General features: G+C 36.5%; 55 protein-coding genes and 4 pseudogenes. 15 read left to right on the forward strand and 44 right to left on the reverse strand.

Going from position 1 to position 46,151, the window contains the following annotated elements; genetic code table 11:
* Nucleotides 1–312 precede the first annotated feature (312 nt).
* The 8 genes and pseudogenes from IPM92_17235 to IPM92_17270 all read left to right on the forward strand — a co-directional run bounded on the left by IPM92_17235 (nt 313) and on the right by IPM92_17270 (nt 5,670).
* Nucleotides 313–615, forward strand: coding sequence for a hypothetical protein (locus IPM92_17235; GenBank protein MBK9110054.1), 303 nt, complete (start codon nt 313–315; stop codon nt 613–615).
* A 442-nt stretch (nt 616–1,057) separates the two neighbouring features.
* Nucleotides 1,058–2,689, forward strand: a complete 1,632-nt coding sequence (locus IPM92_17240) for a tetratricopeptide repeat protein (GenBank protein MBK9110055.1) — start codon at nt 1,058–1,060, stop codon at nt 2,687–2,689.
* Nucleotides 2,690–2,711: 22 nt separating this feature from the next.
* A complete protein-coding gene (locus tag IPM92_17245) occupies nt 2,712–3,020 on the forward strand; it encodes a CHAT domain-containing protein (GenBank protein ID MBK9110056.1) in 309 nt (102 codons plus the stop codon).
* Between the two features lie 14 nt (nt 3,021–3,034).
* Nucleotides 3,035–3,446: pseudogene (locus tag IPM92_17250) on the forward strand (CHAT domain-containing protein).
* A gap of 120 nt (nt 3,447–3,566) precedes the next feature.
* Nucleotides 3,567–4,691, forward strand: coding sequence for a hypothetical protein (locus tag IPM92_17255; protein ID MBK9110057.1), 1,125 nt, complete (start codon nt 3,567–3,569; stop codon nt 4,689–4,691).
* A gap of 49 nt (nt 4,692–4,740) precedes the next feature.
* Nucleotides 4,741–4,977, forward strand: a complete 237-nt coding sequence (locus IPM92_17260; protein ID MBK9110058.1) for a T9SS type A sorting domain-containing protein — start codon at nt 4,741–4,743, stop codon at nt 4,975–4,977.
* Nucleotides 4,978–5,029: 52 nt separating this feature from the next.
* A complete protein-coding gene (locus IPM92_17265; GenBank protein MBK9110059.1) occupies nt 5,030–5,401 on the forward strand; it encodes a hypothetical protein in 372 nt (123 codons plus the stop codon).
* 14 nt (nt 5,402–5,415) lie between these two features.
* The gene (locus IPM92_17270) at nt 5,416–5,670 is read left to right on the forward strand and encodes a hypothetical protein (protein ID MBK9110060.1); all 255 of its coding nucleotides are present in this window, start codon (nt 5,416–5,418) and stop codon (nt 5,668–5,670) included.
* Nucleotides 5,671–6,009: 339 nt separating this feature from the next.
* On the opposite strand, the gene IPM92_17275 is transcribed toward IPM92_17270, so the two are convergent.
* The 21 genes from IPM92_17275 to IPM92_17375 all read right to left on the reverse strand — a co-directional run bounded on the left by IPM92_17275 (nt 6,010) and on the right by IPM92_17375 (nt 21,537).
* Nucleotides 6,010–7,017, reverse strand: coding sequence for a serine hydrolase (locus IPM92_17275; GenBank protein ID MBK9110061.1), 1,008 nt, complete (start codon nt 7,015–7,017; stop codon nt 6,010–6,012).
* Nucleotides 7,014–7,367, reverse strand: coding sequence for a beta-lactamase family protein (locus IPM92_17280; protein MBK9110062.1), 354 nt, complete (start codon nt 7,365–7,367; stop codon nt 7,014–7,016). The genes IPM92_17275 and IPM92_17280 overlap by 4 nt, the downstream gene beginning before the upstream one ends.
* A gap of 580 nt (nt 7,368–7,947) precedes the next feature.
* Complete coding sequence (locus IPM92_17285) at nt 7,948–9,804, reverse strand: T9SS type A sorting domain-containing protein (protein ID MBK9110063.1); 1,857 nt, start codon at nt 9,802–9,804, stop codon at nt 7,948–7,950.
* Between the two features lie 171 nt (nt 9,805–9,975).
* A complete protein-coding gene (locus IPM92_17290) occupies nt 9,976–10,368 on the reverse strand; it encodes an esterase-like activity of phytase family protein (GenBank protein ID MBK9110064.1) in 393 nt (130 codons plus the stop codon).
* A 34-nt stretch (nt 10,369–10,402) separates the two neighbouring features.
* Entirely contained in the window at nt 10,403–11,029 is a 627-nt protein-coding gene (locus IPM92_17295) for an esterase-like activity of phytase family protein (protein MBK9110065.1), read from the reverse strand.
* A 204-nt stretch (nt 11,030–11,233) separates the two neighbouring features.
* Nucleotides 11,234–11,704, reverse strand: coding sequence for an SRPBCC family protein (locus IPM92_17300; protein MBK9110066.1), 471 nt, complete (start codon nt 11,702–11,704; stop codon nt 11,234–11,236).
* Between the two features lie 28 nt (nt 11,705–11,732).
* Nucleotides 11,733–11,843, reverse strand: a complete 111-nt coding sequence (locus tag IPM92_17305; protein MBK9110067.1) for a DUF1398 family protein — start codon at nt 11,841–11,843, stop codon at nt 11,733–11,735.
* Nucleotides 11,844–11,988: 145 nt separating this feature from the next.
* Nucleotides 11,989–12,729: an ATP-binding protein gene (locus tag IPM92_17310; protein ID MBK9110068.1), complete on the reverse strand. Its 741-nt coding sequence runs from the start codon at nt 12,727–12,729 to the stop codon at nt 11,989–11,991.
* 17 nt (nt 12,730–12,746) lie between these two features.
* Nucleotides 12,747–13,331 carry a hypothetical protein gene (locus IPM92_17315; protein MBK9110069.1) on the reverse strand — a complete coding sequence of 195 codons (585 nt, stop codon included), beginning with the start codon at nt 13,329–13,331 and terminating at the stop codon, nt 12,747–12,749.
* A 5-nt stretch (nt 13,332–13,336) separates the two neighbouring features.
* Complete coding sequence (locus tag IPM92_17320; GenBank protein MBK9110070.1) at nt 13,337–14,269, reverse strand: IS21 family transposase; 933 nt, start codon at nt 14,267–14,269, stop codon at nt 13,337–13,339.
* Between the two features lie 104 nt (nt 14,270–14,373).
* Entirely contained in the window at nt 14,374–14,634 is a 261-nt protein-coding gene (locus tag IPM92_17325) for a DUF1398 family protein (GenBank protein MBK9110071.1), read from the reverse strand.
* Nucleotides 14,635–14,767: 133 nt separating this feature from the next.
* Nucleotides 14,768–15,037, reverse strand: a complete 270-nt coding sequence (locus tag IPM92_17330) for a hypothetical protein (protein MBK9110072.1) — start codon at nt 15,035–15,037, stop codon at nt 14,768–14,770.
* A gap of 332 nt (nt 15,038–15,369) precedes the next feature.
* Nucleotides 15,370–16,617 (reverse strand): hypothetical protein, encoded by a 1,248-nt coding sequence (locus IPM92_17335; GenBank protein MBK9110073.1) that lies wholly within the window; start codon nt 16,615–16,617, stop codon nt 15,370–15,372.
* Between the two features lie 519 nt (nt 16,618–17,136).
* Complete coding sequence (locus IPM92_17340) at nt 17,137–17,655, reverse strand: anion permease (GenBank protein ID MBK9110074.1); 519 nt, start codon at nt 17,653–17,655, stop codon at nt 17,137–17,139.
* Nucleotides 17,652–18,458 (reverse strand): SLC13 family permease, encoded by an 807-nt coding sequence (locus tag IPM92_17345; protein MBK9110075.1) that lies wholly within the window; start codon nt 18,456–18,458, stop codon nt 17,652–17,654. The genes IPM92_17340 and IPM92_17345 overlap by 4 nt, the downstream gene beginning before the upstream one ends.
* Complete coding sequence (locus IPM92_17350) at nt 18,397–18,870, reverse strand: anion permease (protein ID MBK9110076.1); 474 nt, start codon at nt 18,868–18,870, stop codon at nt 18,397–18,399. The genes IPM92_17345 and IPM92_17350 overlap by 62 nt, the downstream gene beginning before the upstream one ends.
* A gap of 6 nt (nt 18,871–18,876) precedes the next feature.
* Nucleotides 18,877–19,476 carry a mechanosensitive ion channel gene (locus IPM92_17355; GenBank protein MBK9110077.1) on the reverse strand — a complete coding sequence of 200 codons (600 nt, stop codon included), beginning with the start codon at nt 19,474–19,476 and terminating at the stop codon, nt 18,877–18,879.
* Nucleotides 19,477–19,494: 18 nt separating this feature from the next.
* Entirely contained in the window at nt 19,495–19,683 is a 189-nt protein-coding gene (locus tag IPM92_17360; protein MBK9110078.1) for a hypothetical protein, read from the reverse strand.
* Entirely contained in the window at nt 19,680–19,991 is a 312-nt protein-coding gene (locus IPM92_17365; GenBank protein MBK9110079.1) for a type II toxin-antitoxin system RelE/ParE family toxin, read from the reverse strand. Before IPM92_17365 ends, IPM92_17360 begins: the two co-directional genes overlap by 4 nt.
* 335 nt (nt 19,992–20,326) lie before the next feature.
* A complete protein-coding gene (locus tag IPM92_17370) occupies nt 20,327–20,887 on the reverse strand; it encodes a GNAT family N-acetyltransferase (protein MBK9110080.1) in 561 nt (186 codons plus the stop codon).
* A 155-nt stretch (nt 20,888–21,042) separates the two neighbouring features.
* A complete protein-coding gene (locus tag IPM92_17375) occupies nt 21,043–21,537 on the reverse strand; it encodes a hypothetical protein (GenBank protein ID MBK9110081.1) in 495 nt (164 codons plus the stop codon).
* Nucleotides 21,538–21,827: 290 nt separating this feature from the next.
* Between IPM92_17375 and IPM92_17380 the strand changes: the two genes are divergently transcribed.
* Nucleotides 21,828–22,259: an Rrf2 family transcriptional regulator gene (locus IPM92_17380; GenBank protein MBK9110082.1), complete on the forward strand. Its 432-nt coding sequence runs from the start codon at nt 21,828–21,830 to the stop codon at nt 22,257–22,259.
* An 11-nt stretch (nt 22,260–22,270) separates the two neighbouring features.
* Nucleotides 22,271–22,998, forward strand: a pseudogene (gene ric / locus IPM92_17385) (iron-sulfur cluster repair di-iron protein).
* 23 nt (nt 22,999–23,021) lie between these two features.
* On the opposite strand, the gene IPM92_17390 reads toward ric, so the two are convergent.
* Both IPM92_17390 and IPM92_17395 read right to left on the reverse strand, forming a co-directional pair.
* Complete coding sequence (locus tag IPM92_17390; GenBank protein ID MBK9110083.1) at nt 23,022–23,558, reverse strand: hypothetical protein; 537 nt, start codon at nt 23,556–23,558, stop codon at nt 23,022–23,024.
* A 138-nt stretch (nt 23,559–23,696) separates the two neighbouring features.
* Complete coding sequence (locus IPM92_17395) at nt 23,697–24,212, reverse strand: AAA family ATPase (protein MBK9110084.1); 516 nt, start codon at nt 24,210–24,212, stop codon at nt 23,697–23,699.
* Between the two features lie 294 nt (nt 24,213–24,506).
* Here IPM92_17395 and IPM92_17400 point away from each other — a divergent pair.
* Together IPM92_17400 and IPM92_17405 are read left to right on the forward strand one after the other, a co-directional pair.
* Nucleotides 24,507–25,782, forward strand: a pseudogene (locus IPM92_17400) (acyl-CoA dehydrogenase family protein).
* A gap of 650 nt (nt 25,783–26,432) precedes the next feature.
* Nucleotides 26,433–27,011, forward strand: a complete 579-nt coding sequence (locus IPM92_17405) for a CBS domain-containing protein (GenBank protein ID MBK9110085.1) — start codon at nt 26,433–26,435, stop codon at nt 27,009–27,011.
* 822 nt (nt 27,012–27,833) lie between these two features.
* Here IPM92_17405 and IPM92_17410 read toward each other — a convergent pair.
* From IPM92_17410 to IPM92_17480, 15 genes are all read right to left on the reverse strand, one after another.
* On the reverse strand, nt 27,834–27,995 hold the full coding sequence (locus IPM92_17410) for a hypothetical protein (protein MBK9110086.1): 162 nt from the start codon (nt 27,993–27,995) through the stop codon (nt 27,834–27,836).
* A gap of 122 nt (nt 27,996–28,117) precedes the next feature.
* The gene (locus IPM92_17415; protein ID MBK9110087.1) at nt 28,118–31,672 is read right to left on the reverse strand and encodes a PPC domain-containing protein; all 3,555 of its coding nucleotides are present in this window, start codon (nt 31,670–31,672) and stop codon (nt 28,118–28,120) included.
* 616 nt (nt 31,673–32,288) lie between these two features.
* Nucleotides 32,289–32,786, reverse strand: a complete 498-nt coding sequence (locus tag IPM92_17420) for a hypothetical protein (GenBank protein ID MBK9110088.1) — start codon at nt 32,784–32,786, stop codon at nt 32,289–32,291.
* A gap of 890 nt (nt 32,787–33,676) precedes the next feature.
* Nucleotides 33,677–33,970 carry a response regulator transcription factor gene (locus IPM92_17425; protein ID MBK9110089.1) on the reverse strand — a complete coding sequence of 98 codons (294 nt, stop codon included), beginning with the start codon at nt 33,968–33,970 and terminating at the stop codon, nt 33,677–33,679.
* A gap of 15 nt (nt 33,971–33,985) precedes the next feature.
* Complete coding sequence (locus tag IPM92_17430; protein MBK9110090.1) at nt 33,986–34,306, reverse strand: response regulator; 321 nt, start codon at nt 34,304–34,306, stop codon at nt 33,986–33,988.
* Nucleotides 34,307–34,395: 89 nt separating this feature from the next.
* Nucleotides 34,396–34,590 (reverse strand): hypothetical protein, encoded by a 195-nt coding sequence (locus tag IPM92_17435; protein MBK9110091.1) that lies wholly within the window; start codon nt 34,588–34,590, stop codon nt 34,396–34,398.
* Between the two features lie 137 nt (nt 34,591–34,727).
* Nucleotides 34,728–34,970: a hypothetical protein gene (locus tag IPM92_17440; protein ID MBK9110092.1), complete on the reverse strand. Its 243-nt coding sequence runs from the start codon at nt 34,968–34,970 to the stop codon at nt 34,728–34,730.
* A gap of 869 nt (nt 34,971–35,839) precedes the next feature.
* The gene (locus IPM92_17445; protein MBK9110093.1) at nt 35,840–36,040 is read right to left on the reverse strand and encodes a hypothetical protein; all 201 of its coding nucleotides are present in this window, start codon (nt 36,038–36,040) and stop codon (nt 35,840–35,842) included.
* A 169-nt stretch (nt 36,041–36,209) separates the two neighbouring features.
* Complete coding sequence (locus IPM92_17450; protein MBK9110094.1) at nt 36,210–36,449, reverse strand: hypothetical protein; 240 nt, start codon at nt 36,447–36,449, stop codon at nt 36,210–36,212.
* An 86-nt stretch (nt 36,450–36,535) separates the two neighbouring features.
* A complete protein-coding gene (locus tag IPM92_17455; GenBank protein MBK9110095.1) occupies nt 36,536–36,772 on the reverse strand; it encodes a hypothetical protein in 237 nt (78 codons plus the stop codon).
* A gap of 55 nt (nt 36,773–36,827) precedes the next feature.
* Nucleotides 36,828–37,670: a hypothetical protein gene (locus tag IPM92_17460; GenBank protein ID MBK9110096.1), complete on the reverse strand. Its 843-nt coding sequence runs from the start codon at nt 37,668–37,670 to the stop codon at nt 36,828–36,830.
* Between the two features lie 182 nt (nt 37,671–37,852).
* Nucleotides 37,853–38,170 (reverse strand): hypothetical protein, encoded by a 318-nt coding sequence (locus IPM92_17465; protein ID MBK9110097.1) that lies wholly within the window; start codon nt 38,168–38,170, stop codon nt 37,853–37,855.
* 10 nt (nt 38,171–38,180) lie between these two features.
* Complete coding sequence (locus IPM92_17470) at nt 38,181–38,396, reverse strand: hypothetical protein (GenBank protein ID MBK9110098.1); 216 nt, start codon at nt 38,394–38,396, stop codon at nt 38,181–38,183.
* A gap of 821 nt (nt 38,397–39,217) precedes the next feature.
* Nucleotides 39,218–39,433, reverse strand: a complete 216-nt coding sequence (locus tag IPM92_17475) for a hypothetical protein (GenBank protein MBK9110099.1) — start codon at nt 39,431–39,433, stop codon at nt 39,218–39,220.
* Between the two features lie 456 nt (nt 39,434–39,889).
* Complete coding sequence (locus IPM92_17480; GenBank protein ID MBK9110100.1) at nt 39,890–40,339, reverse strand: hypothetical protein; 450 nt, start codon at nt 40,337–40,339, stop codon at nt 39,890–39,892.
* A gap of 875 nt (nt 40,340–41,214) precedes the next feature.
* On the opposite strand from IPM92_17480, the gene IPM92_17485 reads away from it, so the two are divergent.
* The gene (locus tag IPM92_17485) at nt 41,215–41,427 is read left to right on the forward strand and encodes a hypothetical protein (GenBank protein MBK9110101.1); all 213 of its coding nucleotides are present in this window, start codon (nt 41,215–41,217) and stop codon (nt 41,425–41,427) included.
* A gap of 820 nt (nt 41,428–42,247) precedes the next feature.
* On the opposite strand, the gene IPM92_17490 is transcribed toward IPM92_17485, so the two are convergent.
* From IPM92_17490 to IPM92_17515, 6 genes are all read right to left on the reverse strand, one after another.
* Nucleotides 42,248–42,544, reverse strand: coding sequence for a hypothetical protein (locus tag IPM92_17490; protein ID MBK9110102.1), 297 nt, complete (start codon nt 42,542–42,544; stop codon nt 42,248–42,250).
* Nucleotides 42,544–42,789, reverse strand: a complete 246-nt coding sequence (locus IPM92_17495; GenBank protein ID MBK9110103.1) for a caspase family protein — start codon at nt 42,787–42,789, stop codon at nt 42,544–42,546. Before IPM92_17495 ends, IPM92_17490 begins: the two co-directional genes overlap by 1 nt.
* A 75-nt stretch (nt 42,790–42,864) precedes the next feature.
* A complete protein-coding gene (locus IPM92_17500) occupies nt 42,865–43,287 on the reverse strand; it encodes a hypothetical protein (GenBank protein ID MBK9110104.1) in 423 nt (140 codons plus the stop codon).
* Nucleotides 43,256–43,456 (reverse strand): hypothetical protein, encoded by a 201-nt coding sequence (locus tag IPM92_17505; GenBank protein MBK9110105.1) that lies wholly within the window; start codon nt 43,454–43,456, stop codon nt 43,256–43,258. The genes IPM92_17500 and IPM92_17505 overlap by 32 nt, the downstream gene beginning before the upstream one ends.
* Nucleotides 43,437–43,643 carry a hypothetical protein gene (locus IPM92_17510; GenBank protein ID MBK9110106.1) on the reverse strand — a complete coding sequence of 69 codons (207 nt, stop codon included), beginning with the start codon at nt 43,641–43,643 and terminating at the stop codon, nt 43,437–43,439. Before IPM92_17510 ends, IPM92_17505 begins: the two co-directional genes overlap by 20 nt.
* Before the next feature lie 196 nt (nt 43,644–43,839).
* Complete coding sequence (locus IPM92_17515; GenBank protein ID MBK9110107.1) at nt 43,840–44,154, reverse strand: hypothetical protein; 315 nt, start codon at nt 44,152–44,154, stop codon at nt 43,840–43,842.
* A 235-nt stretch (nt 44,155–44,389) separates the two neighbouring features.
* Between IPM92_17515 and IPM92_17520 the strand changes: the two genes are divergently transcribed.
* Together IPM92_17520 and IPM92_17525 are read left to right on the forward strand one after the other, a co-directional pair.
* Entirely contained in the window at nt 44,390–44,527 is a 138-nt protein-coding gene (locus IPM92_17520; GenBank protein ID MBK9110108.1) for a hypothetical protein, read from the forward strand.
* Nucleotides 44,528–45,062: 535 nt separating this feature from the next.
* Nucleotides 45,063–45,715: pseudogene (locus tag IPM92_17525) on the forward strand (hypothetical protein).
* Nucleotides 45,716–46,151 lie beyond the last annotated feature (436 nt).

Consider the following 46,151-nt stretch of genomic DNA (forward strand, 5'->3'; position numbering starts at 1 on the left):
TTGACGCACAATACAAGAAGCATTAAAAATATTTGAAACTCTCGATGCTTCACTACAACGAATCGACAATTTCAGATTTTTACAAGCCAATGCAATGATGGCTCCAAATCAAATTGAAGAGGCAAAAGTAGTATTAAAATCAATTCTTAAAAACCAACAGACCCGCTATATTAAAAAGTTTACTGGTATCTTGCTCTTTCTGAAATTCAGCAGAGAAATTTTTCACAGGCAAAGACTTATCTTTTAAATTCTTGAATTAAGTACGATAAAAAAGCTCAGACATTATTAAATAAAATTTCAAACTAAAATATTTTGAATTCCTTCAAGTACATTTTTTTTACCATCATTCCATTCACCGTTTTTGGCCAAAAACCTGCTGAGAAAATTCTAGCAAAGCAGCTGGATTCGATGATAATTTTAGGGAAGGAATATATAAATTCCAATGATTTTAAAAACGCACACGGCATATTTTTAAATGTTGATTCATTAATTATTAAAAATTATGGTAATACCTCACAAAAATATCTGGAAGTATACTATTACCTTGCTCGCTCTGCGAACAAACTTCAGGATTCAGAGGAGGCAATAATACAGTATAAAAAACCATTGAATTAAGCAAATTTTATAATGATACTTATATCGGAAAATTATGAAATCAGTTTAGATGAGCTTTCTAAACTTTTTGCAAATCATGGTCGATTTAAAGAAGCAGAATTATTGATGCTGGATCTATTTAAATTAAGAAATCTTAAGTATGGAAAGTTGCATCCCAAGTCAGCCATGTAAATATACAGTTTATCAATTCTGAATGCAAAAATAGAAAACTATGAACTGGACACAAGATACGGTATAGAAAGTCTTAACAATAGAGAGGCTGTATTTGGGAAAATTCCATGGAATATGCCACCACAGTTTATCACTTGGTTAAATTATACAACGTCCAAAATCATTTTGATTCTGCAATCCACTACCTATACGAGAATTTGCAAATTTTACGAGCACTCAAAAGACCAATACATCGATATATGCAGATTGCATTGCAGAATTGGCATTTCTAATGAAAGACAGGTTCGCTGATTTTGAACAAGCAGAAGCTCTGTTTCAGGAAAGTTATGAAGTATACCAAAACGAACCTAAGTTAAAAGCCAGACCTTCCTATGCGTTGCTTTTAAAAGGCCTTGGTATTCACTACAAAAGGATTGGCAACTTCAACAAGGCATTGTTATATCTATACGAAGCTAAATCGGCTACAAAGTCAAGCATTGGTACCAAAAACTGGGATTACTACTCAGTTCTTTATAATATTGGAAATGTTTATCTTGAACAGAAAAATTTTTCAGCTGCGAAAGAAATGTATATGTTTATTTTAAACTCGGATGAGCTAACTGCAGAAGACAAGGAAATTAATTTTCCATACGTCAAAGGAGCCTTAATAAGTTTGGGCGACATGACCGGAGAAAATGTACCGGAGTCTTATGCAAAAGACATCATGACAAAAGCACGCAGCAGTGAAACGACTAACTATACGTTGGCAATGACATTAAATCAAAACAGCGTTTGGTTATACAATCATCACAGGTATGCGGAAGCGCTTGAATCAGATCGCGAAGCATTGAATATTGCAAACGGTGTGTACTCGCCGGAGTCAGATCTTTTGAATGGAATATATTTTAACCTTTGTTCTGATTATTTAAAAATTAACCAGCCTGACTCTGCTCGTAAATATTTCTTTTTAAGTTACAATGCAACTAAAAAGAAACTCTTGAATTCTTTCAAATTTATGGCAGACTCAGAAGTCGATTTACTAACACAGAAAATGTTACACTATAATTCGATATTAATCGGAAAAAAAGAATTTAATTCCAAATCCTATGCGGGTTTATTGTATGATGATGCTTTGTTATATCGTGGCATTCTTCAATATTCACGCTACATTAAAAACAAATTGATCAACTGCGATACTAACGCACATAAACTATTTGAAAAATATAAATCAAGCAAACGTTTGCTTGCCAATGAATATTCAAAACCATTAAGTGAACAAAAAAGAATATCAGATTTAGAAGAAACTGCAAATTTTTGTGAGAGGCAATTAAATTCACATGTTCAAGGAATCGAAAAATTATTAGACCTGGTAAGCTGGAAACAAGTTCATTCGCAATTAAAATCGGGTGAAGCCGCCATCGAATTTATAAGACTGAATATAGGAGAAGATTCTCCGCTACTGGATAGTTTCTGGTATGCCGCTCTTTTAATTCGACCTGAATTTCCAAATCCTGAGTTTATACTTATGTGTGAGGAACAGAAATTACGGGCCATTATTTCAGATGACCCCAAAAAGAGAATGGACTACGTATCAAAGTTGTACGTTCCTGAATCCATTGAAGAAAACAATAGCAAAAGTTTAGAGCATTTCATTTGGAAGCCCCTAGAACCATTTTTGAACCAGGTAAAAACTATATATTACTCTCCGGTTGGACTTTTACATCGCTTAAATTTAGGGCCTATCGTTCAAAGCAAGTCTAAACACTTATTGATGAATGATTATCAGTTCATATTAATGTCAAGCACACGCAATCTTGTTAGTGATCCTACTTTTAAGGATTCAATATCTAATGACTGCGTGTTTATTGGAGGAATTGAATATGAGCTCGACATAGATACAAATAAGCTGGTAGCATCCCCATGATCAAGCTACGAATCAAGAATCTATGACAAGAGGATCGCATTCATTTTATACTGTAGATTCAACATTCAGAGCCAATAAATGGAATATCTTACCTGGTGCAAGGTTTGAAATTGATAAGATCCAAGAAATTACTTCTAAGAATAATATTAAGACCTCAAGTGTATATGGTAAATTGGCTAGTGAAGAATATTTTAAATCTTTGGGGCGCTCAACTGAAAGGATGGTTTCTCCGGGCATTATCCATATTTCTACGCACGGATTTTTCTTTCCCGATCCTATTACATCCAATAAAATAAAAAAGGCTCCATTGAAAACGAACCTGTATTTATGAACTCACCAGATCCCATGATTCGTTCGGGCTTAATCATGGCTGGTGCTAATTACATGGATCAAAGCTGGGCCTTTACACAATTCGGAAGACGACGGCATCCTTACTTCGTTTGAAATAAGCCAAATGGATTTAAGCAACACAAAGCTTGTTGTTTTGTCCGCATGCGAAACCGGTTTAGGCGATATTGGAACTACTGAAGGCGTGTATGGTTTGCAAAGAGCGTTTAAAATTGCAGGCGTGCAGAACATTCTCATGTCCTTGTGGCAAGTTCCGGATAAGCAAACATCTGAACTTATGGAACTTTTTTATAAAAATCTTATTCATCATAAAATGACCATTCGTGCTTCTTTGATTGCTGCTCAGCAATCATTGCACAACAAAGGACTAGAACCCTATTATTGGGCCGGGTTCGTGTTAATGGAGTAGTAGCTATAAAATCTCTCAACTATAGTATAGCTTCAATAGGTCAAAGGGCTTCTCCTGACTGAAGATTTATTCAGATTGCTAAGATTTTTATACCCAAATGTATAAATATGAAAAACGGGTATGAAATCAAATTTTTACAAAACAACAATTCTATTTTTATTACTCACCGCTAACGCGATGGAAATATCTGGACAATGGAACTCTCAGATACCACAAACTAACGATACAGTTTGGCTTTATGAAAACCAACTGGTCGATAAACAAACGGCATGGTTAGGAGGTACTGAGTTTTTCTGGGATCCAGCCATTAATGGCTTCAATTATGGAAACTCTGATGTTTATTGTTATAGAACCAATGATGGGGGTACAAGTTGGAAAGCAATCAGGTTTCCACTTTCAGAGACACTGGCACCCTACCTTTCGACGATCCATCCCTTTGATGCCGAACATGCCATCATTGGTATTTACCTCTTAAGTTCTGGTCAGAATTTAATTTACAGAACGCGAAATAGTGGTAGCAACTGGACTAGAATTGCAAATTCAATTTTTACAAATGGTTCTTCGTTTATTGATGCAATTTCGTTTAAAGATACTTTGAATGGAATTGCCATGGGCGATCCGATTCCGGATTTGAATTCACCAGATGCTTATTTTGAAATTTATAAAACAACAGATGGTGGTGCAAGTTGGAATAGGATTCCAAGATCAAATATCCCAGAGCCCCTTACAGATGAAATTGGTTATAATGGAGAATTAACAAGAATTGGTGATCACATTTGGTTTGGAACATCTCATGGTAGAATCTACTCATCCGAAGATGGTGGAAACAACTGGATAGTTGATGAAATTGCACAAGGTAATATCGCATTTCTAAAATTTGTCGATGCTTCACATGGTGTTTGTTATGGGGGAGTTCCCAACCAAACGGGAAGATTATATTATACAGAAGATAGCGGTAAAACCTGGTCAGATGTAACGGCACCATTTGTAACTGCTGATCATTACTTTTGGTCATTTAGTTTGATTCCGGAGTCCTATTTTCTGTTTCTTAATATTTCAGAATCTATAGAAGGCGGACCATTTAAAACATATATTTCAAAAGATAAAGGCCAAACCTGGTTACAAATAGGAGAAGCAAATGAATTAAATGCAGCAAGATTTATAAGCCCACAAGTAGGTTTTGCCGGGGAAGGTCAATTAAAAAGATCAGGATCATGGAACGAAACTTTTTTCATATGTTGGTGACCCGCTGACTGGAATTTTTTCTACGAATGAATTAAAAGCAGAAGTTCAATTGAGTCCAAATCCAGTAAACGACATTCTTACGATTGACATTCAAATGGAAAGATCTGATGACCTAATGCTCATCATCAATGATCAAAATGGACATTTGATCTGGCAGAAGAAAATAAAATCTGCTGCCGACCGAATACAAGTGGAGTATAATGCAGAATTGTTGATTCCAGGAATTTATTTAATGAGCATCAGCAATGCCGAAGGTCATCTAACAAAATCATTTACAAAGAGCTAGTATTGTCAACTCATTAGATAACATCATTATTAATCAATTAAAATAATTTAACATGAAAAGTAAAACTCTTCCTTATTTTCTTTTTTTATTCACATGGCTGACTTTTTGTTCCTGCGTGGACAGAAATGATGTGAGAAATGAAATCTCTTCGTACCACCGTTGTATTACCATCTGTGAAGAAAATGCAGACCCGCCAATGGAACCAGAGAATTCCTGTGAAAACAAGTGTGATAGCACATGGTTAATTGGTCTAGCGCATTGCCTTGGTCCTAATACACCACAAAATGAAAGACTAAATTGTTTGGAACGAATTAAAGACGATAAATTAAAATGCTATACTCAATGTCGCAGAAATGTAGCTAAAATAAAAGCTGATTTGAAAAAATGCAAAATGGCCTGTATACCTGCTGTTAATCCTCACTAAATAAATTAAAACAAATGTGGTTAAAAGTAATTGACTATTCGCTTTACTGGCGAATCCGAAACAACAAGGGCGAAGTTTGGCTTACGCTGGAGAATCAATCGAGCGCCCACGAATGGTTGGATACAGCAACAGAATTTAACGCGATTGCTGATCTGCTTCGAAACGAAAAACCAGTTTATTACGAAACTGAACGCGGATACCTGGGTTGCGGTTGGGAACCAACAGGTGAAGGTGAAAAGAATGAATCTCCATTTGTCCTTGAGCATTAGACAAAAAGGGAAATTTTGAATACCGATGGCTATTCATTAACAATTTCACATTACCGCAGAAATTCTATTGGGCATTCTTTGAATGATGCTATGCGAATACTTTAATTAGAATTCGCATAGCAAATGGGCGTGTATTTATTCTGCCCATGAGTATAGTAATAGAACAATAGAACTAAAATTTGATAAGTAGACTTCCATTTCAAGGCAAAATAAAGGATCCAGAAGAATTCTCCCGAACAGGAATTAAGGTATAGAATTTTAATGAAAATAAGGCTTTGGTTTACTTACAATCGAAATGCGGATGAGCCTTGCTGAACGATTGATATGGTGATATTCCATTTATTTTAATTGCAACTCCTTTAATCTGATATGAGCTTCTTCATTCTCTGGGTTTAATTGAAGTGTCTGCCTATAGAATTTGAGGGCCTCTGTTTTTCTATTCAAAGCAGAATAAATATTTGCCAATGCCAATGTTAGCAAATATCTATCTGGAAATTCAAGGACATTGTTTTCTGCAATGACTCTGGCATCATCGTGTCTGTTTAAATTGAATAATTTTTCCGCCAAATAATACATTTGCAACCAGTCTGCATAAAACTTTGTAGTATCCAATTTCATAATATGGTAATCTGCAACTGCTATATCCGCAGTCTTTTGGGATAATATTGTCTCCATTTTTTTATGAATAGGTTCTTTCAAAACAACCGATTTGTTGTAAAGTATCCTCAATATATTCTTAATGATTCCAAAAAAATCAGTCGGCGCACTATTGCATAAAATAACTGCCATACTATTTGTTTCTGGGATTCGAATCATAAAAGATATAAATCCCTCGGTTGAACCTAAATGATAATTTGCTGCAACACTATCGGTGGGAGTATACTTAAAATTTTGATTAAACCAACCGTAACCATATCTGGCAGGTCTCATTCCGGGAGCTAACATTTCTTCTGTAAGCGATTTACTTAGTAATTTATAATTTGCAATGGCCATATGAAATTGGAACAGGTCTTCTACAGTTGAATAAAGATCGCCTGTACCCATAGTGTTTGATTGATCCCTGAAATCGGCCGAAATGTAGTTTCCTAAACCATAGTCATAACCTGCAGCTCTTTGAGTTACAATATCTCTATGCGAATAGGAACCTGAATGATGCATATTTATTTTATTAAAAATTTCATCTCTCATGGCATTTTGATAAGACTTCCCAGTAACTTTTTCAATAATAAAACCCAAAGTAAAATAAGCCCAACTGCTATACAAATATCGAGTACCAGGTAAAAATGCCAATGCAGAGTCTCTATAAATTTTAACATACTCCTCTCTGCTAAAACTTTGGCGGCTCATTTAGGAAAAAAATCCTTCATTATTTCATAATTTTGCAATCCAGAAGTATGGTTCAATAATTGTTTAATGGTAACTTTAGCTGCCGGCTTATCCATAAACTCCGGTAAATATGAATCAATAGATTTATCCAAACTCAACAATCCTTTCTCCACTAAAATTAAAATTAAAGTTGCGGTGAATGGCTTAGATATAGAACCAAGCATAAATTTTGTATTCGTAGTATTGGGAATGTTCCATTCTCTATTAGCCAATCCAAATGCATCCTTGTATATGATATTACCATTTTCTGCAAGTAAAACAGCTCCATCAAACATCTTGAACTCGTGATAAGTCTGCATTAACTTCTGCATTGCCTCCTTTTTGTCTTGCGCCAACAAGAATGTTATACTAAAAGCACAAGTCAAGAGTAAAATAAGTTTTTTTAAAAACATTGTAGTAAGGTTCTAAAATTGATAATTGTCTGAAAATCGCAAGATAAAATGTTTGTGGAGATAAGAATGAAGATCATCACTTAAATTCCTAATTTTTGGATTTGAAAAGCATTAAAATTATGGTAAAGATTATAAAGTATATAGGATTTTATCGATTTATGAGTTTTACAATGTACTTGCGAAGAATTTATGATTGAAACAGCAATTTATTTGAGAATGCGATCGCGTTATTCATTTCTTGTTTAATTTATATTATTCTGCATGAAAACAAATATCGCTATCCAATTGATGCCAAGGATCCAATAAATATTATAAAACATTGTTTTGGTATTGAGAATTAAGTCAAAGTATAAGTGAAAATATTTTCACAAAAGCAACTCTACAATTCTTTGCTAAAATTTTGCGTCCGTAATTTTCATCAAAAAATTAAGTACTCATAGCATAAAAAAAGCCCTGTCCGTTTGAAGGACAAGGCTTTTAAAGGGCTATATTAAAATAATTATTTAATGATAATTTTTTGATTTATGGTTTTATCAAGTAAACGACAAGACAACAGGTATATACCCCGATTTAAATTTTCGGCAAATGGATGTGTGTATCGAATTCTTTTGCCAGGCACTAGCAATTGTTCGTTCCAAATTTGTTGGCCTGAAATATTATATAAACTCACAAAGACCATCTGTTCTTTCGAAAGATTTAATTCAAGTGTCAAATACTGACCAGTAGATATGGGATTAGGATATATTTTTAACAGGTTTGTATCCGAATTCTGATTGGATATCATTTGGTATATATTTGAAGCAATTTTTGATTCAACAGATTCCTCTTCATGGCTTTTGTCATCAGACATTTCAGCTTCTAACATGACAGTAGGTCTCTCATTGTATGTATCAGGATTGAACATAACTAAAATCTGTCCTCCTTCTATAACTTCCCCTCCTATGGTGTAGTGGGCCTGATCATTAAGCAAAAACATTCCTTGCCCTAGTATATTTTTAATATCTACAATTCCAGAAGATTCTTCATCCTGAGTCAGATAATTATAGCCTCCGTTAAGAAATCGCGTTGGGTCATGTTCCCCTACTGATTTCAATAGATCCGTTGAGGTGTTGTACTGCCAAATTTTTCCTAATCGTGCATTGTTGCCAACATCTTCCTGAATCAACAAATGGCCGGCATTATCTGCGCAAATATTGTCCATCATTTTGTGTCCCTCGGTTCCATTCAAAACAACTGAAATTGTACCTCCAGCTGCTGGATTTTTTAAATCGTTAAATGTCAATTTCCACATCCTACTTGGTGCGTTGAATGCATTGGTGGTGACAAAATAAAATTCATTGGGTTTGCCTGAAATCCAAGTGCCGTCTTCCGGACGTTTAAAACTGGTTACACTCAAATTATTGCTCAAAGTATTCAGTTCTGCTCCAGACATTTTTTGAACAGTCCCAAGATCTGCGAGACTAAACTGCATTAAATCTGACGGTATCGTGGAATCTAACTCAGTTTTATAACCCTCAATTTTAAGTCCGTACAATTTTCCTTTGGAAAGTCCAGCCTTGTCAATTTCATTGCCTGCGGTCCCTTTGGTTCCATAGTAAAAATATACTTGGCCTTCATTGCTGTCGTCAAGTAAAGCTACGATCGTCTTTTCTCCTGATTCAGGGTGAGCTAGCACATTTTCCCAAGAAGCCCTACCCAAATATGGAAGTTCGTAACTGACCCCGGCATTTGAACCAGTAACGATGTGGGCAAATGCGCGACCTTCTGCTCCAATTTCTTCTCCATTCAGGAACAATCTGGTCATTGTTCCTAATCTTTTAAAACCAGATTTATGATAGAAAGCAGTGTAGGGAGCAAGATCTCCGGAGCACAAGCGAGAAAATGCGGTAGTACCTTTTACATATGCGGTTCCATTCCAGAGGTTTACGGATTTAATAAGGTCTTCACCGTGTAATACTTTTAAGTCGGATTTGCGGACGGTCCATTTAGATACAAAAGCACCTGTAGAACCATGAGCGCGAATAGCCCCACCTCCAGCTCCAACTTCATGATTCAGCAAGATGGTGAAGTTGCCATTTCCATTGTCATATGCCCCCATACCATCTGGAATGCCGCATAGTGTATAACCATTTATAGTTTCTCCAGCCGAAAGAATTGAAGTAAATTGAACACCGGGTGCATCCGGAAGAATATATGGAGATTGCTGGGTACTTGGTCCTGTTAGCCCTTGAGTAACCGGATGCACGGCTTGAAATCCTGAAATTTTATCCGAACCTTTAAGTCCAAAGATTATCAATTGACTTAGTTTTCCGGTTGTGGAGGCAATTCCGTTTTCATTGGGGAGATGATTGACCATAATCGTTATCATTTCCTATAATGATTGTGCTATCATTTAAGATGGATAGCCCTTCAGCTTTATCTAAAGATGATGGCCATCCATTCGCCAGTAGATCCATGACCAGTGTTTTGGTCACCGGAACAATTCTGTTTGCTGCAAGACCTGTTGAATCTACCAATTGTTCTAAACTCATATTACCATAAAGACCTCCATGTACAGGGGTGGCGTGGGCCAAGTTAATTCGATATAATCTTTTAATGTCAGTTGCTCCACGAGCTGCGGCTTCAAGTACCAACAATTCATTATTGTTAACTGCATACAAATCACCAATTTTCCAGTCGCGTAGTCGAATCTGGTCACCACCTTTCCAATGATCCCGTCATTCAGATACGCAAACATTCTGGTAATATTGGTTGCAGGATCTATTTCCAAAATTCGATGAATCCTCGAATTTTCGCCAATTGATTTTGAAGGAAATAATAATGGACTTTGGATGGCTACATAAATTTTGCCATTGGGAGTAATAGCAATCCCTTCAAAGCCGCGATTGTTCTTGCGGTATTTAAAAACAGTGTCTATCAATACATCTACCTGTTGTCTTCCAGTTAAATTGGCATTAGGGAGTAAAACGCTGAATGAGAACTCCCGCTTTGTTCAACTTCCAAATGGTTGGGCCGCCTTCTTCGCATAACCAGAAATTACCATCGGGGTCAACGACTAGACCTTCGCAATCAATTCCAAACGTATCCTTTTGTGTAAGTTTCTGCATGAAGGAAGAACAAGAATTAACTGTATCAACTGATGGCATTTCAAGGGCTGTGCTGCCGAGACCTGTTGGATTGATAAGTCCTGTTGCACCCTGCCCGTTGGGTCTTCTAACAGGAATGGTCTGAATGATTTGTATACTGTCTCCTCTTAGTCTTAACCTGTGAATTTTAGGACTATAACTTGGAAAGGGAAAAATTTTGTCATAGGTAGGTCGACAAGCCACTTCATTTGCATTGGCTGCGTCAATGTTTACGCCACGATCTGAGCAAGTCCAGAATTCGGTACCCTGACTTCCAGCAATGGGATAAAGAGAGGAGAATCCTGCTTCGCGGTAATGTATGTTTTGATAAGTACCAATAGATCGAGAATGATAATTCTTAAATTCCTGCAGGATTTGGATTTGTGCTTTGCTGTTGACCTGCAATAATACGACAGCAAAGATCCCATAAAGGACCTTCAGTAATGTCTTTTTCATAAATTTAAATGATTTGAATTGTCGCAAATTTAGAGCCGTGCTGTTGAAAACACGCCAATAACCGCGTCATCACTTCGTTACGAGATTTTGAAGTTACGATGAATTAAAGGTAAAATTAAAAGTCTAAAATCTTGATATAAACAAGAAGTATTTGTTGATTAATAAAGTATCCGTAACCATAGTGGAATTCATAAAAAGTGCATATTAGGATTCGAATTTCCCGAATTTCTTCTCTAAAACAATTTTTCGATAATCAAATATTTCATCTAGTTTTTTTTCAATAAAGAGAAAGTTAGCTATGATCCCCAAAATACCCATTGGCGGTTTATAAGTTACAATATCGGTCATTAAAACTCCTCCTTCAATGTTCTCCAATTTATGTTGATGATGCCACAGTGAGTAAGGGCCTACTCTTTGCTCATCAACAAAGTATTCAAAGTCTTTAACATGGGTTATTTCTGTAAGCCAATTGAGTTTTAAACCAAACAAAGGGCTCACTTTATAGGCAATGATCATGCCCGGATACATTTTTTCAACACCCAATATATTTGTTACCTCGAAGCCCATGTAGTCAGGTGTTATTTCCTTTAAATTGGCCGGAGACGAAATAAAATCCCATAATTCAACTCTTGAAGCAGGTAATTTCTGGGTGCGTATAAAGTGATAAATTGCCATATTCCTTTTTTTTTGTTGCAGATCATTTTTATTGTAGTATTCCATCCACCCATATGTTATTTCCTGCTTTGTCGTAATAGTTGCAGGTCATTTTGTTCATACAGATTTCCCACTTATCTATTCCGCATTCTGCACACATCTTAATGAAAGTGAATATTCCGGGCAATCTGAGCCACCCATTCCGGTCTAAACTGAGCCACTAATTCCGGTTGAATGTGAGCCAGGGATTCCGGAGCAAAGTGAGCCACTAAATAAGTAGATAAAAGACCATAAGCCAAAAGTAATTATTGTTGATTAATTTTTGACATTTTGCGTAAAGATTCACCGGTTAGTTCAATTCTATGAGCTTGATGTATTATACGATCAAGGATAGCATCGGCAATGGTATTTTCATTAATATATTGATGCCATGCAGCTACAGGAAGTTGAGAGACGATTATGGTGGAATATCTGTTATGTCTATCTTCCATTATTTGCAACAAAGCTAAACGAGCCTGAGTATCGAGGGGAGTCAAACCCCAGTCATCTAAAATAACAAGATTTTTATTTTCAAGTCTATCAATGTCTTTGCGGAATGCACCATCCAATTTATCTGATTTAATTTTTGCAAACAGTTTAGGTAATGAAAGATAAGCGACACGTTTGCCTTTAATACAAGCTTGATATCCGATAGCAGATGCAAGAAAACTTTTCCCGCAACCTGTAGCACCGGTAATGATAATATTTTCACCACGATCTATGAACGAGCAATCCGATATTGAAGAAATTATTTCTTTTGAGAGATTCCTTTGTGGTGTACAAATCACATCGTTAAGATTAGCTTGATACCTAAACTTTGCATTCTTTACAGAAGTTTGAGTTTTGCGATGATTACGGTGCAAAAATTCAGCTTCTACCAATTGGCCAATTAAAATGGATTCATCTGGTTTTTGGTGTGCTGGTAAATGAATAATGGCTTCGTATCGATCGGCCATTCCAGTTAACCGCAAGTTGCGCATGGAATCTAAAGTACTTTGTTGATTCATATAGATAATTTAAAAGGTTACTTATAATACATTTGACCTCGGATATTTTCATGAAAAAGATCCAATTGGGTTGGAGAAGCTTCGTCCCATTTGATATTTTGAAAATCCATTGAGAGAATTTGTTCCAATTTCCGGTATGATACATAATCAAATTGTAGACAGATTCCAGCAGCCTGATCTACCTTATCGTTTCCGTTTTTTGTTGCAAGATGGAGCACTCCCTGACAGCTTTTAAAAGCTTGCTCAGGATGTTTGCTCTGCGCAAATAGTTGTTCCATAAAACGAATTGTATGTTCTCCTATCTTAGCCCCTTCCTGGACAAAAAAATCTTTATTCCAGCGACGGTAATATTGGTGATTGGGATGCAAATGAGTTCCATTGGTAGTATACTTGCTCCATGTTCTATTCCTTTGGTGTAGGGCTATTCGCTCATGTTTAGAAAATATTTCCACGGTTGTGGCGGTATACCCAATATCAACTTTTTGACCAGTATAACTGTATGGTACAGAGTAATACTTGCGATCCTCGCTAAGCAATACATGACAATTGGGTTGAACCTTTGCTTGTTGATATTTTTTAAATTCAAATTTTAGTTCAGGCAATGGTTTTAGTTGATTTTTTCTACTGAATCAAATTGTTGTTTGCGGCTAAATGGTTTTTGTTGATAAAGAATACTATTGTGCTTATCAAGCAATATACGAATGGCTTCATTCAAGTCTCGAAGGCTATGAAAAACTTTGTCGTGGAGCGGAGCATAAATTCTGGTATATAGGATATTAATGGCAGATTCAACTAAGGCTTTATCTTTTGGTTTGCGTGCGCGTGTAGGTAATACTGCGGCATCATAATGCTCCGCAAAATCTGCCATACTTTTATTCAACTCAGGATCGTACTTGCTGGCACGGTTTACAGCAGGCTTTAGGTTGTCAGTAACGATCGCCTGTGGAACGCCCCCAAAATAATGTAGAGCTGATTCTAATGCGTATAAAAAATCAGGTGTGGTTTGACTTGGAATAGCGATTGCAAATGTGTATCCACTACAGGGCAAAATACCAACAAATACTTCAACTGGAATAAGTTCACCAGAATCGGGATCCACTAAGTGCAATTTTTTACCTGCAAAATCAATCATGATTTTATCCCCGGCTTTATGATCAAACACATAACTGAGTTGCTGACTTTTTTCATAGCGTTTAAAATGTTCACAAAATTGGGAGTATTGAACACCCTGAGGAAACTCCCTTTTGTAATCTTCCCAGAGCAAAAGTTTGGTCACTCCAACTTTTGTTAATCGTTTTTCCATATCTGGGAACAAACGATATAATTCATCATGACTGGGGTCTTGCTCAGCTGGAGGGTAGACAATAGAATATAACTCCTTGTCCGATAGTTTAAGTAATTGTTGATAACTCAAAGGATGCTTATCGAATACCTCTTTGTATTTATCAATGGTATTCCTCGACATTCCGGTAAGCTGACTAATCTTACGATCAGATAAGGCTTCCAAAGTCAATTTTAATAGTTTTCTTAGCTTTTGCATAGATACAATTTGATTGGCCATCTTGAAGTAATTTTTACTTCAAAATAGGTCTCAAATCATACTGCCTTGAGTGGCTCACTTTGCTCCGGAATCGGTGGCTCACTTTACTCCGGAATCGGTGGCTCAATTTGCTCCGGAATCAGTGGCTCATTTTGGCCGGAATACTCAATGAAAGTCAGGAAGTCTGTTTTAACCTGCTGGTGTGCCAATAATTCTACATTAAATTGCACCTTATATATTGAGTCGTCAATAAAAAGTGGGTTATACATTGCAGGCACTATTGCAGTGTGATCATGAACACCATGATAGACAAAATGTCCATCTGACAGGTATGCTGCATATTGCAGCTCTTCCTGTTCAATCACGAATGTAATAAAAACAATCTATGGATGAACCAATTTCCAGTGATAAAATAAATTCGGATTCTCTTTGAATTTAGTAAGTAACCATTTGAGAGTAGATCTTGTTTACAGGCCTTTATGCCACTTCGCCCATTTCTTACCACAGGTCGTTTGGTACTAATTTCCAATCGTTGCCCGCATTAGCAATACTCAATGTGGTGAATTTTTGTCTATCAAATTTGCTGATACCATTACTGGTATTTATGAAAATATTTTCTGATTTGTCCTCTATAATTTCTTCTATTCTGTTGTGTGGCAACTCACTTTTCGTTGTAAAATGAAGGATTGTTTTTCCGTCAAAGCGATACAAACCAGTCTCCCAGCTGCCAAACCAGTAATTATCATACTTGTCCTGATAAACTAGCAAAATATTATTTCCCAGTTACTTGACAGTTTCGCCGACTGTTAAAGTGGCACTCTTGTCAAAAGCATGTGGAGTCTGATGTCCGCTGCACGAGGTTTAAATTGCCTGAATGCTAATAAAGAGAAGTATGTATAATTTCATTGCTTTTCATTTTATGGCTTGCAAAGTCCAATGGATTTGCCGCCAAAGATTTTCAGCTACCCGAAGTTGACGACTTCGTAGCACTTCACTGTCAACCAGGCCAAAACTTTAAAAGAAGAACAAAGTTTGATTTAACCACTGAACCGCCACATTTGGTTAGGTGCTGTTATTAGCAGACAAGTTTTACTCACTTGTTAAATAGCGTTTTCCAATAATCTATTCCAAGTTGATTTAGTTTTTTCAAATTCAATAAAGTGTTTTTTTACATTCTTTCTGTATTTTTCAAATTCAACTATTATTTTATTAAAATAATCTGTTTTAAAATAAGAACATAATTTTGGAATAGTGGCTTTTAAGTTATCCTCCATTGTTTTCATAGTCGCTTCAAAATTCTCTTTATCCGTAATGTAAACCAACAAAGGTTTATATCTAATCCAACCAACAGAAGCATTCACAAAACGCATTAGAATTTCATTACTGGTGTTTTCTATTGGCTTTAATTCGACGGGCAACACACCATTTAATAAGTTGTTATACATAGAGAACCCATCGTGAAAAGCATAGCAAGGCACTTTCACAACTTTCAATTTTGTTAAAGATGTGCTCATGAAAGTATCTTCACCTCTTGCACCAGGTGGATTATAAAAAGGTGGAAATAATTTATAATTCTTTAAGTTGAAACAAAGATTTGCACCTGAAATAAATTTCATTCCATTGACTTCTTCAACTTCGTATGATAGCTGTTTTGTTAAAATTTCTTCATCAGAAAACGTTACTCCTTTTTGGTTAATAATGACTTTTTTCATTTTATCCCAAGTAATGATATCATTGCTAAGGGCTTCAATGAATAATCTAAAATCATTTTCAGTTAAAGTGTCATTAAACCTCAAATAAGGAATAGGTGAAATATATCCACAATGTAATCCATGGGTTATATCTGCTTCGTCATTAAATCTCAAATGTGTACTTAAGATACTTTGCCCCATCCACAACAAACCACCATTTTTATTTTTGTAGGTTGCTAAAGGGTACTCATCATCGTCTATGAACAACAACTTGTCCATTTTTAGTTTTATTGCAAAGTAGGTTATAATGTTTCTTTTCTTAGCATACCCTTCGCCAAAAAGCAAATGACAGTCCTCTATATCAATTGTATTGTCGGTTTTTGCCAAAAATTCAATTTCTTCATTTACTTCATGGACCCCGTAAAAATGTATGGAATCAACCAAATCAAGAAGTTCCTTTGGTACTTTTTTATAGTCATTGGTATTGGTGTTTTTGTAACGCAAATCGTAAGAAACCAAAACATGAATTCTCACATTTTTATTCTCTATCAAACCGTGTTCAAGCCAATTGTTAATATAAGTTTTTAATACATTTTGAAACAACAATCGACCTGTAACAAATCCAATTGCAATATTAATTATTCTATTTTCTATCATAATTTAATTCAGATACCCTGTTCAGTAGGTATATTTTTCTATAACGATTTGGTATTGACGTCGTGCCTCATTCACTGCAGCTTAACAAACGCTAAGTTAATAAATCTCAGCCAAACGTGAAAGAAAATTGCATCAGTGGAATGGAGGCAAAACAGTTTTATAGGCGGAGTCTTTTTTACCAAGGAGCAACAAGAATTCCATCAATCTACAACCTTCTTTCTTTTTCCTACTTTCACAGATCGCTTCTTCGTAGTTTGTTTTAGAAAATGTGATTTTATATATGAACGAAAATATTTGATTTAAGCAGTTTCCTATATAATGGTTATTGGCCTGCTATTCAATATAAGGTCAATTCATATTGGAACTTTAATGTTTACCTTAGCGATAGCAACTTTACGCGCATCAAATGCATTTTAGGAAACATCAGTTGGCATCAATATGTATTCTATAGTTTATTCCTCGATAAATTATTTTGTTACCAATCTACGGAGAAGCTTCAATTTAATAAACATATTGGGATTATTCAATTCTATATAGGTAACGAATCATCAGCAGAATGATAAATAAACCTATCACCGTAAGCACACCGCCTATTTTAAAGAAGTGAGATATTTTATATCTGCCCGGACCCAAAACCAATAGCGATGCGGGTTCAAAAGGTGTTACCATAGAAATAGATGCTGAAAGAATTATTGCAACGGCAAAACTTCTAGGATCGGCACCAATGCTGTTTGCTGTTTGCAGTGCGATTGGAAGAATTACCAATGCAGCGGCAGCATTGCTCATAGGTTGTGTAAGTAAAACAGTGAGGATCATAAAAGCGAGGAGTATAAGAACATTGTTTGCACCTGAAAAAATTGTGGTGATTTGATTTGCGAGATAGACATCGCCACCTGTTTGTTTGATGGCTGTTCCAAAGGCGGTCATACCGCCAATGAGTATAATAAGCCGCCAGTCAACTTTTGAATAAACTACATCAGTTGGTAATACTTTAAATGACATAGACAGTAACACTGCTGATAAAAATGAAATGCTCATGGGTAAAATTCGATAGCACCTACAATTACTGCCAATACAAAAATTGCCAATGCTATAAAACCTTTTCTTAAGTGGGGAAGGTTTGATTTAGGTTGTTGCGTAAGGACAATAAAATTATTTCGCTGACGAACCCCGTCAATTTCTTCTTCAAGTCCTTCGGCAATAAGGATGTCACCTGTTTTAATTTTTATGTCGAGAATATTGGAAGATATACTTTCGCCCTTTCGGAACAGACCGATAGGTATAAGCCCTGTTTTGTGGCGGAAATTTGATTCGTTAATTGTCGTGTTAGCAATGAAAGAGGAAGGCAGAACCATCAACTCAACAATCTCAGATTTAAACGTTTCAAGAGGATTGGCTGTTTCGGAAATATTATGTTTATGATAGAATAATTTGAGTGCTTCACTGGTTGCTCTTAGATAGAGGTTATCATTTTGCTGAATGATATAATCGGAGTTAAAATCAAAAGATTGTTCCGCGTTTTCGACTTTGGTGAAAGTAAGGTCGGCATCGTTCAGGGATAGAATTGATTTTCCTACAAGAGAAGATTGATGAGTAATGTATATATGGGCAAGAAAATAACGGTCATTTTTTTTTGTTTGAGTTTCAATAGAAAGAATATTGGGCAAAATTCGGTTTCCGAAAAACGCAAACAACAATGTGCAAACAACAAGCAGCGCTAAACCAATTGGCAAAAACTCAAACATACCGATTGGTTCTATCCCATTTTCCAATAAAAAATTACTTCCTGCAATGTTGGTAGAAGTGCCGATTAACGCAAGTGCCACCAAGTAGTGAAGCAAACGCCATAGGCATTAAATAGAGGGGAGGGTGCCTGCCCTGATTTTTACACATTCCCAAAATGGGTAAAACCATTACGGCAGCCACTGTGGTGTTATTCATGAATGCAGAAAGCACTCCAACTGACAGCATGATGGTGGCTGTTGTGAGAAAATAATTACCGCTTACATTACTTGTGAGTTTATTGCTGAGGTATTCAACCACTCCATTATGCTGCAAGGATGCACTGATAATAAAAATAGAAGAAAGCATGATGATGAAATCGCTTCCGAAACCCGCAAATGCCTGAGAAGGGGTAATCGTCCCTGAGACAACCAGTGCAATTAAGCTTAATAGAATAACAGAATCGGGCGGGAATTTGTCTAACGCAAACAAAATGATGATGAGAATGAGTAAGGCAAATACAATGAGCATGGAAAATTATCTATTTATTGTAATTACTTGATGTGGCACGGGAATAACAATATGGTTCTCACGGAATGATTTTAAAACCAACAAGCGGAGATCGCCTAACATTCTGCCTACGGCAAACACTTCTTCTGACCAAAACAAAAGCTTTAGCGAAACGGAGTAATCGGTGAACTCCTCAATTCTTACATACGGTTCGGGTTTTGCAATTACTTTGGGGTGAGTTTTTGCTACTTGCTGCATCAGTATCATGGCTTTTTCTACATCCTTTTCATTTACCTGAACGGATATGTAATGGCGGTTGATATTTTTTTGATTTGACCAGTTGATGATTTCATTTTTTGTGAGAAATGAATTAGGAATTATGATTTCTTTTTCATCACGGGTTTTTACAACAGAAGTTCTGAAACGGATGGCTAAAATCTCCACCCGTTTATCTCCAATCTGAATTACATTTCCAATTTTAATTGTTCCTTCGGCTAAAAGAATTATCCCTGAAATGAAATCGTAAAACAGGCCTTGCAATCCCAAACCAATACCAACCAACAACGCGGCAGAACCTGCAATAAGTACAGTAACATCAATGCCAAGAAGTTTGAGAGCTGCGGAAATAAAAAAAACGAAAAGGAATTATTTGACGATGGTGTAGATGGTAAACTTTTGCCCCTCATCAAATTTTTTGTAGCGATAAAGTATTCGATTTGTCAACCAAAGTATAATCCAACAAGCTAACCAAGTATTACCATATACGCAATTTTGGTAACGGTAATTGAATAGTTGCCCAGGTTTAGTAATTGTGAAATCCATGAGGTGTTTCATATTTTAATTTTTATACTTGCTTTTGTGTAAGGTATTTTGGTAAGACTTTCAGTTTTTAAGGCAGGTATAATAAGTTTTTCATCGCGGATCCTATAATATACTCTAACATTTTTAATCAATAAAATGCCGTAAATTCTATTCCACGAATTCTCTAGAACTCCTAAATATGAATTGGAACTTATTAAATTCATTAAGTGTTCAAGTTTGGATTGGAATTTTACGGCTGCCTTTTCTCCCCATTCATTTGAATGATACTCTAGAATGTTATTTAAATCAAACGTAGCAGTTTTTGCAAAGCGTATTTCCATTTAGCGCTTAAATACTTCAGTCATTGGAACCAAATTATCGTCATTCTCTGATTCGTCAAAAGCTCTTAGGATGTGGTCTTTTTGTTCTTGGGTTAAATAATTCCAGGTCCTAATATTCTTTGTGTTCTATAATATTCAACCAGCTCATAAATGGCTTCCAGTTTATCTAGGTCTTCAATGGATTCCAGTAGAGTATTAATATCCTTTATCAAAGTATTCTTTGTCATAATTCTACAAAAATAGCAATTTTCTTTGTTTTGGCCGGTATGGTATCACTCATGACTAAACGATAAATTCTTTCATTTAGCCACCCCAAATATCAGTAGTATACATATTCATATTAAATAATTTTCAGATTGTATTAATACCCGGTCTTCTTTCAGGTCAAGTTTCATCATAAGATCCGTCTGCACTTCACCGCCCAATTTGAATAAGTGTTTATCAAATGTTTGAAAACCATTTTTCTCATAAAACTTTATAGCCTTGTGGTTTTTCTCCCAAACTCCCAACCAAATATAATCTGCATTTTTGTTTCCAGCCATTTCAAGAGCTTTGTTAAAAAGATCCTGCCCTAAGTTTTTACCCTGAAATTCCCTGAGCACATAAATCCTTTCTATTTCCACACCCAGATCAGATTTCAATTCGGTCTGTGCCTGGCCAAAGTTTAATTTCAGATACCCTACAACATCTTTGTCATATGTCGCAAAATAAAATTCCGAATTTCCATCACTTAGCTCAGATAATAGTTTCTCGATTGAAAATTCCTCGTCCAAATACTTTTTCATATTCTCTGTAGAATTTACAGATGCAAATGTTTCTGTAAATGTTTGCCGACTTATTTGTTGCAAACGGCCAATGTCGTTCGTTGTTAATTTTAAAATTTCAACTTGCTTCATGATATCAACTTGAGCATCAAATAAAATAATTAAAATTTCAAAACGAAATAATTTGGCAAGTGTGATGCTTTCAATAATTGGCAACAGCATTTGGGTTGAATTCCTCCTAACAAGCCAATCCATACTTTTAAATAAAACTGGTATCAGTTAAAAAATTACATCCGTTTATAAATTCCATCAAAGGCCACACTTAATATTTTACCATCTGCATCTACAATATCCCATTTCTGAGAGACCGTACCATATTCCAATACTTGCCAGGTAATTTTGTTCTTGTAATTGTAATTTTTTCCTTTGATTGTTTCACTTTCCACAATCATCTTACCCATCACAAAATTTCCTTTTAATTTCAGAATCGTGCCTTTATTATCGAGGTATAACTGATTCCATGTTTTCTCAGTTGGATCGTAATAATTATAACTGGTACCCGTTAACTGGGCTGATTTCCAATTTTCGAGAATGACGCAAGAGTCTTGTATATACTGAATCACATTTTCACCCACCTTAATCCCCTTTGGATTTAAAACTTCCCATTTCCCAAGCCAAAAGTCAAACTGCCTGTGTTGCGGAGAAGAACAGGCTTGTGCGTTTTGACTTTGGAGATTGCAGACCAAAACAAACATGAATAAGAGTGAAATCAAATTTCTCATGGATAGAAAATTTTTTTAATAATAAGCATACCAGATTTTAAACTTTGAATTGCCAATTCAAAAGATAAATTTATAACTTTCTCCTTACTTAAAAATTAAAATCACACTTCTACAGCCTAGATATAAAATAAAGGAGTTGGTTTCAGCCCTTAGACTTGTCCTTTCCATTAAAAACTCGTGTTTTCAAGTATGAAATGCACATTTTTAATAAAATTTTCAATTAAAATAATAACGGACAAATATGTCCATTATTATAGAATATAGTTTAACTTTGTAAAAAATTCAGAAACATGTTCTCCAAAGCTTGCGAATATGCTATAAAAGCCAGCCTTTATATCGCCATGAAATCGGAAGGCAATGCCAGGGTGGGGCTACAGGAGATTGCTGAAGAAATCCAATCACCGATTTCGTTTACCTCTAAAATTCTACAGAAGCTGGTAAAATCAAAAATCATCGACTCCCAAAAAGGCCCGACAGGTGGTTTTGAGATCAAAAAATCAAAGCTGCAAAAAACCAGCTTAAGCGAAATAGTGGCAGCCATTGATGGGGACTCCATATATATGGACTGCGCACTGGGTTTTGCGCATTGTAATGAGAAAAAACCTTGTCCGCTGCATTTTAAGTTTAAAGCATTACGCGAAGAGCTCAGACAAATGTTGGAACATACCAGTCTCTTGGATTTATCAAAAGACATTCAAAAGCGCAAAACATTTTTAAAATAAAATTGATAGCTATGATCACATTAGACATTACATCTCAGCCTACTGTTGGTTCCTTTGTAGCCAGGGATTATCGGACAGCCGCTGTATTTCAGAAATACGGCATTGACTTTGTTGCAAAGGCGGAAAAACCGTTCATGAAGTCTGCAAAAACAAAATATTGATGAAAACGAACTCCTTCACCAATTGGATCATGTGTCCAGACAAACCGAAGGACAAGCCATTGATTTTCAATCCTGGTCTCCGGATTTGCTCGCAGATTACATCGAAAAAAAACATCATCGATACGTTGAACAAATGATCGAAACAATTCCTCCATTTCTGGACAAACTTTGTAAGGTACATGGAAGTAATCACCCGGAATTGTATGAAATCACCAAAGAATTTAAAACTTCGGCTTTGGAATTGAGCAATCATATGCAAAAAGGAAGAATTAATCTTGTTTCCTTACATCCGCCAAATGGTTCATGCTAATCAACAGAATCAAAGACTTGAAAGACCTCCTTTTGGAACTGTAGAAAATCCCATCCAAATGATGCATCGCGAACACGATGTGGAAGGCGATCGTTTTCGTAAAATCTCACAACTTAGCGATGCCTACACCCCTCCACCGGATGCTTGCACAACCTATCGGGTGGCGTTTTCTATGTTGAAAGACTTTGAAGATGATTTGCACATGCACATTCACCTGGAGAATAATATTTTGTTTCCGAAGGCTGTTGAGCTGGAGTTGCAGTATTAAATTTTACCAAAAAAGTAATCTTACTAATACAACATACCAAATAACCAAATAGGAATCGTCTGTCTGTTGCCGATTTCAATTTGGTCCTTAACCAAAAAAGCATTTTGATAATTTTTAATTTGCCTATTTGTTTTATTTTTTCCATCAACTTCTAAAATATATTTTTCATTCACTAAAAAATCCCCATATAATGCGGCTTTGACTTGATGGGCATTTTTTAATTGATTTAATAAAAAGCATTGCCTTACCTGTCCTATTTCACAATGTCCAGGGGCCAAAGCATACATCACATTTGTGTTTTGCAGGTATATTTTTTCTGCCTTTCGCATGACACCGGCATCCCTGCCCATTGGCAATAGCTGATGGATAAGTTCCGCTTTTTCCAATATTTTAAAATAATGCATTAACGCATTTCTGTTTGTCTGAATAATTTCTGCAAGTTTACTGATATTAGGTTTAAAAGGAACAGAAACTGAAATATGATACAAAAGTTTTCTTAGTTTATAAATACTTTCATATTCGATGGACTCAACAGAAGGCAAATCATTTTCCAGAATCATCGTTATAACTTGAAGCAATTTTTGGGCATAGACCTTTTCCCCTCCAAATGATATGGATAATATCCGATTTTCAGATAGGCCTCAAAATATTCAAATGGCCTTAATTTCCGGGAATAATCTAAAGCGATCTCTTCGTGTTTATATAGTACATCTTCCAGAGATATTGGTTCTAAAGAAATATTTCCATTCATGAGCAAAATTCCTATAAGAAAGTCCATAAAGCTGGTAACTAGTTAATCTCCGACTGAGATCACCAATTCCCTTGTAAAGTTCCAAAATTGAGGAACTGGTGAAAACCAATTTCAAATCCGGATAACTGTCGTAAACATTTTTTAACTCGCGAGACCAATTTGGATATTTATGCACTTCATCAATCGCCAGTATTTTTCCCCCTTTTAAATAAAAGTGATGAGCGAAGTCCATTAGTGAATTCGAAGTAAAATAAAAATCATCCAGGCTTATGTAGATTGCCATATTTCCAGGCAAGTTTAAGCTCTTTAAATATTGCAGTAATAATATAGTCTTACCAGTGCCTCTTGCTCCTTTTATGGCAATTAGTCTTTGAGTCCAATCAATTTGATTAAATAAATATCTGGGATGCAGAACATCCAATTTACTGGTCAATCTTTGAGATTTTTCAATCAAATAATTCATTTTGCAATTTTGAAGTAACAAATTTATAGATATTTTGCTATTTTAAATTATCATTTTATGAATTATTGAACTAATACATTGAATATCATATAATTGTGAGTAATTTTTTTTAAAAAATTTCAAAAATTGGCAACATTTCAGCTGAAATGAAAAATTTCATGCGATCGGGTTCATTACTTTTGATATATCTCACTACTCCTGTGAAAAAAAAAGGGATATCGTTCAAGCCTGACTGCTATTCAGTCCCACAAACTCTGCATCTTTGGTTTTATCTTCGCGGTTTAATCGATTGATATGTATTTTACCTTAACTGAAGAACAATTGGCCGTACAGGAGGCCGCCAGGGAGTTTGCCCGCAGGGAATTATTACCGGGTGTGATCGAAAGAGATTCTAAAATGATCTACCCGAAAGAGCAAGTCCAGAAAATGGCCGAACTCGGATTTTTGGGCATGATGGTCTCTCCTGAATATGGCGGAGGCGGTATGGACACCATTTCCTATGTTTTAGCCATGACCGAAATCAGTAAAATTGATAATTCCTGCTCTGTCATCATGTCTGTGAATAATAGTCTCGTCTGTTGGGGAATCGAAAAATGGGCACTGAAGAACAGAAACAAAAATACTTGCCAAAACTTGCAACAGGAGAATGGATTGGCGCATTTTGCCTCTCCGAACCCGAAGCCGGGAGTGACGCCACCGCACAAAAGACCATGGCTGTTGATTGTGGAGATCATTATCTATTAAACGGTACCAAAAACTGGATCACCAATGGAGGCAGCTCCAATGTACATCTCGTGATGGCGCAAGCTGACCCCACTCAGGGCAGCAGAGGTATTTGCACTTTTATTGTAGAAACTTCATGGCCGGGCGTGATCATAGGCGCAAAGGAAGATAAGTTAGGTATTCGCTCATCAGATACACATACGATCATGTACAATGACGTAAAAGTGCCTAAAGAAAATTTGCTGGGTCCGGCAGGAGACGGTTTCAAATTTGCCATGAAAACCTTAACCGGTGGCCGCATTGGAATTGCCTCACAAGCATTAGGTATCGCTTCCGGTGCATATGAGTTGGCCATCAACTATGCCAAAGAACGGGCAACTTTTGGCAAACCCATTGCACAGCATCAGGCCATTGCATTCAAACTTGCAGATATGGCCACTGAAGTCGAAGCAGCAAAATTGATGGTGCTAAGAGCAGCATGGATGAAAGATCAGGGTATGGATTTTACAACAGCTGCCAGCATGGCAAAATTGTTTGCATCTGATGTCGCCATGAAACACACGGTTGAAGCCGTTCAAATTCATGGCGGGTATGGCTTTGTAAAGGAATACCATGTAGAACGCCTGATGCGGGATGCTAAAATTACCCAGATCTACGAGGAACTTCCGAAGTACAGCGCATTGTTATATCAAGAGCAATCTTGCAGGGGCAGTTGTATCAACCGATGTGGGGGAGTAGGATTATAGGGGAAAGGCTGAAGGCTAAAGCTTGGAAGAGATTATGGATTATGGTAACAAAACTAACACTTGTTAGGTTTACATATACTGAATATTTATTGAATTTTTAATTCGTTATTTATTGCGAATCAACATTAGCTTCTTCTTTACTGTGATCTGTTAACTGCCAATTGAAAACTTCTTCAAGACTACCAACTGAAAACTTCATTCCAGCAACCATCAACTAACAACTAACAACTATCAACTAACAATGCTTCCATGTTCGAAAAAGCCTGGTATATAGGGTCCTTCACGAAAATTCCCGTGAAAATCCACTGGACCTTTCTATTGATTCTAATTTATATCATTGGTTCCGGTCTTTCCGAGGTGCATCTACCAAAGAGATCGTCATTGAAGTTTGCTTTATTCTTGCTATGTTTTTTGTGTGGTCTTACATGAATTTGGGCATGCCCTTACCGCACAACGTTATGGTATCAAACAGAAGATATTATCCTGCTACCTATTGGCGGTGTAGCACGATTGCGCAATATGCCTGAAAAAACCTATCCAGGAATTGATTGTAGCCATTATGGGCCCAATGGTAAATGTTGTCATCGCATTGTTGCTTTTCATTTTTCTTAGTATATACATGGATATCAATATTTTAGTCTGGATCTTTTGGAAAACATTCATTTTGGAAACTGGTCGGGATTTTTGCCTTTGTTGATGATCTCTAATATCATGTTGGTTCTCTTCAACATGATTCCTGCTTTTCCGATGGATGGAGGTCGCGTTTGCGGGCTTTACTTTCTATGAATTTCGGCAGGCTAAAGCTACGCGTATTGCCTCTTTGGCCGGACAAGCGATCTGTATAGTCCTAATAGCCATCGGTCTTTATTATTCAGCATACACGCTGGCATTAATCGGCGTTTTTATTTTCTTAAGTGCTTCTCAGGAATACCGTTCTGTTGCTTTGGATACGGCACTCAAAAATAAAACAGTAAGAACTTGTTATCAAAAAGATGTTCCGCCATTAACTGAGTATCTGGATCTTAAAACTGCACATGAGCTCATTTTACATTATCCGTATCAATATTTTCCGGTGATCAATCTTATGGGAAGTTACAGCGGTTGGGTTTCTGCACAACAGATCAAAACGGCTGTCAAACAAAATCCAGAATCAAAAATATCCGACATCAGTCATAAATCACTATTAAGCATTCATCCGGATACAAGCCTCACAAATGCACTCCACAATATGCAAAGCGCCAACGAATTGCTGCTCGTTGTGGAAAACGAACAAGTGTTAGGTACCATTGATCGCATTTCATTGCAGCAGTATGTTGGGATGGTGGAATGAGTGGGAGAGCTTAAAGCGAAAAGGTAAAAGCTAAAAGCTTAAAACCTGCTCAGGGTGTGACATCTACTTTTTAGATTCATTTTCTTCCCTTCCTTCCTCTATGAGCCTCTGCGTTTTGCTTTAATTGGTATTTTATATTGTTTATCAGGCTTTACAACTCTTGGGAGCATATATGAGATTATAAATTTTAACACCGGAACCAAATTTATAATCCCAATCCCTAATTCCTTGGTTCATCTACTTTGTTCCTGCATTGACCTTGGGATTTACATTGCTAATCTTAAACACATTAATAAGGTATCAACGTAATTATCTGCAAAGCTGAATCCACCATATCATTGTACTCCATTTTAATCTTCTTACTATTTATCTCCAAAATTTTCCATGGCTCATAGTCTACATCATCAATACCAGCATACAATATCCTGCCATCTTCTGATAATTTCCAAGGTATGTTATATTTTTAGAATCCGCAATCCATTATACCCATGTCAATACATAAAATTCCATCTTTACAAAAAATACTTATCATCTGCATCGCAATCACTGATTGGTTCATCAATTCCATTTACGACAAATGAGAACTCCCGCCAGATTGTACCTGTCAATATATCGGTACGCGAAATTTCATCTTCTTCTTTATTGCAGGAAATAAAGAAGGTAGTTACTTAAAATAAAAGCTGAAGTAGCTAATTTAATAAAATTTTTTTCATGTTAAATGATTTAGAATATTTCAAATTCTTTAATGCCTTGGAATTAAAATACCGAATAATGGATAGTGCCGGACTGCCGTTTGGTTCCGGCACTATCTAGAGGTTCATTTTAATGTATAATTTCTATTCTTTGAATAATTTGTTGTGCCTTGCCAGTAATTCTTATAAAATAGATTCCTGAAGCCAATGATTCAGTGTTCCAACTCATTTCTTTAAAATCACATGTCGAAACATCAACCGAATTCAGCTCTGATCCATAGAGATTTATCAAACTGACTTTAAAGTCATTATGATTTTGGCAATTGAATATGAATATTCATTTTTCATTTACCGGATTCGGGTATACCTGAACCTGAAGATCAGATTCATTTGAATTCAAGGTTCCAACAATTATCATGCGTTTACAACACATATAGGTCCTGCCTTGATCATTATATTGGACACAAATTTCCTGACTGCTGCCATAGGAAAGTTGACTTGAAGGGATGGCCCAGTACCCAGCAATGCGCCCGTCTTTTGATTATACCAAAGCACGTTGGAGTAGCTGGCTGATACATTCAATATAAGTTGTCCTGACGGCAGTACCTGAGATTGAATGATGCCTGCACAAATTTTGGGATCGCATAACCAAAACCTTTTACAACAGATGTACCAACGACCATTATAAAAATAACGGGCCGTTATAATCCGTTCTTCGCAAGGACCCGTCGATGGTGGAGGTATTGGATTTGAAATGGGCCCGCCACCAATGTCGCCTCCGCCTGTATCATCTTTCCAGGTCACTTGAGATGCCCCACTCTGGGTCAATTCAAATTGATAAGTTTTGGCGTTTCCATCATAACGGAAAATAATGTTTCCACATTCAAAGGGATTGCAAATCCAAACCCGACGACAACATATATACCAACGTCCGTTAGCGAAATATTTGACAGAGATGATTCGCTCAATACAATCACCGGGATTGGGTGGTACAGGAATCGGATTTGAAATGGGCCCACCTCCAATATCTCCACCGCCGGTATCATCTTTCCAGGTGATGTTAGTTGCTCCTGATGTGTTCAGATTAAAAACCATTCCGTTTGAATTTAAATCATAGCGAAAATCGAATTCAAAACATTCGAATGGATTGCAGATCCACACCCTTCTACAGCATATATACCAACGACCGTTAGCAAAATACTTTACGGAAATTATTCGTTCGATGCAATCACCCGGATTAGGTGGAACAGGAATCGGCCTGGATATGGGTCCTCCGCCAATATCTCCTCCGCCGGTATCATCTTTCCAGGTAATGTTAGTTGCTCCCTGAGTGTTTAATTGGAAAATCATGCCACCTGAATTCAAATCGTAGCGATAATCAAATTCTAAACAATCGAATGGATTGCAAATCCAGATTTTACGGCAGCAGATATACCACCTTCCGTTAAGGTAATACGTTACCGTAATGGTTTTTTCTACACATCCGCTGCCCGGTGGGGCAGGAATTGGATTGGAGATTGGCCCGCCACCAATAGTGCCCCCTCCTGTATCATCTTTCCAAACTATATTCGTTGCACCCGGAAGGTCTAAGGTAAATGTGTAATTATTGCTGTTGGAATTGAAACGATAATCAAAAAGGAAACAATCAAACGGATTGGCAATCCATATGCGGTAACAACAGTATTCCAAACAGTTGTTAGTATTCAGGTATGGAAAACAAATGATGTATTCGCCTTGACTCGGAAATGTATATTGAAAGCTGGTGGATCCTGCAGTTTGTACTTCATTATTTCCGACTTTCCATTTTCTACCGGGAGCTATGGCTTTTGTACTTGTAAAAGTGTATAACAGATTATTACCATTTCCTGAGTACTTATAAGTGACAAAACCACAATTATACAATTCGATCGGGTTGGTACAACAATTCCAGTCTACCGCAATATCATAATTTCCCTCACTATTCTTCCAGCCGTCTACCACAATGTAATACCTCCCTGCTGAAAGTTGCATCGTTATCGTCTCATTTTGACCTTTAGGATTTACACTAGAAGCCAAACATACATCCTCATTACAATCCTTAAATAAAAACATTTCAAAATCATCATTCGGATCTCTGATGTTGGTCAGACTGATGGTAACATTCTGACTGGAATTCAACAGAAATGAATATACTTTTTCCTTTCCAGTACAACCCGTACCGGGATCTGAAATTTTAGAAGGATTACAATACAAACTCACATTGTTAAAACCATTTTGGTTGGATTCATTGAACAGCGTTTGTTTGCATTCGATGGGCTTTGCGTTACCACAATCCAACAATCCACAATTTGCAGTGAGTGTAAAAGGACCTACCTGGCTCGTCGTTGGTCCATCCACAAGAATATAATAATATCCTGCTGCAGCATTATTGACGCGAATGATTTCAATATTATTCCCATTTGCTGCTACACTGTTTGCGCTTCTATATAAACATTGGACCGGATTGCAAGATGAAAGTAGAAAAATATCATGATCGATGTTTGTACTAAATAAAGTGATGACTAAATCACCTGAGCTATTGGGTTTATAGATTTCAAACAATTGATCGCCAGCAGAAAAATTATTTGCTGATGTATGGCAAGTGTTCAAATCAGAAATACTAAAAGCACTGCTTCTGCCTGAGGTGTTTCCAGTATAGGTTTGTCCACAGGAAATAGGAGTAATGTTTTGACATTTGTTTGCGGGTGGTGCACAATCGGGATCCTTTTCAGTTTTAAGCAAAAAATAATCGAGATCTCCATCATCCCAATAACCTGCAGCCAGATAACCTGCATCAGAATGTCGCCGAATATCACTTAAAACACGTGTTACCATGTCAGATCCAGAAGTTTCAGCATACCAGATTATATCAGAAAGAATGGAATTATATTTAGCGATGGCGGGATATTGTCCTATTAAATTCCCGCTTTGCCCACCAATAACCGGTAGATTATTACAATCTACGGTAACACAATGATAATTTGCAGTGTAATCAAGAAGAAACGGATGGCTGGTCACAATTTTCACATGAGTTAAAATCCCGGATGAATTCACTCTTGCCAACCATGTAAAAGCATAATTATCCGGCCAGTTACTACCGATATTGTTGGGTCCGGTGATCTGCCCTTTACAATAGGTACGGCCCAGCAAGTAAACTTCATCAGTAGTTGTAATTTCACCATCGACAAAATCATCTGCTGTGGTACCGCCATAATATTTATTCCAAATTACATCGTAGTTATTCCTATTGATTTTTGCCATCCAAACATCACTATAGTAAAGCACTTCACTATTGGCATAACACCCCTCTTCAACGGGATGGAAATTTCCCATGACTAAAACATTACCATCTGAGGTGAACCTAATTTCATAAATGATATCACCAATCGTATAACTTACACCACCTAGTCGACTTCCAACACTACTTAGGTTATATAAAATGGCTGCGCCACCATAACCATTCGTATAACCGCCAACCAGGAAAGTACCATCTGTTTTCTTTGCTATCGCATGAAAGGCAGAACTTCTATTGTCTATAACAGATGGGTGTGTTTGTTCCCAGATAAGTCCGCCGGATTTATTGATTTTAAAAATCCATGCATCGTAATCCTTTTGGCCTACAATTACATAGCCATCTGAAACTTCAACTGCCTGATGCGCATATTCAGCTTCTCTTGAACCAATACATTGTTGCCATTCAGTAGTTCCGTTGGCTCGTCTTTTGACGATCCAAGCATCCGTAAGTCCATGCTGACCGGATACCATGCCATCGTTAGAATCTGTACTTCCAATGAGAAGTGAGCCACCATCTGAACATTCTAAAACAAAAACAGCTTGTTCATTTTTTGAACCACCGGCAAAGTAATTCCATTGCTCGGCAGGGCCGTTTTGGGCGAAACAAAAATCCCCTACCAGGATAGTAAAGACAATACAAATGATATACTTTTTCATAATTCTGATTTTTAATTGTGGGTCAAAAATGCTGGAGAATATAGAATTTGGAAATATAACTTTGGTTAGGGGGGCTTTGGGGGGGTATACTACCCTCATTTTAGATATATCGGATTGGAGGATGGTAGGCTTGTAGGGGTTTAGGCTTGTGGGCAATATGTCAGTCCATACCTTATCTCATAAGGTAGAAATTTACAAAAGGAAAAGATTGGATTTAAAGGTTTTCATTCTTAGTGACATCCAGTTGTTTATATATTTTACTATTGTTTTAAATTCCATCCATATGAATTGATTATTATAACTTGAAAAACGATACGAAGTATTACAAAACAAAAAGGCCGCTATTGCGGCCCTTACGTTCTTGTTGAAATATGATTACTTCACACATTGAGGACAAAGGTTGTCAAGAACTTTCATCAATAATATAAAATTAAGGAGCTCAAAACTTTGTCAGACGTTGTTCAATTCCAATTTTAAATTCGGTAAAATATTGTCATTTGCTCCTATGGCATTTTCATAGACTGATTCAAAACATAAAGTTTAGATTTAAATAGCTTTGTGCCAGTATTATTCTGTTGTGATGGACTTAATAACATTTTTACACCAGCATCAAAATTTACCTGATCAGTTCTACTGTACCAATTATTTTTTCTAAATTAATTTTATTCGTTATGGGCATATGTAAGTTTATATTACCATATATACTAATCACATCTTTGTAAATAACAAATTCAAAACCCGACTTAAATTGCACTGACTGATATTTGAATCCACTAATACCTAAAATTGAATCCCCAGCAAACTGTTTACTCATATAATATATTTCATAATTTAAACCAGTCTTTTGATTCTCATTGACTAATGCAATTGCGGTGGTACTACCTTTATAATAAATTGAAAAATCGCTTAATTCCGGAAAATATAAGTTTTCATTTAGATTAGCATTTTCTGAAAATAAACCTCCCGTAAATAAGCCCAGTTCATTATAAGATTTACCAAATTTGGCTGTTGCCTGTAGCGTCAATGAAGGGGAATATTTATTAGCAAAATTGGAAATTGCTGGAGAAGCTGCAATTCCGTTTAATGCATCTGTTTTTTGTGATTTTCTCCTCAAGACTTGAAATTCTATCCCTCAATTCTTTAAATCAGTCGTTTATATGAATAATTCCCTATACAAGTCCAATTTATAAAGTATCGCTTTCGACAGATAATTTTTTACTATCTGAATTATAAATAACACGATTACCAAGCTTTCAACTTCATCAGTTAGTGTCAAAGTTTCTCTTTATCAATTCTATTTCAAACCACGTCATGTATATTGATTTCATCATGATATCAACACTATCTATAAATTCCCTTTTACTCATTAATGTAGATGAATAATTCAATTTTAAATCTTTCAATTTATCCTCCAGTAAATAATAGTTTACTTCACATTCTCTAGTTATTGCAATGTTATCATCTTTGTATTTTGATTGATTCAAATTTAATTTAAAGAAGGTTATTTACATCAGCTGATTTACTTCTTAACTAGTATTCAATTCTTGCTGACTCTTTTGGCTTTTGTCTTAATTTATAAATTTCACTAGATTTCTTTTGTCCTTTTGAATTTGGTTTTGCAATGTGTCAATAAGATTCTCCAATTAGATCATTTGATTTTCTTTGAAACGATGTATCAACAAATTGAACATCAGAATAATCAACTGAGGCCGTTTTGTTTCTAAATCAATCAGTGTAATTGCCTTAATGGTGCTTTTGGGAGATTTTGTTTGAATACTATTTAAAACAGTTTGGCAATAAAGTAGTCCTGAGTTAAAAATGAGAAGGAGAATAATTACTTTTTTCATGATTAATTTTTTGCACAAACTTATTATGCAATTATTTTAATCAAAACCTAACTTTTGTTATATCAACCCAATAGTCAATAATCAAATACTGCTGTAGTATTCTATTCTATTGCGCAATAATTCATCCAAGTAGCATATTTGAATAGTATTGGAAACGTTAGATTAAATTTTTGAGTCTGTTCACGGCTTCGGTCCGATTGCTGACCTGCAATTTATCGTAGATTTTATGGATATGTTGTTTGACGGTACCCGTAGTGATGCCCATCTTATCAGCAATCTCTTTATACAACAAGCCTTGTGCGAGCCACTCCAATAATTCGCGTTCGCGTGAGGTGATAGGTAAGTCCTTGGGATCATTTTTAATGTTCGGAGTCCATTTTTGGAATACATCCAATACCCGACGCGCAATACTTGGAGACATGGGAGATCCTCCTTCGTATAATTCACACAAGGCAGTTATGAGTTTTCAGTTGCGGCGCCTTAAGAATGTAACCTTTGCTCCTACTGGAAGCGGTTTAAATATTTTTTCGTCGTCTTCATAAACGGTAAACATACAATACTGCATGGAAGGACACTTGGGAGCCAACTGAAGCATCGCTTCAATGCCACTGGCACGTGGCAAACCAATATCGACTATTAAAATATCTGCCGGCTTTTGTGGCAAAAACCGGATGGCGTCTTCTGCATTGTGGTATACTTGTTTGCATTGCATGTTGGTTTCGGCATTGATCAGCTCCTGCAACGCGACAACAACGTCTTTCAGATCTTCCGGGATAGCAAAGTTCATTTTCGTAATAATTAAGCCCGATCGGAATCTAAAGTACAGCATAAATGGAAATTCAGTTTGTCCATCGATAAATATAATCAAAGTTATTACTACAGGGATGACCGTTTGCAGAGTATTACCAGACAGCCAGTTTTATTGGATTCCGCAGTGGCTATTCCGTCGCGGTGCAAATCGACGTAACTACCAACCAGACTATTAGTAAGTCTCAGGCGGTATTCGTGATCACCTGCCTTAAATATATGTTCTGCGCCGAGAGGACAGATTTTTACTAACGGCGGTTCCATTGCAACGAATGATTTCCATTGACATCAGGTAATTATTGTGGTATTCGATCTGGTGCCGTCAAGGTAAACTGTAAAAATTTTCATTCTTTTTTACTCAAAGATGCCAGACAAAGGTCAATTGATAAATATAACTTTTGTTAGACCAATTCCGCTTCAACCGGGAAGCATAGCGTGATCATACTGCCGCTTACTGACGATTGAATGTTTACTGTACCCTGGAGTGTTTCCATGCGTTTACGCAAGTTATATAAGCCATTGCCTTTGTCACTTACTTGTTGCACATCAAATCCGTGGCCATCGTCAGATATGGAAATACAAACACTTTGTTCTTTGAAAGTACAATGAATAATGGCTTGACTTGCATGCGCGTGCTTGACCAAATTATTGTAAGACTTCTTTTACTGACAATAGAATGTTTCTCCTTCTCCCCACTAATTTTGATATATTCTGGAAAGGCTTGTTGTTCCCTTAACAAAAGGCATTCCCGTGTTCTTCAAATATTCATGGCCTTAATGGCGCAGATAGACCATAAGTTTCCGAAGTTGTCGTTACGCGGGTTCCAGGGCCCAAATGATTTCAGACATTTGCGCAATAGGCTATTTGCTTTGTTCTGCTATTTTCCGGATCTGCGACTTTTCCTCATCTGATTGGAAGCTGGCGCATAGCGCGATCACTGAGAGTAACGAATAGGTTGTTGAGTCCTGATCCCAAGTCATCGCTACATTTCACCTGGCGCTATGCGGTGCGTTCTGTTCGATAGCTTGTTTTTGTCGATCAACAAACGTTGCTCGCGGAGTAGCAGGTCCTTTTTCGAGTTGGCGTTGGTGGGTGCAAGTTATAATCCCCAAAAGCAATGTAAAACTAAAAAAACTATGGTATTACCACTTAAAAGCGGAACCAGGGCTTCATCAGAATGGAGCTAAAATTTCAATCGGAAATTCTTGCAAATTACTTTCGCAGAAAGATCTGTAATGTTGTACAGCAATAAAAAGTATATTTTCGAGTTTGTTGAAATATAGTTTACTGCCACTTCGAATTCTAAAAATGATTCCAGGAAGATTTCTATAGGGGCTAAATAATATTGAATATTGCTACTTCAGGGTGATCATATGAGTTGAATTTATGGTGAAGCACAGCGGATTAGTTTGAGGTGGCAACACCAAACTATCTAAAATAGAAGCTTATCCTCACGAGAAGAACTTTATTGAATTAACGATCAATTGATTCAAGTACATCCGGGGCAGATTGCTTATCTACAACTAATGGGATTAAACGTAGTTAATTTCTGTGCCGGAAAAGAAAATGGAATCCCTTGGATGGCACCACAAGCTCCGCAAGTATTTGTTTTCTCATTCATGAATGGTTCCAATACGTTTTCATTGATTTGTACGGGATCATCACTGAAACAAGCCTGATGCATTTCGGCTTCCCCAGATTTTCGCTTCGGCATCACTTACAATACACACATGTATTTAACCTTGTTATCTATGGCATCGGATTTTTAAGTTCAAAATTATCCAGGTATTACTAATTAACCAATGGAACTTGAAAAATAAAATTTGTTCTGATTGGCGTCATACACCTAGTCATACAAGTCGCAACAAATGGTATTTCGCACATTACTTTTGGGACCATTGTATTGTAGTTCTTATAAGATCTTCGTTCAGACCCGTGATGAGATATTTACGATTGATAGCATTAACATAGTGGTACATTTTTGTTTGAGGATTCGGGAGATCCAATTCATACCAATAATCTCCGGAATACCTTAGGATTTTTCGATCTGTCGTACATAAATATTTGTCTCCATCAGCCGACTGAAAAAACCTGAAAATTCGATCTTTAGGAAGAACCTCCATTTTTGTTATTACCAGGACCCTGTAGGTTCATTAAAAATACATAAAGCTATTGGAAATAATAGTATGGTATTTTATTGTTCTGAATATTAAGATCCTTTTAATTTATCAATAGGTGACATTTTCGATTGGTCTTCTTCATACCTGACTGATAAAATTTCAATTTCTTGAAAAGTGACATAATATTTACCATTGACAATTACTGGACATATTGCCTTCAAAAGATTTGGAAATGAAAATGGTTGAATGAGAAGGAATTTGGATTTAATACTGCTAAAAATTCCATAAGAACTGAGTGTAACGCTACCATCCCTAGTCTTGAACATTTTCTTTGCACAGGGTCTTTTATGTCCGTCACGAAAAGCCTGCCACCTGAAATATTCAATGTTTCTCGAATTGGATCCTTACCAAACCCCGATCGCTGGTAGAAGCAAGCACATTGAATTTCATCTGCATAATTGCACAAGGACGTTTTGAATAGCTTGTTTTTGCCAAATAGCTCTTTACCAAAAAGTGTTGAGGATCCCCAAGAAAAAGGCCCTTATCTCCAAACAAAAGCAAGCTGCCATCACTTTGAATCAGAATATCTTGTAAAAGACAATATGAGGGCCAATTTATCCAACTCTTTACAGTTGTTCCTTCAGAATGTAAACTGTCTGCTTGAAAGACCGATGGATGATAGGTAAAGTAATAAGCATAATATTGTTGCCTCTTCTCATTTGCTGTAATTCTTTTTCCACCTATATTCTGGGCAACAAGTATAAATTGCTTTGATTCTATATCAAATTGAAGAACATCACTGCCGTGCTTTATCCACAAGCGTTTATTAGCTTGTGCCCAACCAAAACAATGGTAATCACTGGTCAGATATGTGCCATTACTGGCCTGAATCTGGAAACTAATCGACTTCTGAGTTCTTTTGTCAAAACAAACCAGGCTTTCATAATTGCAAAACCATATTTTGTCGAATTGATCAAAATAAAAATTGCTTTGAATATTAGGGCTTCCCTTTTCGACCAGTTTTTTTCTGACAAATTCTCTCCCATCAAATACGAAAACCTGATGGGTTGTCCCCAAATAAATCAGGCCTTCAGGTGATTCAGAAATGAAGTCGCAAGTTTCGGGGAAATGAATTTTACTTTGCGCACATACGTACCCAATCGATAAATAAAAAATATAAATAATTAGTTGAAAGTAGATTCCAAATTCGATATTTGTAGTCAAAATTCAATATTTAACTTTTATTCTTGCTTATTTTTTACTTGACTCAGATACATAAATTTTATGGCCAAGATCAGGATCCGTTAGTGGAATGGTCCCTGTATGACCATAAACAGCATAAGCAAGATTGTTATTTGATATTCTGCATTTGTGGATACATAAAAATTGTATAGTTAAAGGTGACTCTAGCAGTACCTCCAAAATATGAGCTCTTTCAAATTTATTAAACTTAATAATGCCGCCCTGGGTGAGGAATGATCAGGACAAGGCAATTCTCCAACATAAATAGGTGTAGATTGCCCATTGATTGGTATTGCTTTTAACCTGAAATGCACTTCCCCAGAAATTAGTACACTATCAACTTCAAAGTAAGCAGATTGTTGATTACTTTCTATAAAGGATGCTATAGGTGCTTTATAAAAATTTGTAACACATGGATTATCCTGGGTACCGGAAGAGATCAATCGATCTGTTTTCGGATCAAAAACTCTTGAATATGTCATTGTAAAATATTTAAATGGTTATAAATGCAGGTTGCGATGGTTTCCGGTCTATTGAAGTTACACTATGAAGAAATAAAGTTAAACTGTTTTCAACACTCCCGCCGCCCCTAAAGGAAATCGCAACACCTATTAACTTTGAAGCATCAGCCATAGCTGCTGCTAAGATAGCTTCAAAATGATTTTTGTTGAACGTATTAGGGATGTTAAATTGCCCTACGAGTAGCATTGGATGATCCGGAATGCACTGCTCCGGGCAAGGAAATCACCAAATATATAGGATTTGTTGTTTGTTGATTGATAAAATTTAAACAAAAAATAATTTTGACTCGGGAAATCCAGGTATTGTTTCTGCTTGCACTTGAACTTCAGTATAGGTTTTCCTTGATAAACGCTTTAGTTTGAATGGAACAAAACTTGTACTGCATAAAGCATTGGAACCAACATTGTTTTGATAATGTCAGATGTGGATTAATAATTGCGATGCCACATATTAAAATTTTTTTTTATTAATATTAGTAGAAAATTTCAATTTCAATTACAGGAATAACTGCATCATTCGATTGATGAAAGGCTTTGGTCTCTTCTGTTATTAATGATAAATCCTATATTCAGACCTAATGCCTTGATCCTGATCCAAGAAGTCCAACACAGCTTTGAATCCAAGTTTACAAAATCGGTATTGTCTCAAGACCCAGTAGAAAGTTTTTGAAAACTTTCGCTATCGCTGATTTGAAGAAAAATGTGAGCCATAAGTGAAAAATTATTAAACAAGACGAAATCAATCCCAGATTTAAATTAAAGATTCCGGGATTTGTTTGTGCTGTCATTGATGGCAAAAGTTTACCTTGGTATGAAAAATTTAAATAGAAAGTAGTCGCTTTTTTGAGACATTCTTTAAAAGGTTTCCATGCAATGGTATTGAAAAATGAAAAGTTTGCATTTTCATCCACAAATAAGCCCTCCGATCTTTATTGTCATGTGAACCTAAAATAATTCTCAGATTCTGCAAAGAAATTATAGTTCTTTTTGTCGCTACTGTCAAATCGTTTACTGGCTACCAATTCTATTTTGGGTTGTATTGCACCCCGACTTTCCTAAGTTTGCCAATAAAATCATTCCTGGTTTTACTTCGGCAGCATTTTCTTCCTCAGGATCTTCTTCCCTAACTTCTGCACTTGTGGTTGTTGCTTTAACCCGCTTACTCTTGTTGAATTCAAGTCCGGCTTGGGCTTCAAGGAATTTAGGACAAACTACTAGCGTCAAACAAATAAGACTAATAAATTGATTTCATGCTATGATAACATTTTTTGAACTCCATTATTAATACGCCCTAAGATTTCACCTAAAACTTTGACAATGGTTTCTCCAAAAGTAGCCAGGATCAAAGCATAACCAATGTATATCAACTGACACCTTACATCCGATTGTGAGCAAATAATATAGTTTATCCATGAGTTCAAGCACTAAAGGGGTGCATGCCGAGGCTATAAAAAAGCAAGAATAAGCTTCTTACGCCATTCATTAAAACCGTACTTGAGGCCTCTTTAAAATTGACCGAGTTAACATTATCGCTATATCCAAATGCCCGATTTTTTAGATTCAGAATCCAAGGCAAAGGCTCCCATTGCGCCAATACAACTCGTGATTACTGTTGTTAAAATAAAATGAAGCCAAGTTAAATTTTCGAGATCGCATTGAAGTAAACTATATTATGAATTTTTAAATTCCTGAAACACCCACAACATCAGTAGCCAAATCCAATTTGAGCATAGCCCCATCCTCTGTTTGCGCCCCCAAGGTAAAGGAACCATAACTCACCAGCTGCAAACAAGCTTCCCCATCTTTTGCTTCGATAACAGGCTTGGGGTTGTTGAAACTTGGGTGAAGAAAGAATTGCACTTTTCCTTTTAGTGGTTCCTGTTTGTAAATACTGCGAACAAAAATTTTCAAGCGATACAAACCCGAACCGGGAATTTCATCAACGCTTGCACTGATGCGCTTCCCCTTATCTTCCAATTGTCCGTTCCAATTGGCTTTTAAAGGATCGTCAGACTCATTCTCATGGAATGCTTTTTCATTCCTGACTTTCACTTCGAGTCCTTTTCCCACACCCTGGGCCATCATGGCCATAGTTTCATCCTGAGCTTTTGCAAGCTCCTGTTTGATCATTTCCTCAAATGTTACGCCGTCCTTGCCAATGGTAATTTTGAGGCTGTAGTTACCCCTTTAGTTTTATGGCTTCAAATAACCCCCAACATTGACTTTCTGTAAATTATCGCCAGAAAGCCTTCAGACCAAAAGGCTGAATTTATTGCTTCGCAAAGTTTTTAAATGTTCGCCATCGAGAATTAATTCTTGATGAATATTAAGAACTACTATTAATTGAGCAAATTTAATCATCTGTTATTGTGGATACAGGAATCAGCCCCTTGAAAGGGGGGTTTATCCTGTTTTCCACCGGGAAGCAACCGTTCAAATCACTTAGCTCTTCAAAATCTCCAAAATCCAGGTAGGTAAATCTTTTGTTGTTGATAATAGATAAAAGGATCCGCAAATTTGAATGTCACTTCCAAGAACTGCAATCCTTCCATTGAAGTCTAAATAAAAAATATACCAACAAGATCTAATCTTTCTCAATCTCTACTTCACGATTGTATTCACCTTAAAAGCAAAATAATAAACACTTATTTTCCAACCAAAACCAAATCATTAATTTTATATTAAATTATTTTCGTAAATTTTGAATCTAATATTCAACAAATTTCTATCATTATTACAGCTCTGAAATATAACTTTTGTTATATGTACAAAACTTTCAATTGCAACAAAAAATCTAGTTGCTAAACGAACTCAAACAATAGTTTCTCCTGCACGCATCTTTTAAACTAAAATAAGCTCATACAATTGAATGAAAGAAAAACATTTTCATTCATTGCTGAATTCCACTTCAAATACTTGCCTTATATAATTATATCCATTCATTTCAGCGAATCTTTGTGCTCGCAAATTATTGAGTATATTTGTTTTCAGCAAGAATTTACCAAATGAAAAGAAATAATTATAGTAGCCCATTTATTTTTCTACTACTTCTTTTAATCTCCTGCAATAAAGAAAAACTGCAGATCTGCAGATCCTTCAGCCAAAAAATCATCAACCCCAATGGCGACAGCGAACTTGCGCTTAATGCGGAAATGTATGACGAGACTTTTGAATTAAAAACAAATGATAAAAAGGTAAACCGAAGCGGAATTTTTTGACTATGAAAAATTCTAACCGCCCATGCCACCGAACCGGAAAAAGCAGCCTCAGCCGAATACAAGGCCTTTTGCTCGCTTCATTTGCAACAAGTCAAGCTAACTGAATAACAGCAGCCCAGAATTGAAGAAAGAGCATTTCTCCAATTTGATCAGCCAATGCAAAAATTGTCATAATTCTTTGTGCCCCGGGCCAATTGTAAAAAATAAATAAGTTGGAATTTCTTAAGGATGGAAGAAGGATGTCTGTTAGTCTGTTAGTCTGTTAGTCTGTTTGTCTGTTTGTCTGTTAGCCTGTTAGTCTGTTAGACTGTTTGTCTGTTTGTCTGTTAGTCTGTTAGTCTGTTAGTCTGTTAGTCTGTTAGTCTGTTAGTCTGTTAGGTAAACAACACGCACTAACGTATGTTAGTTCAAATAATACAACTTTTTTAAATTATTTTTCCGAACTTGACTTTCTATAAAAATATTACTTTGAGCTTTTGATCGCTTGTATGGAATGGGTTGAAACCCATTCCTATTCATAGTTGAGGGTTCATTTTAGTGTTTTGGGGCTTATGTTTTTAAATCAGACTTTTTTATGTTCTCGCTTTGTATCCGGCTGAAGCCGGTATATAGGTTTGCGCTATATTGGCTGGAATGGGTAGGCTTAATGTCTTGTAGGAATCAATACAAACTAATGTATGTTAGTTCAAAATAAATATAAATTTTTTAAAATTATTTTTATTAACTTTATTTGCCAAAGAATGCTGCTTGACTATTGACTATTATGACAATTAAAAATCCATAATCTATAATCTATAATCCTTACTCCATATTCCACTACCTAGTCTTCTTCCCGGATAAATCCTACCGGCATCTGTTCGTCGTAATCTCCGGCGATCATTGGAGTTTGTACATTTCCAGTGTATTCGCGTACATTTTTATAGATGTATTCGAAGAGTTCTTTAAGTACAATTGTTTGATCGCCATCGGCGTCTGCATCGCCTTTTAAACCGCGGATTAAAAATGTGAAAAACGCCTTGACGCAACCCGCCATCTTCCAATGAATATTCTTTGCTCTTGGAGGACATGACAAATGGATGCCGCCTTTACTTTGCGCCAGATCTTCGTAATAATGCATCAGCGATGATGAGAACGATCCCTTTGCGCAAGAACGCTGCCTGAATGACAGGCATCGATAAAACAAATTTTGTTTTTAGCGCGACTTCTATTGATGATGTCTTTGACTTCATCGTGTTTGAGAATATTTTGAATACCATCATAATCGATAGGCAAAAAAGTGCCTTCGAGCCCATGACCGGAATAATACAACATCACCACATCGTTTTCATCGGTCAGAAAAACCTGATTTAATGCCGTGAGAATAGCATTGCGACTGGCATGTCATCAATCAAAACGCGAACTTTGTTGATCTTTGAGTGCTCCGCCCTCGAGGACTTTTCAAAAGGCATAGACTTTATAAGCATCGTCATCTGAATATTTTAAAACGGGCATATGGTCATATCTAGCGATTCCTATGATCACTGCCCAGATTTTGACTTCTTTACTATGTTCCACTGCTACATTGGCATCAAAAATAAATTCTTTACGCCTGCTCAATTCTTTCACAGCTTTACCATGATCCCAGACAGCTCCGTAAATTAATCCTGAGGTAAAATACATCATCCCTTCACCATTAGGCGAATGATTTTTCCATTGACCTTCATAGCGGTCACCATTTGAATAATAACAAATGCCTGGTCCTACAGGTTCGCCATCGACAAACTCACCTACATATTTCGAACCATCTGCATATTTGAAAACGCCTCGACCCGATTCGCAGAAACTGACATTACAATCCGGCAATTCCGATTCTGGCTCCATTTCTATTCTTGGCTTCTATTTTTTGAATCGGCTTTTCCTGAACTATAGCTTCCTTGAATTTTAATTTCCTGCTTGATTTCAGGCTTTGTTTCACTACCGGCACTTGATCAGCATGTTGAACTTTGGTTTCTTCCTTTTTCTTTTGGTTTTCACCAAAAACGGTCAACATCAGAATTATCTGTTACAATTTCACTTATTCCGGAATCTACTGTCGAACCAAAATTTTGTTGAAATATTTTTCTTCTTCGCTTGTTTCGAAATAGGCAGCTGTTTTCCAAAACGATCTCCTGATGATCGAGTTTATGTTCCTCATCTTTTTGTTGATCAGTTGCAGCAGTCACAACAGCTTGCTCCATAGGTTTTGACTGTTCTTCAACTTGTACTTGATCATTTTGTCGCCGACCATTCTGCTGAGACTATCTTCCCGTTTGCATCATGAAAATTTCTGAGCCCATGTGTTTTTTACTGGCTTTCCATTGGCCCGTAAAGTGAGCTCCCTGACTTATAATACAAGGCCCTTGCCCTTCAAATAAAGCATTTACAAAGTCACCTTCATAGCGTTCCTCCTGTTTTAAAATAATAGTTCCCTTTACCGTTCGGTTTGTTGGCATACCAAAGGCCGATGTACTTGTCGCCTCTACCAAATTCCATGACTCCATGGCCTTGCATGAGATTTTGCTCATAACCCCGTGTAGACATCGCCATTGGCGAATTCCATCTTACCTCACCCTGTCTCAAATCCTTGCTCCATTCACCCAGATATTTGTTTTGATTGTAGTAATAGTAAATACCTTTCTTCGCGCAAACCCGAACGAAATTCGCCTGTATACCTACTACCATCGGCATAAACCATGGTACCAAAGCCATTGATGCAATTTCCTGATACAATTCTGGGCATTTAATGCCAGGTTTAAAAACCCCTATGGAGATCAATAATTTGCTTACAGATATGCTGATTTTATGTAGAAGACAGATGCTATAGGCCCAAAGTTATATTAAATAAAAAGCTAATATATAAAATATCTGTTTTAAAAGCGCTGATGAGTTGAAAACACAAATTTCAAGGGTATTAGTATCTTTGCATCCTAAATATTTCGTTAAAATGAAACATTATCTATTAGACTTGATTACGGGCCCTGTTAAGTTGCAAAATGAGAAAGCTGCAGAAACTGTACCAGAATCGAATCAAACAAACGCTTTAGCCTATTACGGTGACAGTATATCTACCGATAGCTTTTAACGGTAGATGAAACGATTCAATCACGGGCAGGCAATGACAGTATTATGACCTCTGTGAGCGGATACGTAACAAGCGTGTGCCAAAAAAAAGGGTTGCTGGATGGTTTTGAGCCAAAACCCGGGCGACACTACCTGACTTTTTGTAAAATTCAGAGATTATGTTTTTTTGTTCCTTTTAGATTTTTCAGGTAGCAAAGTTGTAATACGTGGATAAGAATTCAAAGAAATCACTTCTGTTGATGATTTGAAACATTATGCTGAAGATGAAGGGAAATCTGCAGATGAAATAGCGAAAATCACGGATCCTCTGAGGAATTGAAATTTATGGCCGATGGAGTCGCTTTGATTGAAAATCCTACGAATAATTTTACCAACTTGTCAGTTTGTTGCTAAATAATTATTTGTCAAGATTTTATTCAAATGATTTTCTCTTTCTGCGTTCTAAGAATATTTTATACCGTATTGAATAAAAACTTCCATTTTCGAATTATTGGGAAAACAATCTTCGTTTTACCTTTAATCACGTTTGTAAAACGATTCCAAAATCTACATTGCATCTTCCTCTGCTAAAGATAGCGTTGATAAAATCTGGACCATCAGCAACAGATCTAATCAAACGCTTCGGAACCTATCTGCGCTTTACAAACAGTGGCAGATTGTCCGGGACGGGTTATGTGAGTATTTTACCTGTAGATCAGGGTATCGAACATAGTGCCGGTGCTTCGTTCGCACCCAATCCGGAGTATTTTGATCCGGAAAATATAGTTAAACTAGCCATTGAAGGTGGTTGTAATGCAGTTGTTTTCTACTTATGGCGGTACTTGCTTCTGTTTCGCAAGTATGCGCATAAAATCTTCTTTTGTTAAAGTTAACCACACAACGAATTATTAACTTTTCCTAACCGTGCCGATCAACTCATGTATGGTAGTAGAAGATGCATTGGAACATGGGAGCAGCAGGAATAGGTGCTACTATTTATTTTGGATCTGAAGAAAGTGGCCGCCAGATTTTGAAATTGCAGAAGCATTCGAGCACGCACATCCACTAGGTATGTTTACGGTATTGTGGTGTTATCTGCGAAATTTTGATATCCGGAAGGAAAGCTTTTCAAAAGCCGCTTAAAGAAGGTGTAGAATTATTGAATGCCATACAAGATGTTTACCTGGATAAAAAGATCACAATAGCCTGATCCTGATATACGAATTATTAATTTTCTGAAGAAGTTGGTCACCATTAATTATCTGCTCTGAATTTCTTCATACATCTTATTTTACAATTTGTTTATTTGGGCTTTGAGCTCATTAAAAGGACCCGAAAAATAAAATTTCTTCGGGTCTTTGATAGTGATTGGTTTGTATTTTAGTTTGTTTTCAAACTTCCTTAAATTCATAATGTAAATCTGTCTCGTCCTTGTTTTCGCCACACGAATTTCCCTGAATCTGGTTTTTTGCGCAAAACTTCCTTCTCGAAATCTATCTCTCCTTCGCTAGGGACTTTTCGTGGTGCATTTAAAATTCGTGCCTTCCTTCGAAACATTGGTAGTGTAAGAAGCAGGACCAAATCCATACTGCCGACAACCTTCTGAATCAAATGTTCCCTTAGCAAAACGAAGCACATCAGGTCTT

The organism is Saprospiraceae bacterium, assembly GCA_016719615.1.
Classification (GTDB): Bacteria; Bacteroidota; Bacteroidia; order Chitinophagales; family Saprospiraceae; genus Vicinibacter.

Coding starts and splice junctions, on each gene's coding strand:
- IPM92_17360 (MBK9110078.1), bottom strand. CDS start 19,683: ATGAAACACCTCATGGATTTCACAATTACTAAACCTGGGCAACTATTC.
- IPM92_17245 (MBK9110056.1), top strand. CDS start 2,712: ATGACAAGAGGATCGCATTCATTTTATACTGTAGATTCAACATTCAGA.
- IPM92_17405 (MBK9110085.1), top strand. CDS start 26,433: ATGGAGGTCGCGTTTGCGGGCTTTACTTTCTATGAATTTCGGCAGGCT.
- IPM92_17380 (MBK9110082.1), top strand. CDS start 21,828: ATGTTCTCCAAAGCTTGCGAATATGCTATAAAAGCCAGCCTTTATATC.
- IPM92_17485 (MBK9110101.1), top strand. CDS start 41,215: ATGAAAAGAAATAATTATAGTAGCCCATTTATTTTTCTACTACTTCTT.
- IPM92_17335 (MBK9110073.1), bottom strand. CDS start 16,617: ATGATAGAAAATAGAATAATTAATATTGCAATTGGATTTGTTACAGGT.
- IPM92_17515 (MBK9110107.1), bottom strand. CDS start 44,154: ATGGCTTTGGTACCATGGTTTATGCCGATGGTAGTAGGTATACAGGCG.
- IPM92_17470 (MBK9110098.1), bottom strand. CDS start 38,396: ATGCTACTCGTAGGGCAATTTAACATCCCTAATACGTTCAACAAAAAT.
- IPM92_17435 (MBK9110091.1), bottom strand. CDS start 34,590: ATGGAACCGCCGTTAGTAAAAATCTGTCCTCTCGGCGCAGAACATATA.
- IPM92_17305 (MBK9110067.1), bottom strand. CDS start 11,843: ATGTGTGCAGAATGCGGAATAGATAAGTGGGAAATCTGTATGAACAAA.
- IPM92_17375 (MBK9110081.1), bottom strand. CDS start 21,537: ATGAGAAATTTGATTTCACTCTTATTCATGTTTGTTTTGGTCTGCAAT.
- IPM92_17490 (MBK9110102.1), bottom strand. CDS start 42,544: ATGCATTATTACGAAGATCTGGCGCAAAGTAAAGGCGGCATCCATTTG.
- IPM92_17365 (MBK9110079.1), bottom strand. CDS start 19,991: ATGGAAATACGCTTTGCAAAAACTGCTACGTTTGATTTAAATAACATT.
- IPM92_17340 (MBK9110074.1), bottom strand. CDS start 17,655: ATGAGCATTTCATTTTTATCAGCAGTGTTACTGTCTATGTCATTTAAA.
- IPM92_17265 (MBK9110059.1), top strand. CDS start 5,030: ATGAAAAGTAAAACTCTTCCTTATTTTCTTTTTTTATTCACATGGCTG.
- IPM92_17285 (MBK9110063.1), bottom strand. CDS start 9,804: ATGGTCAATCATCTCCCCAATGAAAACGGAATTGCCTCCACAACCGGA.
- IPM92_17465 (MBK9110097.1), bottom strand. CDS start 38,170: ATGACATATTCAAGAGTTTTTGATCCGAAAACAGATCGATTGATCTCT.
- IPM92_17505 (MBK9110105.1), bottom strand. CDS start 43,456: ATGTTGACCGTTTTTGGTGAAAACCAAAAGAAAAAGGAAGAAACCAAA.
- IPM92_17520 (MBK9110108.1), top strand. CDS start 44,390: ATGAAACATTATCTATTAGACTTGATTACGGGCCCTGTTAAGTTGCAA.
- IPM92_17430 (MBK9110090.1), bottom strand. CDS start 34,306: ATGAACTTTGCTATCCCGGAAGATCTGAAAGACGTTGTTGTCGCGTTG.
- IPM92_17445 (MBK9110093.1), bottom strand. CDS start 36,040: ATGCCGAAGCGAAAATCTGGGGAAGCCGAAATGCATCAGGCTTGTTTC.
- IPM92_17280 (MBK9110062.1), bottom strand. CDS start 7,367: ATGCAGAAGTTAATGCAGACTTATCACGAGTTCAAGATGTTTGATGGA.
- IPM92_17390 (MBK9110083.1), bottom strand. CDS start 23,558: ATGATTCTGGAAAATGATTTGCCTTCTGTTGAGTCCATCGAATATGAA.
- IPM92_17295 (MBK9110065.1), bottom strand. CDS start 11,029: ATGAAAAAGACATTACTGAAGGTCCTTTATGGGATCTTTGCTGTCGTA.
- IPM92_17500 (MBK9110104.1), bottom strand. CDS start 43,287: ATGGAGCCAGAATCGGAATTGCCGGATTGTAATGTCAGTTTCTGCGAA.
- IPM92_17415 (MBK9110087.1), bottom strand. CDS start 31,672: ATGAAAAAGTATATCATTTGTATTGTCTTTACTATCCTGGTAGGGGAT.
- IPM92_17455 (MBK9110095.1), bottom strand. CDS start 36,772: ATGTTCAAGACTAGGGATGGTAGCGTTACACTCAGTTCTTATGGAATT.
- IPM92_17270 (MBK9110060.1), top strand. CDS start 5,416: ATGTGGTTAAAAGTAATTGACTATTCGCTTTACTGGCGAATCCGAAAC.
- IPM92_17480 (MBK9110100.1), bottom strand. CDS start 40,339: ATGATCAAACAGGAGCTTGCAAAAGCTCAGGATGAAACTATGGCCATG.
- IPM92_17395 (MBK9110084.1), bottom strand. CDS start 24,212: ATGAATTATTTGATTGAAAAATCTCAAAGATTGACCAGTAAATTGGAT.
- IPM92_17320 (MBK9110070.1), bottom strand. CDS start 14,269: ATGCAAAAGCTAAGAAAACTATTAAAATTGACTTTGGAAGCCTTATCT.
- IPM92_17510 (MBK9110106.1), bottom strand. CDS start 43,643: ATGGAGCAAGCTGTTGTGACTGCTGCAACTGATCAACAAAAAGATGAG.
- IPM92_17300 (MBK9110066.1), bottom strand. CDS start 11,704: ATGGCAATTTATCACTTTATACGCACCCAGAAATTACCTGCTTCAAGA.
- IPM92_17275 (MBK9110061.1), bottom strand. CDS start 7,017: ATGAGCCGCCAAAGTTTTAGCAGAGAGGAGTATGTTAAAATTTATAGA.
- IPM92_17310 (MBK9110068.1), bottom strand. CDS start 12,729: ATGAATCAACAAAGTACTTTAGATTCCATGCGCAACTTGCGGTTAACT.
- IPM92_17350 (MBK9110076.1), bottom strand. CDS start 18,870: ATGCTCATTGTATTTGCCTTACTCATTCTCATCATCATTTTGTTTGCG.
- IPM92_17450 (MBK9110094.1), bottom strand. CDS start 36,449: ATGGAGGTTCTTCCTAAAGATCGAATTTTCAGGTTTTTTCAGTCGGCT.
- IPM92_17255 (MBK9110057.1), top strand. CDS start 3,567: ATGAAATCAAATTTTTACAAAACAACAATTCTATTTTTATTACTCACC.
- IPM92_17370 (MBK9110080.1), bottom strand. CDS start 20,887: ATGAAGCAAGTTGAAATTTTAAAATTAACAACGAACGACATTGGCCGT.
- IPM92_17240 (MBK9110055.1), top strand. CDS start 1,058: ATGAAAGACAGGTTCGCTGATTTTGAACAAGCAGAAGCTCTGTTTCAG.